Origin of the sequence: Streptococcus sp. HSISS3, from assembly GCF_000448605.1 — a bacterium.
Taxonomy (GTDB): domain Bacteria; phylum Bacillota; class Bacilli; order Lactobacillales; family Streptococcaceae; genus Streptococcus; species Streptococcus raffinosi.
The window spans coordinates 1,136,780-1,185,359 of sequence record NZ_CM002130.1 but is presented as its reverse complement, the minus strand read 5'-3'; the positions used below and the strand labels follow the sequence as shown (position 1 = coordinate 1,185,359).

The window sequence follows — 48,580 nt, the reverse complement described above, 5'->3', positions numbered from 1 at the left end:
CATAGAGCCCTACGACTTTACAAGACACCACTACTTTAACATAAAGAAAAAGTAGTGAGTACTCTCTCCCGTCGGAGATTTCTTCACTACTAATCTTAGTATGTTTGTCAACTGTAGTGGGTGACGAAAAACTAACATCTAGAGAGGACCTGATAGATCTTCTCTTTTTATGTTCAGAGTGATGAAAACACGCTTCCTAAAGTTAATAAAGTTTCTAAAACCGAAGCCCAGACGTTTGATGTCTTTGATAAGCTTATTGGTGCCCTCCAATTTTGCATTTGAGTAATGTGTTTCTAGTGCGTTTTTGATGTATTGTTTGTGTCTAAGAAAGGTTCTAAAGACAGTTTTGAAGTAGTGATTGACCTTGCTTATATTCTCCTCTATTTACTCAAAAAACTCATCTTCCCTCTTCTCCTGAAAGTGAAACAGCAACAGCTGATAGAGGTTATAATAGTTAGCGAGTTCTTCTGAGAAATTCAGTGTCTTCTTAACGAATTCATGTGGACTTAAGGTTTGACCAAAAGTCTTCGAGTGAAATGACTTACAAGATAACTTACGGCTGTCCTTTTGGAAGAGTCTCCAGTGATTTTTCAAGGCTCGGTAGGGTAGTGACTTTTTATCAAACTGATTCATAATGGCAATTCTAGTCTTCAAAAAGGCTCGACCAAGGTGTTGGATGATGTGGAAACAATCAATAATGATTTTGGCATTTGTGAAAAGCATTCGAGCTAGTGGCATATAGGCTCCTGAAATATCCATCGTGATAAACCGTACCTTTTTGCGTACTTTCAATGGATACTTCAAAAAGTAGTTTCGAATAGTGGTTTGAGCACGATTATCAAGGATGGTTATGAGTTTGTTGGTCTCATAGTTTTGCGCCACAAAAGCGATTTCACCTTTCTTGAACCCAAACTCATCCCAAGACATAACAGCTGGGAGCTTGTCATAATGCTCCTTGAAAGTAAATTGGTCAAGTTTACGATAAACAGTGGACGTCTCTATACGAAGTCTTCTGGCAATATCTGTTAGTGACACCTTCTCAGTTAGAAGTTGAGAAACCTTTTGTCGGACAAGGTTGGAGATTTAGTGGTTTTTCTCAACGATTGATGTCTTAGCTACCGTGACTCTCCTGCAATTTTTACACTGGAAGCGACGCTTTTTAAGACGTAATAGTGTAGGTGTTCCTGCTTGTTCAAGGAGAGGAATTTTAGAAGGGTTTTGAAAGTCATATTTGATCATTTTTCCTTGGCAATGAGGGCATGGTGGTGCTAGGCTACAAGGAAACAGAACTAAAGAAAATCAAGAAATTCTTCGAAGGAACGACGGATACAGCTGAGAACTATATCAAATCTGCCCTTAAGATGTTGGTGAAATAGGAGAAAATATATGCCGAAACGTTGTGGTTGGGTAAAAATGAATAACCCTTTATGTGTAGCCTATCATGATGAAGAGTGGGGCCAACCCCTTCATGATGACCGTGCTCTTTTTGAGTTACTTTGTTTGGAAACTTATCAGGCCGGTCTGTCTTGGGAAACGGTTCTCAACAAGCGCCAAGCTTTCAGAGAATCATTTTACAACTACCAAGTCCAAGGTGTTGCGGAGATGACGGATGCAGAGTTGGAGGACTTGTTAGACAAACCAGCCATCATTCGAAATCAAGCCAAGATTTTTGCTACGCGTGCCAATGCTCAAGCATTTCTACAAGTCCAGAAAACCTACGGTTCCTTTGATGCCTACCTCTGGTCTTTTGTCGAGGGAAAAACTATCGTGAATGATGTCCCTGACTATCGCCAGCCACCTGCTAAAACACCTTTGTCTGAAAAGTTATCTCAAGATCTCAAAAAACGAGGCTTCAAGTTTACAGGTCCAGTCGCAGTTTTAGCTTTTCTACAGGCGGCAGGTCTAGTTGATGACCATGAGAATGATTGTGAATGAAAAAGCGGAAGTTAGTGAGTGCAGCGTTTAATTATCTGAGAATAGAGAAAAAGCTGAGAAACTCATCTCAGCTTTTTATACATACTATTAGATTTGTTAAAATGAAGTCAAAAAAGTGATTCCACCTAAAATAACACCAGCTGAATTTGGAATGATTAGTACCCAATCCTTTTTAGGTTCTTTTGTCCATCCATAAATAACCCAGATTAAGCAAGATATAGCAGCTGATAAAGGTTGAAATGGTTGAGCTTTATATCCCTGTAAATTGGCGATAATTTGAGGAATGTAGGCAACAAATACTATAATTCCAATAAAAGCACCAATGGAACCTACAATTCGATTAATTTTTGTTTTGTCATATCATATTCACCTCCGATTGTAGAGTATCAAAATGATTGTAAATAGGCAAGGAGTATAGTCATTTATTGTTATTTTCTGTACAAAATAGATTAAAGTGTCTATATTTATATTTTTCAGGGGGTAGTATGCAATAAGTTGTGTAAACACAAAAAGGAATAAATCCGTTATAGTAGAGTTGCAACACATTACTAGAAAGAGATTTATTCCCATTCGTGCTGAAAATTTAGAAATGGCAGTGCAAGCTTTGGAGGACTTTATCGCTGAATGGAAGTCGAAGTATAGGAAAGTCATGGAAAGTTTGGAGAATGCGGATAATCTTTTAACTTTTTATCAGTTTCCCTACCAGATTTGGCACAGCATTTATTCGACAAACCTCATTGAGTCTCTTAACAAAGAAATCAAACGTCAAACGAAAAAGAAGGGGGAGTTCCTAACGAGGATGCTCTGGAACTTTACTTAGTTACTTTGTTTGAAGATTATAATTTCAAGCAAAGTCAACGAATCCATAAAGAGTTTGGCTAATGTTCTGACACACTTGAAAGCTTATTTGATTAAAAGTCCGTAACTCTACTTGAGTATTTACACAAAATTATTGACAGTATCCAATTCGATTACATGACAATTATTTAATCTATCATTAAGATAGTAAAAAACTCGTTGAAATAAGATTTATCAAGTTTTTTTGACAATAAAAAATGATATAATAAGTAAGTCTTTAAGGTGTAGATTTTAAGACAAAAAATACATTGGGGAAAAATTGAATATGGAAAATAAAGTACGCTATAAACTGCACAAAGTGAAGAAGCAGTGGGTTACTTTGGCTGTTGCTTTAGCAGCTTTGGCTACCATTGTTGGTGGTAGTGTTACCACAACTTCACTCGCTTCTGCAGAAGAAACAAATAACTCTAACGGATCACCTTCAACAACTACAGTGGGGGAAAATACAAATCCTGTGGTTGAAAAAGAGGTAGGAGCAACAACTGAAGTGGCAAATACTTCAAATGCCACGACAACAGAGCGAGCAGCAGTTACTGCTGACAAACCAGCTGAAGCGACAGTTCAACCAAATTCAGGAACAACTAGTGATAGAGCTACAGCAGTAGAGGTTGAAGCTAAACCTGAAACGACTGCCAAGCCAGAAGTAGTAGCTAAGCCAGAAACAGCTACAACATCGGAAGTAGCTACAAATGCTGGAGTAGCCGCTCCAACGACTGAGAAGTCTAAAGAGCTTTCTGAAGCTGAAATTAAAGCTGCAGTCTCACTCGATAATATTAAAAAAGAAAAGATGGTAAATATTACTATCTTTTAGAAGATGGATCACATAAGAAAAACTTTGCCATTACTGTAAATGGTCAGGTCCTTTATTTTGATGAGAATGGTGTCCTTTCAAGCACATCAACTTATTCATTCACACAAGAAACAACAAATCTTGTCACTGATTTTACTAAAAACAATGCTGCTTACGATTCAACAAAAGCAAGCTTTGAACTTGTTGATGGTTATTTGACAGCTGATAGTTGGTACCGTCCAAAAGAAATCCTTGAAGCAGGAACAACTTGGAAAGCGTCAACTGAAAAAGACTTTCGTCCACTTTTGATGTCTTGGTGGCCTGATAAGGATACTCAAGTAGCTTACTTGAACTACATGACTAAGGCTCTTAGCAATGGTGAAGAAACAAAAGATGTCTTTACGATTGAAAATTCTCAAGCTAGCTTGAATGCCGCTGCTCAAATCATTCAACGTAAGATTGAGGTTAAGATTGCTGCTAATAAGTCAACAGACTGGTTACGTCAGTCAATCGAGGCCTTTGTTAAAGACCAAGATAAATGGAACATTAACTCTGAATCTCCAGGTAAAGAACACTTCCAAAAAGGGGCTCTCCTCTTTGTTAATAGTGATTTAACGAAGTGGGCTAACTCAGACTACCGTAAACTTGACCAAACGGCAACAAGTCGTTTGGCAAACGATAAGATCAAGAGTGGTAGTGATGCTGGTTATGAGTTCTTGCTTTCAAGCGATATCGACAACTCAAACCCAATTGTGCAAGCTGAAATGCTTAACCAATTGTATTACTTCATGAACTGGGGACAAATCGTCTTTGGAGACAAGGACAAAGATGCTCACTTCGATGGTATCCGTGTTGATGCTGTGGACAATGTCAGCATCGATATGCTTCAATTGGTGTCTTCATACATGAAGGCTGCTTACAAGGTCAATGAGTCTGAAGCACGTGCCCTTGCTAATATCTCAATTCTTGAAGCTTGGTCTCAAAACGACCCATATTATGTGGACGAACATAATACGGCTGCCCTTTCTATGGATAATGGTCTCCGTTTGTCAATTGTTCATGGATTGACTCGTCCAGTAACTAATAAAGGTACAGGTGCTCGTAATGCATCAATGAAGGACCTTATTAACGGTGGTTATTTCGGTCTTTCAAACCGTGCGGAAGTTACATCATATGATCAACTTGGTTTTGCAACCTATCTCTTTGTTCGTGCACACGACTCAGAAGTTCAAACGGTTATCGCAGACATTATCAGCAAAAAAATTGATCCTACAACAGATGGATTTACTTTCACATTAGACCAATTGAAACAAGCTTTTGACATTTATAATGCTGATATGTTGAAAGTGGATAAGGAATATACACATTCAAATATTCCTGCTGCCTATGCTTTGATGCTTCAAACAATGGGTGCAGCAACACGTGTTTATTATGGAGACTTGTATACAGATAATGGTCAGTACATGGCTAAGAAATCACCATACTTTGATCAAATCACAACCCTTCTTAAAGCGCGTCCTAAGTATGTAGCTGGTGGACAAACATCTTATATCCACAACCTTGCTGGTGATGGGGTGTCATCTGCGAAAGATAATAAAGAAGTTCTTGTCTCTGTCCGTTATGGTCAAGATTTGATGTCTAAGACAGATACAGAAGGTGGAAAATACGGCCGCAATTCTGGTATGTTGACCCTTATTGCTAATAACCCAGATTTGAAATTAGCAGATGGTGAAACAATTACTGTAAATATGGGTGTAGCCCACAAGAACCAAGCCTACCGTCCACTCTTGCTTGGTACGGATAAAGGTATCGTGTCATCATTGAATGATTCAGATACTAAGGTTGTTAAATATACAGATGCACAAGGAAATCTTGTCTTCACAGCTGATGAAATCAAAGGCTTTAAGACTGTTGATATGAGTGGTTACCTTTCAGTTTGGGTACCAGTAGGTGCGACTGACGATCAAAACGTTCTTGCTAAACCATCAACAAAAGCCTACAAAGAAGGGGATAAGGTTTATAGCTCTTCTGCAGCACTTGAAGCACAAGTGATTTACGAAGGTTTCTCAAACTTCCAAGACTTTGTTAAAGAAGATAGTCAATACACTAATAAATTGATTGCAGCTAATGCAGACCTCTTCAAGTCATGGGGCATTACGTCATTTGAAATTGCACCTCAATATGTCTCATCTAAGGATGGAACTTTCCTTGATTCTATTATTGAGAATGGTTATGCCTTCACAGACCGTTATGACTTTGCCATGAGCAAAAACAATAAATACGGTTCAAAAGAAGATCTTCGTGATGCCCTTAAGGCTCTTCACAAACAAGGTATTCAAGTCATTGCTGACTGGGTTCCAGACCAATTGTATACCCTCCCAGGTAAAGAAGTAGTAACAGCTACTCGTACAGATACACATGGTAAGGTGCTTGATGATACTAGCTTGGTTAATAAACTCTATGTGACAAATACTAAGTCATCAGGAAATGATTTCCAAGCACAGTATGGTGGTGCTTTCCTGGATAAACTTCAAAAACTTTATCCAGAAATCTTCAAAGAAGTTATGGAAGCGTCAGGTAAGACAATTGATCCATCTGTGAAGATTAAACAATGGGAAGCTAAGTACTTTAACGGTACAAATATCCAAAAACATGGTTCTGACTACGTTCTCAGCGATGGTAAATTGTACTTCACCGTTAACGATAAAGGTACCTTCCTTCCAGCAGCCTTGACTGGTGATACAAAAGCTAAAACTGGATTTGCTTATGATGGTACAGGGGTAACTTATTACACAACATCTGGTACTCAAGCTAAGAGTCAATTTGTGACATATAATGGCAAACAGTACTACTTTAACGATAAGGGTTACCTTGTAACTGGTGAACAAGCTATCGACGGTTCAAACTATTTCTTCTTGCCAAATGGTGTTATGTTTACTGATGGTGTTATTAAAAATGCCAAAGGTCAATCATTGGTTTATGATAAGTCAGGTAAATTGACGACTCAAACTGGTTGGAAAGAAGTTACCGTTAAAGATGATAGTGGTAAGGAAGAAAAATTCTATCAATACTTCTTCAAAGGTGGCATCATGGCTACTGGTTTGACTGAAGTAGAAGGTAAGGAAAAATACTTCTATGACAATGGTTACCAAGCTAAAGGTATCTTCATTCCTACAAAAGACGGCCATTTGATGTTCTTCTGTGGTGATTCAGGTGAACGTAAGTACTCAGGCTTCTTTGAACAAGATGGTAACTGGTACTACGCTAATGATAAGGGCTATGTTGCCACTGGATTTACTAAGGTAGGCAAACAAAACCTTTACTTCAATGAAAAAGGTGTTCAAGTTAAGAACCGCTTCTTCCAAGTTGGTGATGCCACATACTATGCAAACAATGAAGGTGATGTTCTTCGTGGTGCCCAAACCATCAATGGTGACGAGCTCTACTTTGATGAGTCAGGTAAGCAAGTTAAAGGTGAGTTCGTGAACAATCCTGATGGTACGACTTCATACTACGATACAATCACAGGTGTGAAACTTGTTGATACATCATTAGTAGTTGATGGTCAAACCTTTAATATCGATGCTAAGGGTGTTGTGACTAAGGCTCATACACCAGGCTTCTATACTACTGGGGACAACAACTGGTTCTACGCTGACTCACGTGGTCGTAATGTGACAGGTGCACAAGTTATCAATGGTCAACATCTCTATTTTGATGCTAATGGTCGTCAAGTTAAGGGTGGCTTCGTAACGAACACTGACGGTAGTCGTTCATTCTACCACTGGAATACTGGTGATAAGATGGTTTCTACCTTCTTCACTACTGGTCATGATAAATGGTATTATGCTGATGATAAGGGTAATGTCGTTACTGGAGCTCAAGTAATCAACGGTCAAAAACTCTTCTTTGGTACTGATGGTAAACAGGTTAAAGGTGGCTTTGCAACAAACGCTAATGGCACTCGCTCATATTACCATGGGGCTACCGGAGATAAGTTAGTATCAACTTTCTTCACTACTGGAGACAATAACTGGTACTATGCTGATGCTAAGGGAGAAGTCGTTGTCGGTGAACAGACTATCAACGGACAACACCTTTACTTTGACCAAACTGGAAGACAGGTGAAAGGAGCAACGGCTTCAAATCCTGATGGTTCAATCTCTTACTATGATGTTCATACAGGGGATAAGGCTGTTAATCGCTGGATTAAGATTCCTTCAGGCCAATGGGTATACTTCAATTCTGAAGGAAAAGGCTACATGTCAAATTAAGACTAAAGAAAGAAGTCAATCACATTTGTGTGGTTGCTTTTTTCGTTAAAAAATGTTAATTTTTTATACATTTAGGTCATTTGTCTGGACGAAAAAGTGGTATAATAACTCTTACTAAATCTTTATTTTGGAGTGCACATGACTAAGTCAAAAAACACTATTGAAAGTCGGATAGATTACTCGATTCTCTTACCAGTTCTAATCCTGTTACTGGTTGGCCTAGTCTCGATATTTATTGCGACAAACTTTGATTACCCCAAGAATCTCGTGCAAGTCATGTCCCAGCAAGTACTATGGATTTTCCTAGGTTCAGTACTTGCTTTTGTTGTCATGTTATTTAACACTGAGTTTCTTTGGAAGATAACTCCTTGGCTGTATGTATTTGGCTTGGGGTTGATGGTCCTGCCCCTTGTTTTCTATTCACCTGCTGTGGTGGAATCTACGGGTGCCAAAAACTGGGTCAGTATTGGATCGGTTACCTTGTTTCAACCGTCTGAATTTATGAAGATTTCCTATATCCTCTTTCTTTCGAGGATAGGTGTCTGGGCTAAGCAAGGACGAGAAGTGACCGACCTTAAGGATGACTGGCTTCTCCTCTTCCAGTATACAGCAGTTACCCTCCCTGTTTTGGGCCTTTTGGTTCTCCAGGGTGATATGGGGACAGCCTTGGTCTTCCTGGCAATTTTAGCGGGTATAGTCGTTGTTTCAGGAATATCCTGGCGTATCATCTTGCCAGTGGTTCTAGCCTTTGTGGCTGGTGTAGCCCTGTTTGTCATGGTCTTTATCACAGATTGGGGTAAGGAAGCTCTGATTAAGATGGGGGTTCAAACTTATCAGATTAACCGTATCTCAGCTTGGTTGGATCCTTTCACTTATGCGGATGGCATTGCTTTTCAACAGACTCAAGGCATGATTTCTATTGGTACTGGTGGTATCTATGGTAAAGGATTTAACCATCTAGAGTTAAATGTCCCAGTTCGTGAGAGTGATATGATTTTCACAGTAATTGCAGAGGATTTTGGTTTGGTTGGTAGTGGCTTGGTCCTTCTGACCTATCTCTTCCTCATTTACCGTATGTTACGAGTGACTTTTAGGTCTAACAATCGTTTTTATACCTTTATCTCTACTGGTTTTATTATGATGATTGTCTTCCATATTTTTGAAAATATTGGGGCAGCAGTAGGCATCCTTCCTTTGACAGGTATTCCTTTGCCATTTATTTCTCAAGGGGGATCTTCACTCATCTCGAACCTAATTGGAGTTGGTTTGGTGCTTTCAATGGCTTATCAAACCAATCTTAATGAGGAAAATAAAATTCTCCTAGCTATGTCTCGTCGCATGCGTGTCTCAGGGACTAGTCATGTGAAGCCTGTTACCAAGACTCATCCTAAAAAAAATAAACCCTCTAAGAGTGCTAATAAGGCCACTCAAGAGTTGGTTAAGGCTAAAGATAAGGTGGATAAGGCAACAGAGAAAATGCGTCAAACCATTTCTCAAAATACGCCAAGCCTTCATCAAGGTAAGCGTCGTAAGGGTTCGAAAAATAAACCGACACGCAAACACTAAGCAGAAGCAAGTTGACAAGTTCAACTTGTTTTTCTTTGTAAAAAATTAAGGCCCGTGTCCTCCTCTTTGCCCCTGCCTGTGGTATAATAGAAGGCGACTATTTCGAAAAGGGGTTTGCTATGATAGAGACAGCCAAGCAGCAAGAACGTGCTATTTTAGTAGGTGTTGAATTGCAAGAAACAGAGCATTTTGACATGTCCATGGAGGAGCTTGCCAGTCTTGCCAAAACAGCAGGAGCAGAGGTTGTAGCTAGCTATACCCAAAAACGTGAACGCTATGATAGTAAGTCCTTCGTAGGTTCAGGAAAATTAGAGGAAATCAAGGCCATGGTAGATGCGGATGAGATTAGCACTGTCATTGTTAATAACCGTTTAACGCCTCGTCAAAATACCAATCTTGAAGCAGCCTTTGGCGTAAAAGTCATTGATCGTATGCAATTGATTTTGGATATTTTCGCCATGAGAGCCAGAAGCCATGAAGGGAAACTTCAGGTACATCTAGCCCAGCTCAAATACATGTTACCACGTCTAGCTGGTCAAGGGATTATGCTCAGTCGTCAAGCGGGGGGCATTGGTAGCCGTGGACCTGGTGAAAGTCAGTTGGAGCTCAATCGTCGTTCCATTCGTAATCAGATTGCTGATATTGAACGTCAATTAAAGATTGTGGAGAAGAACCGAGAAACCATTCGTGAAAAGCGTGTTGATTCAAGTACCTTTAAAATTGGCTTGATTGGTTATACCAATGCTGGAAAGTCAACTATCATGAATCTTATGACGGATGATAAACAATATGAGGCCAATGAACTCTTTGCGACTCTTGATGCCACAACGAAGAAAATTTATCTTAAGGACCAATTTCAAGTGACCCTGACGGATACGGTTGGATTTATTCAGGATTTGCCAACAGAATTGGTTGCAGCTTTTAAATCAACGTTGGAAGAAAGCCGTAATGTTGACCTACTTTTGCATGTCATTGATGCCAGTGACCCCAATCATGAAGAGCATGAAAAGGTGGTCTTGGACATTCTCAAAGACTTGGATATGAGTGATATTCCACGCCTTGCTATCTACAATAAGATGGATGTAGCTGATAACTTGGTGGCAACCGTCTTTCCTAATGTTCGCCTCTCAGCGCGTGACAAGGGGAGCAGAGAAACACTTAGAAGACTCTTGATTGATGAGATTCAGCAACTGTTTGAGCCTTTTAGTATTAAGGTTCATCAAGACCAAGCTTATAAACTCTATCAGTTGAGTCAATTGGCCTTACTAGATAGTTACAACTTTGAGACAGAAGTGGAAGAAATTACAGGATTTATTTCCCCAAAAAATAAATGGAAATTGGAAGAATTTTATGACTGATTATATGGATTTAGCTTTGAAATATGGTGGTTTTACAAGTTTGGATAAGGTTTATTTGAAAAATGCCCTGTCTGATCTTTCGGACAGTCAAAAATTGGCCTTTATTACCCCTCCACCAAGTGTCATTAATGCTTATTTTGCAGAGATCTACCAGAAACAATCTCCAGAAGCAGCAACGGATTACTACTTGGAGTTGTCAAAAGCATTGGATTTGTTTAATTTGGCACCATCTTTTGATGAGCGTAAGCCCTTTATTCGTCTCAATCTTTCGGGAAAATCATACGGTTTTTGCTATGAAACAGATGATGAGGTTGCCCATGTCTTTTCAGAGCAATTAGAGGTTCCAACAACGACTATTTTGTTTGAACTTGCTCAAGTTTTTCCACAGTATAAAGTTTATCTTGAAGGAAGCAAAATTAAGATGGCTAAGGTTGACTTTGATGAAGAGGTGCTAGAAGAACTAACTCCAGAAGGTCAGCTTCTTAGTCGTGTGTCTAAGCTTAAGGGAAATGTCATTAAGTTGGCTAGTTTCAATCAGGATGAATTAGTCGAACTTTTGGCTCAGTATAAAGGGCAAGTGATTTATTATGGCTTTGCACAACGTGAATGCCTGGCTTATATTGTCCAGAAATAAGAAGAACAATAGATAGAAAGTATAGAACGTTATGGAATTACAATTTTTAGGGACAGGAGCTGGACAACCATCCAAGGCTCGGAATGTATCGAGCTTGGTTTTGAAGCTACTCGATGAAATCAATGAAGTCTGGATGTTCGATTGTGGGGAAGGAACCCAGCGTCAGATTTTAGAAACAACGATAAAGCCTCGTAAAGTTAAGAAAATCTTCATCACGCATATGCATGGAGACCATATCTTCGGCTTGCCTGGCTTCTTGGCGAGTCGTTCCTTCCAATCCAGTGAAGAACAAACAGATTTGGAGGTTTATGGTCCAGTAGGTATCAAGCAATATGTTATGACCAGTCTTCGTACCTCGGGGACACGTTTACCTTACCATGTGCATTTTACTGAGATTGATAAGCATAAGTTAGGCTTGGTTATGGAAAATGACAAATTTGCTGTTTATGCTGATAAGTTGGATCATACTATTTTTTGTGTTGGCTACCGTGTGGTTCAAAAAGACCTAGAGGGTACTCTGGATGCTGAGGCCCTCAAAGCAGCTGGTGTCCCATTTGGACCACTCTTTGGTCAAATCAAGAATGGTCAAGATGTGGTTCTTGAAAATGGTACAAAAATCATTGCCAAGGACTATATTTCTGCGCCTAAGAAAGGCAAAGTGATTACTATCTTGGGTGATACCCGGAAGACGAATGCTAGTGTTCGTCTGGGATTGGGTGCTGATGTCTTGGTTCATGAGTCAACTTATGGTAAGGGTGATGAAAACATTGCCAAAAGTCATGGACATTCAACCAATATACAAGCAGCCCAGGTCGCTAAAGATGCTTCAGCCAAGCGTTTGTTACTCAATCATGTTTCAGCTCGTTTCTTGGGCCGAGACATCGGTAGGATGGCGGCAGATGCCCAAACGATTTTCAAAAATACCTACATTGTACGAGACTTGGAAGAGGTAGAAATCTAATGGCTAAACAACGTATTATCGCTATTACGGGTGCCTCAGGAGGTCTTGCTCAAGAAATTGTTAAGCAGCTCTCCCCCAGTGATGGCATTATCCTCTTAGGACGAGACAAGGACAAGCTGGAGAAATGCTATCGTCATGTGGAAAATAAAACCTGTCTTGCCATTGACCTTAGAGACGACAATGCCATTAATGAAATGGTAAATTATCTCTATCAACGTTTTGGCCGTATTGATGTTTTTATCAATAATGCTGGCTTCGGCGAATTTAAATCTTATGATTGTTACACTAGCCAAGAAGTCCGTGATATGTTTGATATCAATACCTTTGCGACCATGACCTTTTCACGTCTGATGGCTGAGAAAATGGTGGAGCAAGGCCATGGCCATATCATCAATATCGCCAGTATGGCGGGGAAAATTGCGACAGCCAACTCAAGTGTCTATGCAGCGACAAAGTTTGCGGTAATTGGCTTCTCAGATGCCCTGCGTCTGGAACTAGCTGATAAGGGCGTTTATGTGACAACCGTCAATCCAGGTCCAATTGAGACAAGCTTCTTTGATCAAGCTGACCCCTCTGGAGCTTATCTTGAGAGTGTTAAAAAGTTTGTCCTCAGTCCTAAGTACGTGGCTAAAAAGATTGTCCGTATTCTGGGCAAAAACAAACGAGAAGTCAATCTGCCACGACTCTTAGCAGTTGCTCACAAAGGCTATACGCTATTTCCACGCATCTCGGACAAGCTAGCTACCAATATATTTAACTACAAATAGGGGGGTGCTAGACGGCATCAAATATCCAATCTTATTTAGAAAACCTCCAGCACTATAGGTTAAAAAAGGAGTTAAGATGTTAGAATACAAACAAGAAATTCCAGCGATGGAAGACCTACTCGCACTCTACAGCTCGGTTGGCTGGACCAATTATACTAACAACCCATCTATGCTAGAAGAAGCTGTCAAAGCCAGTCTCTGGCAGTTGTCAGTCTATGATAAGGAGGAGCTAGTAGCCTACATTCGCTTGGTAGGAGATGGTCACTCTGTCATTTTTGTGCAGGACCTCTTGGTGCAACCAGATCATCAGCGCCAAGGTATCGGAAAGAAACTCTTAGAAGAGGCTTTAGCAACTTTCCCCAATGTCTATCAACGGCTCCTTGCCACTGAACGTAGCGAGAAAAATCTAGCCTTTTACCAATCTCTGGGTTTTGTCGAACTTTCAGAGCAAGCCTGTACAGGGATGATTTATAAAAATTGATGTAGAGGATTTCCGGACAGGGAATCCTTTTCTTCTTGTTTTACCCTACATTGCTTGAAAACGATAGTAGAATAGAGTTAGATAAAAGTAAGAGGAGAAAAGACAAGACAAATAAGGGAGAAATATCCAGAATATTATTTTGCTTAGAAAAGCAGGTCTTGATTATAAATGTACTACGAGTCTATGCATCTTCCGATTTTTTCCGTTCTCTTTTTAGAAAACTCAGACTTCTATCCAGTCTGATAAATTTATTCATGTTATAATAAGTAGACTAGATGACAGGGAGAAAATATAAAAACATGATTACATCAACGTATGATTGGAAAATAAATACAAAAGAGCCAGATGCTGGCTTTTTTAAACTTGCCAAAGAACATGGGCTGGCAGAAACAGCAGCCAAGATTGCCTATGAACGTGGCATTACGACAGAAGAGAATATTGAAGACTTTCTCAAGGCTGATTTATCACACCTGCATGACCCCTATCTTCTGCATGATATGGATAAGGCAGTGGCTAGAATTCGTCAAGCCATTGAAAATTATGAACAAATCTTAGTCTATGGAGACTATGATGCGGATGGTATGACATCAGCATCGATTGTCAAGGAAGCTCTTGAAATGATGGGCGCTGAAGTTCGAGTCTATTTGCCTAACCGTTTTACAGATGGTTATGGGCCAAACGAAAGTGTCTACAAGTACTTCATTGAACAGGAAGGCATTTCACTCATTGTTACAGTTGATAATGGGGTAGCGGGGAATGAGGCTATCGCTTATGCGCAAGAGCAAGGTGTGGATGTTATCGTTACTGACCACCATAGCATGCCAGCTCAGCTTCCAGATGCCTACGCTATTGTCCATCCGGAACATCCAGATGCCGAATATCCTTTTAAGTATTTGGCAGGTTGTGGAGTAGCTTTCAAATTGGCAACGGCCCTCCTTGAGACCATTCCTACAGAGATGCTGGACTTGGTAGCCATTGGGACCATTGCCGATATGGTTAGTCTAACGGATGAAAATCGTATTATGGTCAAGGTGGGTCTGGAAATTCTAAAGACTACTGAGCGTATTGGACTGCAAGAGTTACTCCGTATTTCAGATGTAGACCCAACAACGATTTCTGAAGAAACAGTAGGTTTTAAACTGGCCCCTCAACTCAATGCCTTGGGGCGCTTAGACGATCCAAATCCAGCTATTGAACTGCTGACCGGATTTGACGATGAAGAAGCTCAAGCCATTGCTCTGAATATAAATGCCAAAAAATGAAGAACGCAAGGAAGTTGTTCAAAAAATCTTTGATGAAGCCATGACTATGGTAGACTTGGATAAACCTGTTCAGGTTTTGGCTAAGGAAGGCTGGCATCCGGGTGTTCTCGGCATTGTTGCTGGTCGCATCATGGAACAAATCAGTCAGACAGTGGTAGTTTTAAATATCGAAGCTGGCCTGGCTAAGGGTTCAGCCCGTAGTCTGGAATCTATCAATATCTTCCATGCCCTAGATAATCATCGAGACATTTTTACTGCTTTTGGAGGGCATGCTGGAGCAGCTGGGATGACCCTTCCAGAGGAAAATCTTGGTCAACTCTCCGATATTTTGTGCCATTATGTCTATGACAATGACATTGATACAAGCGCTAAAAATACACTCAATCTAGACGAGGAACTCAAGCTCAGTGAGCTTAGCTTGGATACTATAAAGAGCCTGGGGAAATTAGCTCCTTTTGGCATGGATAATAAAAAGCCAGTCTTTTGGCTACATGATATTACAGTGACTCAAGCCAGGACTATGGGACAAAATGGAGCTCATCTTAAGTTTAAGGTTAAACAAGGCAAGGCTAGTTTTGATGTTGTCGCCTTTAATAAAGGTCATTTGCTTCAAGAATTCCAACAAGCTCAAGGTTTGGAATTAGCCGTGACCTTATCTGTAAATGTTTGGAATGGTCAGACAACACTCCAGCTTATGCTTGAGGATGCGCGTGTAGAAGGCATCCAATTATTTGATATTCGTGCTAAAAATATGACTCTACCAGAAGGCGTACCGATGGTAGAAGAAGCATCAGACACAGCACCTGAGGTAGTCCTTAATAAGTTGCCTGAATCTGCGACAGAATTGAAAGAGTGGTTTGAAGGTAAGGATTTCCAAGCGATATACTTTAAGAATAGCATCAAACAGGCTTATTATCTGACCGGCTATGGAACCAGAGAGCAGTTCGCAAGGCTCTATAAGACCATCTACCAATTTCCAGAGTTTGATGTCCGCTATAAACTGGATGACCTCAGTCATTACCTTAAAATTGATAAAATTCTCCTTATCAAGATGATTCAGATTTTTGATGAATTGGACTTTGTGACCATTGATAATGGTGTTATGACAGTCAATAAAGAAGCTGAAAAACGTGACATTGAAGACAGTCAGATTTTCCAAGACCTTAAACATTTAGTTAAGTTCCAAGAACTTATGGCTTTGGGAACACCACGGGAAATTTATGATTGGCTCTACAAGTCAGAGCAGTAGTGACCAACTAAGATGATTGGTTTAGAATCTAGGGGTTAGTATTTTCTAAATCCACGGTTTCATGCTATAATAATATGTAAATATTTTTTGGCAAAATGCCTATAGGAAGAACAAATGAAATTAGAAGACTATATTGCATCTATTGAAAACTACCCTAAAGAAGGGGTTACTTTCCGTGATATTAGCCCATTGATGGCTGATGGAAAAGCTTATGGCTATGCTATTCGTGAAATCGTTCAGTATGCTACGGATATGAAGATTGATATGATTGTTGGTCCAGAAGCACGTGGTTTCATTGTTGGATGTCCAGTTGCTTATCAACTTGGAATTGGCTTTGCGCCAGTTCGTAAACCTGGTAAATTGCCACGTGAAGTCATTTCAGCAAATTACGAAAAAGAGTACGGTGTTGATACGCTTTGTATGCACGCTGATGCCATTAAACCTGGTCAACGTGTCCTTATCGTTGATGATCTCTTGGCGACTGGCGGAACTGTGAAAGCCACAATTGAAATGGTAGAACGCCTTGGCGGTGTTGTTGCTGGTTGTGCCTTCTTGATTGAACTTGACGGTCTTAATGGACGTCAAGCTATCGAAGGCTATGACACTAAAGTATTGATGAACTTCCCGGGATAATTTATTCCTGATTTTACAAAAGGCCTTAGGGCCTTTTTAACTCTTTTAAACAGAATATGCTTTCTTATATAGTTTTAAGCTATAGCTAACTAGAGAAAATATATATTTGATAACAATACCTCCCCGGTTTATAATATGAAGATAGAATAGACAAGGATGGAGATGTTGTTATGCCTATAAAACTTGATAATAAGTTACCAGCTCTTGATGTATTGCGTTCGGAAAATGTCTTCATCATGGATGAGAATAGGGCTAGTAGTCAGGATATACGACCAATGGAGGTCCTAATCCTTAACCTAATGCCAACTAAAGAAGTGACAGAAACCCAGTTGCTACGTCTTTTGGCAAATACGCCACTACAGATTAACGTTGAGTTTCTTTATATGGCTAGCCATAAATCGAAAAACACCCATGCCGAACATATGAAGACTTTTTATAAGACATTTGATGAAATCAAGGACAAGTATTACGATGGTCTTATCGTGACGGGGGCTCCTGTTGAACAAATGCCTTTTGAGGAAGTTGATTATTGGCAGGAATTGACACGAGTTTTTGACTGGTCTAAAAAGCATGTTTATTCAACCCTTCATTTGTGTTGGGGAGCTCAAGCAGGCCTCTATTACAAACATGGGGTTGACAAGGTTGCCTTGCCAGAGAAATTATCTGGAATCTATAAACAAACCGTTGACATGCCAGAAAATTTCCTCATGAATGGCTTTGATGACAGCTTTGTATCACCTCACTCACGCTATACAGAAGTTACTCTTGAAGACATCAAAAATAAGACAGATTTAGATGTCGTTGTCTCAGGTCCTGAAGTAGGATTGTCTATTTTAGCCAGTAAGAATCTTCGTGAGGTTTATAGTTTTGGCCACTTTGAATATGACCGGGATACATTGGCTAGAGAATATCGAAGAGACTTGGATGTTGGCATAAACCCTGATGTACCAGCAAATTATTTTCCAGAGGATGATCCTAATCAGGAACCTCAACTGCGTTGGAACCTTGCGGCATCAGCTTTCTTTAGTAATTGGATTAACTACGCAGTCTATCAAGAAACACCTTATCGTTTAGAAGAGTTGGAAGACGATTTTTCATTCTACGGTTATTTGTAGCAGACAGATTCAAAAGTCTTATGTGTGACTATTTAGACTTTTTGAGTTAGTCTAGCAACTCTGAAAGGTTATTATGAGTTTTTTGAACAGTATCGATCAGGAAATCTGGTCCTTCCAAACGCCTTGTTTTTCCATTTTAAGGATATTTTTCCGTCGGCGGATGACTTTTTAGTCTGGCAATTTCTCTATCTGCAAACGACAACTCAGATTGGAGAAGTGGCTTCTAGTCAGATTGCGCAGGCAACTGGTAAGACACCAACTGAGGTCAATAAGAGCATTACGACATTGACCGAGGCTGGACTCCTTGATGCCACAACAATTAAGGTTAATAATGAAATTGAGATGGTTGTCGATGCTTCACCTGCTTTAGCTATTTTAGATAAGCTAGTGAGTAATGAAAAGACGACGACTGGTCCTGTCGTTGGTCAACCAACCAATACACAACTCATCAAACAACTGACGGATGAGTTGGAACAGGCTTTGGGAATCTTGAATCCTATGGTTATTGAAGATTTAAACAAGGAAATTCAAGAAGAACATACTGATCCTGAACTTATTCGTGAGGCTTTGAGAGAAGCTGTCTTTAACCAAAAAACAAATTGGAATTACGTTAAAGGTGTTCTTCGCAACTGGAAATTGAGTGGCATCACTACTAAACTTCAAGTTGAACAGCGTCGTTTGGAGCATCAAGGAAAGAAACAGGCTCATCAGGTTTCGGAAGACTTCAAAACAGGAATGGATGCAGCCCGTCAATTATGGGGTGGTCAATAATGTTAGGAAGAAAACGTGTTAATGAGGCTCTAGCTCTCATGGGAGAGATGTTTCCCAATGCTCATGGAGAGTTGGAGTGGAAAACTCCTTTTCAACTCCTTGTTGCGGTTATTTTATCTGCGCAAACAACAGATAAAGCTGTTAACAAGATTACTCCCGGTCTGTGGGCTCGTTATCCAGAAATTGAAGATCTAGCATCTGCCAATCTTGATGATGTTGAAATGTGCTTACGTACCATCGGCCTCTACAAGAATAAAGCTAAGAATATCATTAAAACGGCAAGAGCTATTCTAATGAATTTTGATGGGCAAGTTCCCAAAACACACAAAGAATTAGAGAGTTTACCTGGTGTGGGAAGGAAAACAGCTAATGTTGTTTTAGCCGAAGTTTATGGGATTCCGTCCATTGCTGTTGACACACATGTCTCACGTGTTTCGAAACGCCTAAATATTGTTGCAGAAGATGCAACTGTAGAGGAAATTGAAGCAGAGTTGATGAAGAAAATCCCCAAAAGAGACTGGATTATTAGTCATCATCGCATGATTTTCTTTGGACGTTATCATTGTTTAGCTAAGAATCCTAAATGTCAGTCCTGCCCTCTTCAAAGCTATTGTAAGTATTATAAGGAAATGATTAAGAAATAAGTTGGAGAATGTGAGTTTCTTCAACTTTTTTATAGCTGTAAGATTTTGTTACAAACTAGTAACTTGACAAAAGTCTCAGGCTTTAAGAAAATAGAAGAAACGATTTAGAAGCAGGAGCGGTATAGTATGGCTGAATTCAGTAATGAAGAGTATCTCAGAGCCTTAGCAGATAATGGTGATAGAGAAGCAGCCAAAGAATATGAGCAGGCTTTGGATAATCGTATCTTTCAGTTGCAAATTTCTTTGGCTCAAACGAGTGATCCGCAGGGCCGTAAGGAAGTGCAAAAACTCTTGGAACAAGAGGAAAAGAAAAAAAGGGACTACTTTCAAGAAAAAGAGGAAAAAGCTGTGAGCGAATTTAGACGTCGTAAGAATGAACCTACTAGAAGTAGGAAGGTTTCGAGTTTTGATAGGCTAAGAGACCCTAAAGTGATTAGATGGGTGATTGGCGTTGTGGCAGTAGCTGCTGTTGTGATTCCTGTTGTCACTCTAATGTGGTATAGTAATAACCAAAACGAAAACGTAACCAATCCTTGGAAAAATGGCCAGTTAGCCAAAAGTAAGGAAGCAGCTGCAGCATCTTCAGATAATCAGTCCTCTAATGTTGATACGTCATCATTGTCTGATCAGCAGTTAGAAGACTGGGTAGTTTCTACCTATGCCAAGGAACAAGGCTCAACAGGCGAAAGTTATAAAAATCTGGGTTGGAATGTTTATTCATGGACTGACGATGACGATAATCTAGTCTATGCCCAACTCTCTGATAGTTATGGTAATAATGTCCTTCTTTTCCGAGTTGACAAAAAAGGTCAGTTAGAAGCCTATGGTGGTCTTGATGGTTCAAGTGGATCTTGGGACGTCGTTTCCAAAAAATATTCAACAAGCTAATTAAACCGTTATAAAACGCCTGACTAGGGTGTCTGAGACTGTCTTTTGACAGTCTTTTTTGGTATAATTTAAGGTAATCGTGTATACAATTAAAAAGTTGATTATGGAGATTTGAGATTATCAGTTGGACGGAACTTTTTTAGTCTCCTCGGATTTTTCACTAATCAGTTTTAAAAAGGAGAGTTGTCGTGTCAGACTATTTATCGGTCACCTCTTTAACTAAATATTTGAAAATGAAATTTGACCGTGATCCTTATTTAGAGAGGGTATATTTGACAGGTCAGGTTTCCAATTTTCGTCGTCGGCCTAGTCATCAGTATTTTTCTCTTAAGGATGAGGGAGCTGTTATCCAAGCAACAATTTGGGCAGGAGTCTTCAAAAAACTTGGTTTTGACCTCGAAGAAGGGATGAAAATCAATGTTGTTGGTCGGGTGCAAATCTATGAGCCTAGTGGTTCCTATTCGATTATTATCGAGAAAGCTGAGCCAGATGGTGTGGGTGCCTTGGCTCTCCAATTTGAACAGCTTCGTAAGAAACTAACTGCTCAAGGTTATTTTGACGAGCGTCATAAACAGGCTCTTCCTAATTTTGTCAAAAAGATTGGGGTTGTCACGAGTCCTAGTGGTGCGGTTATTCGAGACATCATTACAACAGTTAGTCGTCGTTTTCCCGGAGTGGAGATTTTACTCTTTCCTACCAAGGTTCAAGGAGAAGGAGCTGCACAAGAAATTGCTGAAAATATCCAAAGAGCCAATCAAAGGGATAATCTGGATCTTTTAATCGTCGGTCGTGGTGGAGGTTCAATCGAAGATCTTTGGGCCTTTAACGAAGAAATTGTGGTGCAATCGATTTTTGAGAGTCGTTTGCCTGTGATTTCTAGTGTTGGTCATGAAACCGATACGACTTTGGCTGACTTTGTAGCAGATCGTAGGGCAGCTACCCCTACAGCAGCGGCAGAGCTTGCAACGCCAGTATCTAAGGCGGATACCTTGGTTTGGATTCGGGAAAGACAAAACAGGGGTTATCAAGCTTGTTTGAGACGTATACAGTATAACCAAGAGCGTTTAGCCAAATTGTCACAGTCTATTGTCTTTAGGCAGCCTGAGCGCCTTTATGACGGCTATTTGCAAAAGCTTGACCAATTGACAACCCGACTTGAAACCTTGATAAAGCAGGAGTTTGAACGTAAACAAAAAGAAACGGCTCTTTTAAGTCAGAGACTGCAAGGTTTGAATCTCTTTGCTAGTGTAGAGAATTATCAGGACCGTCGGGAGTCCTTACAGCGTTTGTTAGTTACTACAACCAAGAACACCCTTAACGGCTATCGTGTCAGACTAGAGAAGGCACAAGAGGCTCTATTATCACTGGACACTAGTCGTATTGTTGCAAGGGGCTATGCTATTGTCAATAAAGACGATAAGCCCCTAACCACTATCAAGGATATTACTGAAGGTGATCAATTAACTATCCAAATGAGGGATGGAGAACTAGAAGTAGAGGTAAAAAATGTCAACGAAAAAAACATTTGAGGAAAATTTACAGGACCTAGAAGCCATCGTTACTAAACTTGAGACAGGCGATGTTGCTCTTGAAGATGCTATTGCGGAGTTCCAAAAGGGTATGGCCCTGTCTAAAGATTTGCAGAAGACCTTGGAAGATGCTGAAAAGACATTGGTTAAGGTTATGCAAGCAGACGGTACAGAAACGGAAATGGATGCCTAATGACTAAGCGTGAAAAAATTGATGCTGCTATCCGTGATTACTACCAAAAGAAGAATCTTCCAGTATCAAATGAACTGATTACAGCTATTCTTTATTCAGTTGATGGTGGCGGTAAGCGTATTCGTCCTCTCATTTTCTTGGATTTGCTTGAAGGATTTGGTTTAGAGTTAACTGATAGTCATTTTGATGTCGCAGCGAGTCTTGAAATGATTCATACAGGAAGTCTGATTCACGATGATTTGCCGGCCATGGATAATGATGATTACCGTCGAGGATGTTTGACAAACCATAAAAAATTTGACGAAGCAACGGCGATTTTGGCTGGTGATTCTCTCTTTTTAGACCCCTTTGATTTACTTGCCCAAACAGAGCTATCAGCAGAAATTCGTGTTGAATTGATTCAAGCTCTCTCTCATGCTTCGGGAACCTTTGGTATGGTAGGTGGTCAGATGCTGGATATGAAGGGTGAAGGTCAAGAACTTGATTTATCACAACTGGCTCAGATTCATGAACATAAGACAGGTAAGCTCTTAACCTTTCCTTTTGTGGCAGCAGGTATTGTTGCTCAACAAGGACGAGAGGTTTTGGACAATCTTCAGGAAGCCGGTCAGCTGATTGGTCTAGCCTTTCAAGTGCGTGATGACATCTTGGATGTGACAGCTGATTTTGAAGCCTTGGGAAAAACACCTGGAAAAGATGTGGTGGCTGGGAAATCAACTTACCCTGCCCTACTTGGTTTGGATAAATCATATGACATTCTTGAGGAATCTCTTAACAAAGCTGAGGCTATCTTCCAAAATTTGGCTGAGAGTCAAGTTTTTAAAAAGGACAGCGTTATAGAAATCATAGAAAGGTTACGACTCCATGCCTAAGGAAAGAGTAGATGTCTTGGCCTATAAACAAGGCCTTTTTGACACACGAGAACAAGCTAAACGTGGCGTTATGGCTGGTTTGGTTGTGAATGTTATCAATGGTGAGCGTTATGACAAACCTGGTGAAAAAATTGATGATGCGACAGAGTTGAAGCTTAAAGGGGAAAAACTCAAGTATGTCAGTCGTGGAGGTCTTAAACTTGAAAAAGGCTTGAAGGTTTTCAATCTCTCAGTTGAAGGCATGACTACGATTGATATTGGTGCTTCGACAGGTGGTTTTACTGATGTTATGCTTCAAAATGGGGCTAAACTGGTTTATGCTGTTGATGTCGGTACTAACCAGCTGGTTTGGAAACTGCGTCAGGACGAACGTGTTCGTTCCATGGAACAGTACAATTTTCGTTATGCTGAACCTACCGATTTTACTGAAGGCTTACCATCATTTGCATCTATTGATGTCAGCTTTATCTCTCTTAATCTGATTCTACCTGCTTTGGCTAAGGTATTGGTTGATGGTGGACAAGTTGTTGCCCTGGTCAAACCGCAATTTGAGGCAGGTCGTGAACAAATTGGGAAAAATGGCATTGTCCGTGAGAGCAGTGTTCATGAGAAGGTGCTAGAAACAGTCACTGCTTTTGCAGTTGATTATGGCTTTTCGGTTAAAGGGTTGGATTTTTCCCCTATTCAAGGTGGCCATGGTAATATTGAGTTTCTGGCCCACTTAGAGAAAACAACTTCGCCTAAGAATGAGGTTATATCCGCTATCAAGGAAGTTGTAGCACAAGCACATAAGGAGTTTAAGAAAAATGAAGAAGAATGATCGTTTGGAGCTAATCCGAAAGATTGTCCAAGAAAATAAAATTACGACTCAGGGAGAATTGGTTAAAATACTCCAAAACGAGGGATTAAAAGCTACTCAAGCCACCGTATCACGTGATATTAATGAAATTGGAATCACAAAAGTCCCTTCTGAAGATGGTTCCTATATCTATGGGCTTTCAAATGCCCCTAGACGTTTAGGTGTATCTCCAGTTGGATCTAAGCGCTTAATCCGTATTGACCGTCAACAAGCTTTCATGAATATCCAGGTTCAGCCTGGAACTAGTCGTCTCATCAAAAAGATTCTTTTGGACGAATACAAGCACTTGATTTTTAGTTTAATTGCTGACGATGACACCCTCTTTTTAGTGGCTCAGTCAGAATTAGCAGCTATTGAATTACAGGGACAGATTGTCAAGTGGGTTGAAGAATAGGAGGATTTATGCTTCTCGAAATTACGATAAAGAATTTCGCAATTATTGAAGAAATTTCTCTTAACTTTGAAAATGGGATGACTGTCCTTACTGGTGAAACGGGAGCTGGGAAATCTATTATTATCGATGCTATGAATCTAATGCTAGGGGCACGGGCCTCTAGTGAAGTGGTACGTCATTCAGCTCCCAAGGCAGAAATTCAAGGGTTCTTTTCAATTGAACAAAATCCTACTTTAGTCAGTCTCTTGGAAGATAATGGGATTCCTGTTGAGGATGAATTGATTATCCGCCGTGAAGTCTTCCAAAATGGTCGAAGTGTTAGTCGTATTAATGGCCAGATGGTGAATCTAACCATTCTTAAGGCAGTAGGACATTTTTTGGTCGATATTCACGGTCAGCATGATCAGGAAGAACTCATGAGACCTGCTCTTCACATTAGCATGTTGGATGCTTTTGGAGATAAGGCATTTTTCCAAACGAAGAAAAAGTATCAAGAATATTTTGACCGCTACCGTGAGTTAAGAAAAGCTGTTCTTGAAAAACAGAAAAATGAGCAGGAGCATAAAGCTCGTATTGAAATGCTGGCTTTTCAGATAGCAGAAATTGAGGCAGCTTCCTTAAAATCAGGAGAAGATTTTGCTTTGATGAAGGAGCGAGATAAACTACTGAATCATAAGCAGATAGCTGATACACTAACAAATGCCTATGTCATGTTGGATAATGAAGATTTTTCTAGTCTATCCAATGTCCGCTCTGCCATGAACGACCTTCAATCCCTTGAAGAGTATGACTCTGATTACAAGGAACTCTCTGGTAATCTATCAGAGGCCTATTACGTTCTTGAGGATGTAACCAAACAGTTGGGTGATCTTTTAGATAATCTAGACTTTGATGCAGGTCGTTTGCAGGAGATTGAACACCGTTTAGATACCATTAATGCTATTACCCGTAAATATGGTGGAACTGTCGATGATGTCTTGGATTACCTGGACAATTCGACTAAAGAATACAACCTTCTGACTGGGAATTCCAGCTCATCAGATGCCATGGAACAAGAGCTTAAGCAACTGGAAAAAGACTTGCTTGCATCTGCAGAGACCTTACAGGCGGCACGTCATCAGATTGCAACGGCTCTTGAAGCAGAGATTAAGGCTGAGCTATGTGACCTCTATATGGATAAGGCAGATTTTAAAGTAACCTTTACGAAGGGAAAATTTAACCGTGATGGCAATGAACAAGTTGAGTTTTACATTTCGACTAATCCTGGCGAAGGCTTTAAACCGCTTGTTAAGGTTGCGTCAGGAGGAGAATTGTCTCGACTTATGTTAGCTATTAAATCAGCTTTTGCCCGAAAAGAAGACAAAACAAGTATCGTCTTTGATGAAGTGGATACTGGTGTTTCAGGCCGTGTTGCTCAAGCCATTGCTCAGAAGATTCATAAAATTGGAAGCCACGGTCAGGTCTTAGCCATCAGTCACCTTCCGCAAGTTATCGCTATTGCTGATTATCAGTTCTTTATTTCTAAGGAAAGTGATAATGAGACGACGGTATCGCGTGTCCGTCTCTTGACTCCTGACGAAAGGGTTGAGGAAATTGCTAAGATGCTTGCTGGTGACAATGTGACCGATGCTGCCTTGAGTCAAGCAAGAGCTTTGCTGAAAGTAGATGGTCCTGTTTAGATAAACAGTTGGGCAAATCTCTCTAGTCGTGCTATAATAGAATATAAATTTTTGTTAAGCGAGAAAATTATGAGTAAAATTAGAATTGTAACTGATTCATCAATCACGATTGAACCAGAATTGGTTAAAAAGTATCAAATCACTGTTGTGCCATTATCAGTTATGGTTGACGGTGTCATCTATTCAGATAGTGATCTTCGGGAAGAAGGTCGCTTCTTGGAAATGATGAAACATAGTAAAGAGCTGCCAAAGACAAGTCAGCCGCCAGTAGGTCTGTTTGCTGAAACTTATGAAAAACTTGTCAATGAAGGCGCTGAACATATCGTGGCCATTCACATCATGCATACTCTTTCTGGGACTTGTGAAGCCTCACGTCAAGGTGCTAGTCTTTCAGGTGCTGATGTGACTGTTATGGACTCGGGTTTTACAGATCAATGCCTTAAGTTTCAAGTGGTCGAAGCGGCTAAATTAGCTCAAGCAGGTGCTAGTTTGGAAGAAATTGTAGCACGTGTTGAAGAAGTAAAAAGCAAATCTGAGCTTCATATCGGCGTCTCTACCCTTGAAAACCTAGTCAAAGGTGGTCGTATTGGACGTGTTACAGGACTCTTATCATCATTACTCAACATCCGTGTCATTATGGAGTTGAAAGATTATCAGTTGAATACTATTGTTAAAGGTCGTGGGGCTAAGACCTTTACAAAATGGTTGGATGCTTACATTGACAATATCAAAGATCGCAAAGTAGCAGAGATTGGTATTTCTTATGCAGGAAAACCGGATTTGGCGCATGAACTTGCTTCGAAACTTGAGGTATTGGATGCTCCAATTTCAATTCTTGAAACAGGGTCAATCATTCAAACACACACTGGTGAAGGCGCCTTTGCCGTAATGGTTCGCTATGAATAAGTTGAAAGAATCTGTATTATTTAGAAGCCTTCTGGGCTTCTTCTTGCTTTTTTTCGTATTCGTCGTGCTCTTTGTCTTCATCGTGCCAAGTAATCATCAGTCATTAAAAACTGTCGGAAAACTGAAGTCTGATAAAAAGGATACGGTCACCTATGTTGCTATCGGGGACTCCCTTACTCAAGGTGTAGGGGATACCACGAATCAAGGCGGCTTTGTTCCTATTTTGTCTCAGGCAATGGGGGCAGATTTTAACTGGCAGGTGACCTCAAATAATTATGGCATTGCGGGAAATACCAGTAACCAAATTCTCAAACGGATGAAGGAAAAAGCAGACATTCAGAGGGACCTTAAAAAAGCCAAACTAATGACTTTAACTGTTGGCGGTAACGATGTCATGCATGTTGTTAAGGATAATATCACTAATCTTAGTGTTGATACCTTCAACAAACCTGCTGTGGCTTATCAAAAGAGGCTGCGACAAATTGTTGAGCTGGCTCGTAAGGACAATAAAACATTGCCAATTTATATCGTTGGTATTTACAATCCCTACTATCTGAACTTTCCAGATATGACAGAGATGCAAACGATTGTTGATAATTGGAACAAAGCTACAGAAGAAGTTTCCAAGGAATATCAAAACGTTTATTTTGTTCCAGTCAATGATTTACTCTATAAGGGAATTGATGGTAAAGGGGGCGTGACCAGTTCGGATGAAACATCCCAGTCCTCTAAATCATCATCAAAGAACCTTAACGATGCCCTTTTTGAGGATGATCATTTTCATCCCAACAACACAGGTTATCAAATTATGTCAGATGCTATTTTGAAACGTATTACGCAAACAAAGAAGGAGTGGTCAGGTGAGTAAGGTATGGAAATGGCTATTTTTAGGGCTGCTTGCCTTGAACTTAGCGCTAGTAAGTGTTGTGACATATAGAGTCATGACCCCAGTAGAAACAAGTTCAGTGTCCTTACCTAAGGGTGCTACCAAAATTGGACGTTATAGCATGACAAAAGAAGAACTTGATGCAGCTCTAACCGGTTTTGCTCAAGATTATTCCACTGATAAAATGCATTTCAAGGTTAATGTCACTAATTCTAAAATTGTTTTTGAGAGTAGTTATAAGGTTTTAGGATATGCTGTCCCCCTCTATGTTTATTTCACCCCGGTTGTCAGTGAATCAGGTGCAATCGTTTTAAAAGTTTCTGATCTTTCAGCTGGCTCTTTAAGCCTCCCTGTTTCAGATGCTCTTAAGATGATTAAGCGTTCGACAAAGTTACCTGATTATATTTCCATTGATAACAAGAAGGAAAAGGTTACCCTAAATATTCAATCAATGAAAAATGAAAAAGGAATAACGGCACGTGCAAAGAGTCTTGATTTGGTCAATGACCGTATCGAATTTGACATCTACAAGACAATAAATTAAAAAGCCTTTACTTTTTGCAAAAAAGCAATGAAATTAGCGTTTATTGCTTGACCTGATAGGTCTTTTAGGATAAGATAATACTTGTCCAAGCGCTAGAAAAACTTTACGCTTAGAAATATATTGGAGGATTGTTACAATGGCTAACAAACAAGATTTGATCGCTAAAGTTGCGGAAGCAACAGAACTTACTAAAAAAGATTCAGCAGCAGCAGTAGACGCAGTTTTTGCTTCTATCGAAGAATTCCTTGCTGCAGGTGAAAAAGTACAATTGATTGGTTTCGGTAACTTTGAAGTACGCGAACGTGCTGCTCGTCAAGGTCGTAACCCACAAACTGGTGAAGCTATCTCAATCGCAGCTTCTAAAGTTCCTGCATTTAAAGCTGGTAAAGCTCTTAAAGACGCAGTTAAATAATGTTAAAACCCCTAAGCTTTTAGGGGTTTTGCTTTACATGAAATGATAGAGGGAAACTATGACAACCTTAACCGTGGTAATGATTTTTCTTCTGGTTTTCACAGTTATAAAACTATCAGGTATTGTTGCTATAAGTAAGCTGATTAAGCCTAGTGAAGAACAGATTGAAGAAGCACGTCAAAAACGTCTTCAAGCTGAAAAAGAGGGCAAAGACCCTTTTGAAGACTGGGATGAACATGACGATGATGGTCTTGTCTAACAAGAGAATCCTCATCAAAGTATACAAAAAGGGCTTGGAGATTTTTCCAAGCTCTTTTTTAGTGAATTAATCAATATAGTGAAGTTTTCCACGGAAGTCTTCAAGGCTTTCATAGCCCTTTTCTTCCATGATTTCTTTCAGTTCTTTAGTAATTCGGTCAAAGACAGCCACACCTTCTTTTTGAAGTGCAGTACCAATTTGGACCATACTTGCTCCACAAAGGATATGTTCAAAAGCATCACGCCCAGATTTGACACCACCAGTACCGATGATTTGGATTTCAGGTTTCAGACGTTGGTAGAAAGCATGAACGTTTGCCAAGGCAGTTGGCTTGATGTAGTCTCCACCGATACCGCCAAAACCATTTTTAGGTTTGATGACAACAGATTCGTCTTCAATATAAAGTCCATTACCAATTGAGTTGACACAGTTGACAAAAACAAGTGGGAATTGGTTGAAGACAGCAGCTGCTTGATCAAAGTGCACAATATCAAAGTAAGGTGGTAATTTGACACCAAGTGGTTTCGTAAAGTAAGAAAAGACTTCAGTTAGGATCTCGGTTGTTGTTTCAAAATCGTAGGCGATTTGAGGTTTACCTGGAACGTTAGGACATGAAAGGTTGAGTTCAACGAGCCCTTCATAGTCACTTTCTTGAACTTTTTTTAGAATAGTGTGTGTTTCCTCAGGTGACAAGCCAACTAATGAAAGAAAATGATTTTTTGTATTGGGTTGCTTTTGTAATTCAATGACATAGTCAAGGTAGTATTCAAAACCGTTATTAGGCAAACCCATAGAGTTGATAGAGCCAAGAGGAACATTAACATATCGAGGTTCAGGATTACCAGGGCGAGCTTCAAGCGTTCCTGTTTTTGTAACAAATGAACCTGCGGCTGAAGCTTCAACCTCTGCCAATTCTTCCTTGGTCATGCAATGAACACCAGCAGCATTCATGAGGCAGTTATCGAATGAAAACTGGCCAATTTTTGTAGCAGTAGAAACCATAAGATCCTCCTTAAAGATCACAAAGCAAAATGTTACTATTTTATCTCATTTTAGCATGAAAAGATGCCTAAAACAAGGAAAGAATAGATGGGCAATAATCTTAAAAGTGAATTCACCTAGGCATTTTTAATACCCCAGGCAAGAAGCTGTAGACTTTTACAGAATTTTTTGGATTTTGCTGGCTTTTTTAAGGTTTTTTGGGTAGAATAGAAGGAGTAAATGGGTATAACCCAAAATATAAAGGAGACATTACTAATGGTAAAATTGGTTTTCGCTCGCCACGGTGAGTCTGAATGGAACAAAGCTAACCTTTTCACAGGTTGGGCTGACGTAGATCTTTCTGAAAAAGGTACTCAACAAGCTATTGACGCTGGTAAATTGATCAAAGAAGCTGGTATTGAATTTGACCAAGCTTATACTTCAGTATTGAAACGTGCGATCAAAACAACAAACCTTGCGCTTGAAGCATCTGACCAACTTTGGGTTCCAGTTGAAAAATCATGGCGCTTGAACGAACGTCACTACGGTGGATTGACTGGTAAAAATAAAGCAGACGCTGCTGCACAATTCGGTGACGAACAAGTTCACATCTGGCGTCGTTCATACGATGTATTGCCTCCAAACATGGACCGTGATGATGAACACTCAGCACACAAAGACCGTCGTTACGCTTCACTTGACGATTCAGTAATTCCAGATGCTGAAAACTTGAAAGTTACTTTGGAACGTGCTCTTCCATTCTGGGAAGATAAGATTGCTCCAGCTCTTAAAGATGGTAAAAACGTATTCGTAGGTGCTCACGGTAACTCAATTCGTGCCCTTGTAAAACACATCAAACAATTGTCAGATGACGAAATCATGGATGTTGAAATTCCAAACTTCCCACCATTGGTATTCGAATTTGACGAAAAATTGAACGTTGTTAAAGAATACTACCTCGGAAAATAAGCTGAGTTAAGTAGTTATTACTAACAAATAGAAAAGTTGGCTTCGGTCAGCTTTTTTCTTTTCCTGAAAAAAATTGAAAGAAACGGTCAGAAAAGTCAGTCAATTCAGTAATTTTTCCTTGACTTTCAAGTTCGAAAGATGTATCATACTAGATAAGATACATCGAAAGGAAATGAGTCAAATGACATTCGCAACTACAACTACTTTGCTATTGCGTGATGAGGGCTAGTGCAAAAGCATTAGTCCTGTTTGGCTTACCAAGCGGGAGTTAAAAACATCTCGCTTGGGTTTCCGAGTGAGATGTTTTTTTACTACTATTGTTTTTATTTTTAGAAAGAGGATTGTCTATGCGTAAAGTAGAATTTCTTGATACGAGCCTTCGTGATGGTGAACAAACACCGGGTGTTAACTTTTCAATCAAAGAAAAGGTTGCCATTGCTAAACAACTTGAGAAGTGGGGGATTTCTTCAATTGAAGCTGGTTTCCCAGCAGCTAGTCCAGATTCATTTGAGGCAGTGAAACAAATTTCAGCTGCCATGACGACAACTGCGGTTTCTGGCTTGGCACGTTCTGTAAAATCTGACATTGATGCCTGTTACGAAGCTATCAAGGATGCTAAATTCCCTCAATGTCATGTCTTTATCGCAACAAGTCCTATTCACCGTGAATACAAATTGAAGAAATCAAAAGAAGAAATTCTTGAGATCATCAAAGAACATGTGACTTATGCGCGTGAACGTTTTGATGTGGTTGAGTTTTCACCTGAGGATGCTACTCGTACAGAACTCGATTATCTCTTGGAAGTTGTTCAAACAGCAGTTGATGCAGGCGCAACTTACATTAACATTCCTGATACAGTTGGTTTTACAACTCCTGAAGAGTTCGGTCATATTTTCAAATACCTCATTGAAAATGTTAAATCAGACCATGAAATCATCTTTAGTCCTCACTGCCACAATGACCTTGGTATGGCTGTAGCTAACACACTTGCAGCTATTAAAAATGGTGCTGGTCGTGTTGAAGGAACTGTGAATGGTATCGGTGAACGTGCAGGGAATGTGGCACTTGAAGAAGTGGCTGTAGCACTTAATATCCGTGAAGACTACTATCAAGCAACAAGTGATATTGTGCTTAATGAGACAGTCAACACAGCTGAACTTGTGTCTCGTTATTCTGGAATTGCGATTCCTAAAAATAAAGCCGTTGTTGGTGGTAATGCCTTCTCTCATGAATCAGGTATTCACCAAGATGGTTTCCTTAAAAATCCTCTTACATACGAAATCATTACACCAGAGCTTGTGGGAGTTAAGAAGAGCTCTCTTCCACTTGGTAAGTTGTCAGGTCGTCATGCCTTTATTGAAAAATTGAAAGAACTTGATCTTGATTTTGTGGAAGAAGACATCAAACCACTCTTTAAGAAGTTCAAAGTCTTGGCTGATAAAAAACATGACATTACTGATGCTGATATTCGTGCACTTGTGGCTGGAACTAACGTTGAGAATCCAGAAGGCTTCCACTTCCAAGATCTCCGTTTGACAACTAATGCTGATGAAACAATCACAGCAGCAGTTAGTCTAGTTAATGAAGATGGTGAGTCTGTGGAATTCTTGGCAAATGGTCAAGGATCAGTTGAAGCTATCTTCAATGCTATTGATAAATTCTTCAATCAAACAGTTCGCTTGACTTCTTATAATATCGATGCTGTAACTGATGGTATTGACGCTCAAGCTCGTGTACTCGTAACTGTGGAAAATGTAGATACAGATACTATCTTTAATGCTTCTGGTTTGGACTTTGATGTTTTGAAAGCTTCAGCAATTGCCTACATCAATGCAAATACGCTTGTTCAAAAAGAAAATTCTGGTGAAATGGCACGCAAAGTTTCTTACCGTGACCTTCCACAAGCCTAAGAGGAGTTAAACATGACAAAAAAAATTGTAACACTTTCTGGTGATGGTATTGGACCTGAAATCATGGCAGCAGGCCTTGAAGTTCTGGATAAAATAGCTTCAAAAATCAGATTTGATTACGATATTGATGCTAAACCATTTGGTGGTGCTGGTATTGATGCCGAGGGTCATCCACTTCCTAAGTCAACTTTGGATGCTGCTAAATCAGCAGATGCTATCCTCTTGGCTGCAATTGGTGGACCTAAATATGACAATGCGCCAGTTCGTCCTGAACAAGGACTTTTGGCCATTCGTAAGGAGTTGAATCTCTTTGCTAATATCCGTCCTGTCCGCATCTTTGATGCTTTGAAACACTTGTCACCTCTTAAACCTGAACGTATTGAAGGTGTTGACTTTGTCGTTGTACGTGAGCTTACAGGTGGTATTTACTTTGGTGAACATATTTTAAAAGAAGATAAGGCTCGTGATATCAATGATTACTCAGCCGATGAGATTCGTCGCATCATGCGTCGTGCCTTCAAGATTGCCCAAGGTCGTGGTAAGAAAGTCACTAGCATTGATAAACAGAATGTCTTGGCAACTTCTAAATTGTGGCGTAAGGTTGCCGATGAAGTTTCTTTGGAATTTCCAGATGTAACCCTTGAACACCAACTCGTTGATAGTGCTGCCATGATTATGATTACCAACCCAGCTCGTTTTGATGTGGTTGTGACAGAAAACCTTTTTGGGGATATCTTGTCTGATGAATCAAGTGTCCTTCCAGGTACTCTTGGTGTTATGCCATCAGCCAGTCATTCAGAAAATGGTCCAAGTCTTTATGAACCAATTCATGGTTCAGCACCTGACATTGCTGGTCAAGGTATTGCCAATCCGATTTCAATGATTTTGTCAGTAGCAATGATGCTTCGTGAAAGTTTCAATGAAACTGAAGGGGCAGAATTGATTGAAAATGCTGTTGATAAGACCTTGAATCAAGGCATCTTGACACGTGATTTGGGTGGTCAGGCATCTACTGCCGAAATGACAGCAGCTATCATTAGCAATCTCTAACATCATGACACTAAAACAAGTGTTACTTTCTGTTTTGTTGGTATGGAATATCGTTGTTTTATGTGCTTATGGGCTTGACAAACACAAGGCTATTCGACATAGGCGGCGAATTTCTGAGAAGACATTATTATTTCAAACCCTTATTTTGGGTGGTATTGGTGCTTCTCTCGGTGGGGCTGTGTTTAGACATAAGATTAAGAAATGGTACTTTAAGCTTTGTTGGCTTTTGGGCCTGCTAAATGATTTTGTTATGTTATATCTCATCTTAACAAAACTTTCGGATTAGTTTATCCTTAGATAATAATTGGAGTATTTTATGAGCGGAAAATCAATTTTCGATAAACTTTGGGAACGCCACGTAATTACAGGTGATGAGGGGCAACCTCAACTTATGTACGTGGACCAACATTATATTCATGAAGTGACTAGTCCTCAAGCTTTTCAAGGTCTTCGTGATGCTGGACGTAAAGTAAGGCGTCCAGATTTGACTTTTGGGACCTTTGACCATAATGTTCCAACTGTAAATATCTTTGATATTAGAGATGTTATTTCTAAGGCACAAATTGATAAACTTGCTGAAAATGTCATTGAGTTTGGTATTGACAATGCGCCACATGGTTCGGATAAGCAAGGAATCGTACATATGGTTGGTCCAGAAACAGGACGTACGCAACCAGGTAAGTTTATTGTTTGTGGGGATAGCCACACAGCTACCCACGGTGCCTTTGGAGCTATAGCCTTTGGTATTGGAACGAGCGAGGTTGAGCATGTCTTTGCTACACAGACACTTTGGCAAGTCAAACCTAAAAAGATGTTGGTAGAATTTACTGGGAAGCCTCAGAAAGGCATTTATTCAAAAGATTACATTCTCGCCTTGATTGCTAAATATGGGGTTGCTTGTGGAGTGGGTTATGTTGTAGAGTACCGTGGTGAGGCAATTGACCATTTGACTATGGAAGAACGCATGACAATCTGTAATATGTCAATTGAATTTGGTTCGAAAATGGGAATTATGAATCCAGACCAAACAACATATGATTATATGCGTGGTCGAGAATGTGTTCCTGAGGATTTTGATGCAGCAGTAGCTGACTGGAAGACACTAGTTAGTGATGATGATGTAGAATACGATAAAGTCATTCGTATGGATGTTTCTGAGTTGGCACCAATGGTCACATGGGGAACTAATCCATCTATGGGAGTAGATTTTGATACGCCTTTCCCTGAAGTTCGAGATATGAATGATGAGCGTGCATACCATTATATGGATCTTCGTCCGGGTCAAAAAGCAGAAGACATTGATCTTGGGTATATCTTTATTGGGTCTTGTACTAATGCTCGCTTGAGTGACTTGCAGTTGGCAGCCAGATTTGTTAAAGGTAAGAAGATTGCCCCTAATTTGACAGCTATTGTGGTTCCAGGTTCTAGACCTGTTAAACAAGCTGCAGAGAAAATTGGGTTGGATAAGATATTTAAAGATGCTGGTTTTGAATGGAGAGACCCAGGATGCTCGATGTGTCTTGGAATGAATCCAGATAAAGTGCCTGATGGGATCCACTGTGCTTCGACAAGTAATAGAAATTTTGAGGATCGACAGGGGTTTGGAGCAAAAACACACCTTTGCAGTCCTGCAATGGCAGCGGCAGCAGCTATCGCCGGACGTTTCGTTGATGTTCGCCAAATGCCAGAAGTACAATAAGGAGGAAACATGGAAAAATTTACCATTTATACCGGTACGACAGTTCCATTGATGAATGATAACATTGATACCGACCAGATTCTTCCCAAACAGTTTCTCAAACTGATTGACAAAAAAGGTTTTGGAAAATATTTGATGTATGCTTGGCGTTATAAAGATAACAAATACACTGAGGATCCTGATTTTGTTTTTAACCGACCTGAATATCGTAAAGCAACTATTTTAATAACAGGTGATAATTTCGGTGCAGGTTCATCTCGTGAACATGCTGCGTGGGCCCTAGCTGACTACGGATTTAAAGTTGTTATTGCAGGTTCCTTCGGAGACATTCACTATAATAATGAACTTAATAATGGGATGTTACCAATTGTTCAACCGATAGAAGTACGTCAAAAATTGAAACAATTAAAACCTACTGATGAAGTGACGGTAGACTTAGAACAACAAAAGATTATTTCACCGGTTGGTGAGTTCACTTTTGAAATTGATGGTGAATGGAAACATAAACTTTTAAATGGATTAGATGATATAGGGATTACCCTGCAGTATGAGGATTTGATCACCGAGTACGAAAAACATCGTCCAAGCTATTGGCAGTAATAGTCTTATATTTTCGAATATTCCGAAAATTGCTTGCCTGATAGCTATGAACATGATAAAATATATATATTATAAATTAGATGGAGAACACACATTATGACTAAACATGTCCAATGGGATGGTAACCTTAACCAAGAAGGTTTTGAAATTCTTAAAGGTGAAGGTGGATGTATCGTTACACCAACTAAAGTTGGTTACATTATTATGACTAGCGATAAAGCTGGTTTGGAACGTAAATTCGAAGCTAAAGAACGTAATCGTAACAAACCAGGTGTTGTTCTTTGCGGAAGCATGGATGAGTTGCGTGCATTGTCACAATTGACTCCTGAAATTGATGCTTTCTATCAAAAGCACTGGGATGAAGATATTCTTCTTGGATGTATTCTTCCGTGGCGTGAGGATGCTTACGCAAAACTCCAAGCATTTGGTGATGGACGTGAAGAGCTTATGACTGATGTACGAGGAACATCATGTTTCGTTATTAAATTTGGTAAAGCTGGTGAGCAAATTGCCAAAGAAATGTGGGAAAAAGAAGGTAAGATGGTTTACGCTTCATCAGCAAACCCTTCAGGTAAAGGTAATCGTGGTAAGGTTGAAGGTATTGGTGAACGTATTGAAAATGCTGTTGACCTTGTCATCGAAGCTGATGAATACGTTGCGTCAATTCAGCCTGATAAAACTGTTGAAACACGTTATGAACAAGGTGTTATGGTATCAATGGTTGATGCAGACGGTAAATTAATTCCTGAACAAGGTGAAGGAAGCCGTTCAGTAGAACCATGTCCAGTAGTTATCCGTAAAGGTCTTGATATAGATAAAATTATGATGCACCTTTCAGACCACTTTAATTCTTGGAACTACCGTCAAGGTGAGTATTATTAAGAAAATAATGTCTTCAAGAAAGCAGGACCTCTGGTTCTGCTTTTAATATGCTTAAAAACTTGTGATATAATACTATTTGAATAGGTTTCTTTGATTTTTTTAGAAAACTAAATTATTATTTGACAAAAAATAATTTTGAAAGGAGGCTCTCATGTTTGCCCAATTAGATACAAAATCAGTGTATAGTTTCATGGATAGTGTTGTAGATTTACCAAGCTATGTCAAACGTGCCAAAGAGCTTGGATACCAGGCCCTTGGTTTGATGGACCGTGATAATCTCTATGCTGCCTATCATTTTGCGCAACTGGCTACTAAAAATGGATTACGTCCCTTGATTGGTATGGAAGCAAATTTAGTCTACGAGGGAAGAATGATTGCATTTCGTCTCTTAGCTAAAAATAATCAGGGCTATAAAAATTTGATGAAGTTGGCAACAGAGCTCTCCTCGGGACAAGGTGAGTTTACGGCTTTATCCAACTATTTGAATGAGATTGCGCTTATCCTCCCCAGTGAAGAGTGGGAACCAGGAATGGCGTTTGAATCAGATGTCTTTATTGGAGTAAGACCAGAAGATGCGGGTAAAGAGTTTGATTATCCTGTCCTACCTTTACATACAGTACGTTACTTTGATAATGTAGATCGCTCGACGATTCAGATGTTGCATGCCATCTCACAAAATGTTTCCTTGTCAGAGGCCTCTATTTGTCCTATGAATCAGCTTCTTTTCTCGCCTCAAGAAATGGAAAGTGCATTTAGTGATATTCCAGATGCTTTAAACAATTTGGACCAACTGGTTTCAGACATCACTTATCAATTTGACACAGAACTGAAGCTTCCCCGTTTTAATCGTGACATGCTGGCAGTTGATCAATTACGTCAATTAGCCCAAGATGGCTTGGAAACTAAAGAGTTAACGGCCTCAGTTTATCAGGAACGTTTAGACAAAGAATTAGCAGTCATCCATCAAATGGGCTTTGATGACTATTTCTTAATCGTTTGGGATCTCCTTCGTTTTGGACGTAGTCGTGGTTACTATATGGGAATGGGGCGTGGGTCCGCAGCTGGTAGCCTAGTTGCCTACGCTTTGGATATAACAGGTATTGATCCTGTTAAAAATGACTTGCTATTTGAGCGTTTCCTAAATGAAGAACGGTATACTATGCCAGATATTGATATTGACTTGCCTGATATCTATCGAAGTGAGTTCCTACATTATGTGAGAGACCGTTATGGCAGTATGCACTCTGCTCAGATTGTCACTTTTTCTACCTTTGGAGCCAAGCAGGCAATTCGAGATGTTTTTAAACGTTTTGGAGCTAAGGAATTTGAACTGTCCCAACTCAGCAAAAAGATTTCTTTTCGTGATAATCTAACCTCTGTCTATAAGAAAAATATGTCATTTAGGCAATTGATTAATCAGAGACCGGAATTCCAGAGGGCTTTTGAAATTGCCAAGGCAATTGAAGGACAGCCTAGACAGACTTCCATCCATGCTGCTGGTATTGTAATGAGTGATGATGACTTAACAGAACACATCCCTCTAAAAGCCGGTGAAGACATGATGGTTACCCAATACGATGCCTCTGCCGTAGAAGCCAATGGTCTTCTTAAGATGGACTTCCTGGGGCTTCGCAATTTGACCTTTGTTCAAAAAATGAAGGAAAAGTTGGAAGAAGAGCAAGGAGTCGTCATTGATATCAAGTCGATTGATTTAGAAGATTCGCAGACACTCGCCCTTTTTGCCAGTGGTAAGACCAAGGGGATTTTTCAGTTTGAGCAAGCGGGTGCCATAAACCTCTTAAAACGTATAAAACCCTCTCAATTTGAAGAAGTGGTTGCCACAACCTCTCTTAACCGTCCAGGAGCCAGTGATTATATAGACAATTTCATCGCTCGTAAATATGGAAAGGAGAAAGTAGATCTGATTGATCCTGTTGTTGCTCCTATCCTTGAGCCAACTTATGGTATTATGCTCTATCAGGAGCAGGTTATGCAGATTGCTCAGGTGTTCGCTGGCTTTACACTAGGAAAAGCGGATCTGCTTCGTCGTGCCATGTCTAAGAAAGATGCCAATGAAATGTCTAAGATGTCTGAGGCATTTATGTCTGGCAGTCAACAATTAGGACGTAACCCACAAATTGCTGAGCGCCTCTTTAGTATGATGGCTAAGTTTGCCGGATATGGTTTTAATAGGAGTCATGCCTATGCTTATTCAGCTTTAGCTTTTCAATTGGCTTATTTCAAAAGCCACTATCCTCAAGTTTTCTATGACGTTATGCTGAATTACTCGTCTAGTGATTACATTAAGGATGCTATTGGAAATGGCTTTTCTTTGGCTAGACTGGATATCAATAGAATTCCATTTCATGACAAAATTTCAGATGGCAAAATTGTTTTAGGTCTAAAGACCATTAAAGGTTTTCCTAGAGATTTTGCTCTTTGGATTATTGAAGATCGAAAGGAAAATGGCAAATACGTCTCTATCGAAGACTTTTTGACACGTATTCCCAAGAAATATCAGAAAGTAGAGGTATTGACACCTTTAGTCAACATAGGCTTGTTTGATATCTTTGAAACGAATCGTCAGAAAATCATTGGAAATTTAAGTAACCTCTTTACTTTTGTCAATGAGTTAGGCAGCTTGTTTGCAGAGTCGTCCTATTCCTGGGTGGATTATGACGATTATAGTCAGATAGACCGTTATAATATGGAACAGGAGTTACTGGGTGTTGGTCTTAGTCCTCATCCCTTACATTTGGCTCAGAAAATGGCTACGCACCCTTACCAGCCCATTTCAGATTTGACAGTAAATAGTAAAGCCACAGTATTGGTTCAACTAGAATCAATTAGAATCATCAGAACAAAAAAAGGTGATCAAATGGCTTTTCTGAGTGTCTCTGATGGTATAAACAAGCTAGATGTGACGCTTTTTCCGGAAACCTATTTTTATCATAAGGATAAGTTAAAAGAAGGAGGTCTCTTTTATCTTGAGGGACGAACTCAGGAGCGTGATGGGAGAATCCAATTAGTTTTGGCGAATATGGAAGAAGCTAGTACGGAACGTTTCTGGATTTTACTTGAAAATCATGAAAAGGACTTAGAGATTTCCAAAATTCTAGCCAAGTATCCGGGTAACATTCCTGTTATCATCCGTTATCAGGAAAGTAAGGAAACAATAGCCAGTCAACGTTTTAGGGTGTCTGATGAGGTAGAATTGCAAAAAGAATTGGCCCAATATACTCTAAAAACAGTTATAAGATAAAAAACTGGTAAAACTTTTCAAATTTCAAGCTATTTAGAATTGTTTGTGTTATAATGATAATGTTAAATATATAAAAGGAGTATCAGGAATAATGAAACGTATTGCTGTTTTGACTAGTGGTGGAGATGCCCCTGGTATGAACGCTGCCGCTCGTGCAGTTGTTCTCAAAGCAATTTCTGAAGGAATTGAAGTCTTCGGCATTAACCGTGGATACGCTGGTATGGTTGAAGGAGATATCTTCCAACTTGATGCCAAAGGCGTAGACAACATCCTCAGCCGTGGTGGAACTTTCCTTCAGTCTGCTCGCTATCCTGAGTTTGCCCAACTTGAGGGTCAACTTAAAGGTATTGAGCAACTTAAAAAACATGGAATCGAAGGTGTAGTAGTTATTGGTGGAGATGGTTCTTACCATGGTGCTATGCGCTTGACTGAACATGGTTTCCCAGCTGTTGGTCTTCCAGGAACTATCGATAACGATATCGTTGGTACAGACTACACAATTGGTTTTGATACTGCTGTTGCAACAGCAACAGAAGCTATCGATAAGATTCAAGACACTGCTTTCAGTCACGGACGTACTTTTGTCGTTGAAGTTATGGGACGTAACGCTGGTGATATCGCTCTTTGGGCTGGTATTGCTGCAGGTGCAGACCAAATTATCGTACCTGAAGAAGAGTATGATATCAACGAAGTGGTACGTAAAGTTAAAGAAGGTTACGAATCAGGTGCTAAAACTCACCACGTTATCGTACTTGCTGAAGGTGTCATGGGTGCTGAAGAATTTGCAGCTAAAATGAAAGAAGCTGGAGATACTTCAGATCTTCGTGCAACAAACATTGGACACGTGGTTCGTGGTGGTTCACCAACTGCGCGTGACCGTGTTCTTGCTTCATGGATGGGTGCACATGCGGTTGACCTCCTTAAACAAGGTATTGGTGGTGTAGCTGTTGGTATCCACAATGAAGAGCTTGTTGAAAGCCCAATCCTTGGTACAGCAGAAGAAGGAGCTTTGTTCAGTCTTACTGAAGACGGTAAAATTATCGTCAACAATCCTCACAAAGCACGTCTTGACTTTGCAGACCTCAATCGTTCTTTAGCTAACTTGAAATAATAGCGGTTCTATTAATTATTGTTAATCCGTCGCTAATGCGACAAAAAATATAAGGGAGTTTTTATTTATCATGAATAAACGTGTAAAAATCGTTGCAACACTTGGTCCTGCGGTTGAAATCCGTGGCGGCAAAAAATTTGGTGAAGATGGTTACTGGGGTGAAAAACTTGACCGTGAAGCATCTGCTAAAAACATTGCTCAATTGATCAAGGAAGGTGCCAACGTTTTCCGTTTCAACTTCTCACATGGTGACCACGCTGAGCAAGGTGAACGTATGGAAGTCGTACGTATGGCCGAAGAACTTGCTGGTCAAAAAGTAGGTTTCCTTCTTGATACAAAAGGACCTGAAATCCGTACTGAATTGTTCGAAGGTGATGCTAAAGAGTATGCATACAAAACTGGTGAACAAATTCGTGTTGCTACTAAACAAGGTATCAAATCAACTCGCGACGTTATCGCTTTGAACGTTGCCGGTGGACTTGACATTTTCGATGATGTTGAAGTTGGTAAACAAGTTCTTGTTGACGATGGTAAACTTGGTCTTCGTGTTGTAGAAAAAGATGCTGAAAAACGTGAATTCGTCGTTGATGTTGAAAACGATGGAATCATCGCTAAACAAAAAGGTGTTAACATTCCTAACACTAAAATCCCATTCCCAGCACTTGCTGAAAGAGATAATGACGATATCCGTTTCGGTCTTGAACAAGGTCTTAACTTCATCGCTATCTCATTCGTACGTACTGCAAAAGACGTACAAGAAGTTCGTGCTATCTGTGAAGAAACTGGTAATGGACATGTTAAATTGTTGGCTAAAATCGAAAACCAACAAGGTATTGAAAACATTGATTCAATCATCGAAGCTGCTGATGGTATCATGATTGCACGTGGTGACATGGGTATCGAAGTTCCATTTGAAATGGTTCCAGTTTACCAAAAAATGATTATCACAAAAGTCAATGCTGCAGGTAAGATTGCTGTTACAGCAACTAACATGCTTGAAACAATGACTGACAAACCTCGTGCAACTCGTTCAGAAGTATCTGACGTATTTAACGCAGTTATTGATGGTACTGATGCTACAATGCTTTCAGGTGAATCTGCTAATGGTAAATATCCTGTAGAATCAGTTCGTACAATGGCTACAATTGATAAAAATGCACAAACTCTTCTTAAAGAGTATGGTCGTCTTGATTCATCAACATTTGGTCGTTCAAGCAAGACTGAAGTTGTTGCATCTGCAGTTAAAGATGCTACTAACTCAATTGATATCAAACTTGTCGTTGCACTTACTGAATCTGGTAACACAGCTCGTTTGATTTCTAAATACCGTCCAGAAGCTGACATCTTGGCAGTAACATTCGATGAAATTACTCAAAAATCATTGATGCTTAACTGGGGTGTTATTCCAGTAGTTACTGAAAAACCTGCTTCAACTGATGACATGTTTGATGTTGCTGAAAAAGTAGCATTGCATTCAGGTCTTGTAGAATCTGGTGATAACATTGTTATCGTTGCTGGTGTTCCAGTAGGTACAGGTGGAACAAACACTATGCGTATCCGCACAGTCAAATAATTTGAGTTTCTACTTAAATAGAAAGAAGGTCCTAGGGGTCTTCTTTTTTTGTTCAAAAACGAAGAACTTTGTATATTGCATTTTGATATTAGGCTCCCAGTATCAGTGAAGAATCACAGTCTTCAACATCATAATGATGGAAAGAAAGTCTATCTTGACAAAATAACTCTATATAATTATAATTATGTTTATAATCATATAGATGATATACTTCAGATACAAGTTACAAAAATAAGGAGGTATGGTTATGGCCACAAAAAATATTTATGTTGCAGAAGCAGATCTACACTTATTTGATGATGCTGCCAAGTACGCCGGAAGTGTTTCTGCCGCTGTGATACAGGCACTTCAGGACTTTCTAAGTGTTCAAGGCAACAAAAGCGAAGGATATGACAAGATTGAGTTAAATCTCTATGAAAAAGGGGTAAGAAGAAAGGTAATGTTCTATGGTATGGAGATTACTCGTGTAGAACGTCCGGTAGACGGTGGAATAAGGATTGACACGATTTATAAAACTGCAAAAGGGCAGCTTGCAGTGGCAACCAAGGTTCGCAAGGAGCTTCCGAATTGGGCGAAAGGAAATCCACACGTATGGGAAAACCCGCAGTCTTGGTCACATGATTTTTGGAATCTGGGGGACAGAGTGTTAAACGTATATCCGAACATAGAGAGCCTAAAGGAGAAGGATGCGTATCTTGCTGAGTGCTGCGAATCTTCTCTTTCGGAAAAGCCTTATGAGTTTTTGGATATTTAGATTAGGTATAAATACTAGATTTATAGAACTATAACAAGCAAATAATGAGATAGCTTTGTGTTTATATATCATATGGATTTCAGAGATGAAAAGAAGGAAGCTTTAATTAATATTGCTATGGTATATTTGTCTAGTGTTCGGGATTATCGTCTTTCTCCTCGCGGTTAATGTAAATCATGTTCAAAAATTGATATTAAAAAAAGCGGAGCGACTCTTAGACGAGTCTGTTCATACCGAAATTGTAGAATATCATTATTCCGTTGACGGGATTGAGATCATTTCTCAGCTTGTGATCAGCAAAAATTATTGAACCGCATATAAGGGCTACGCTACTAAGGGGCAATATATATACGAAGTAACCATACTAAGGGTGGTATTATTTTACATCATGGGCAGTAAGGGGGTATGAGATGGCGCTGATTACTAAAATCAAAGCCTATCGCGAACAGGCCGGAATAAAACAAATTTTAATATTTTTTCTATTTTGGGGGCAAAATCCTGACATCTACATCTAGTAACGCTATCCAGCATCACGTTCACAACTTGATGATATAGAGCTTTCTTGATATTATTTAGTTAAATATATTTTAAGTGGGGGTGAAAGGATGATTAACTTTTCTTGCAAATAATCTTAAAAAAGTAGCATTACCAGTATGTATGGTATTGTTGCGCCCATTGCGAGAAAGTTAAATTCTATTTATCCAGAATATCTTAGTAGCATCACTCTCATGGAGTGGTTCCATTTTGCTATGGTGAGCTGCAAGAATTAACTTTCTTGCGGCTCTGTTTTTGTTTTTTGTGGCTCTATATCTCTAGAGTCATTAAACTTCTTTAAAGATTTAGGGTTATTTTAGACAAATAGTGATTAGCTATTCGTTAAGTAAGTGAGGTTTTTATTCCAGAAGTGTGGTAGTTTAATCTTATTTAGTGTTGTTAACGATTTAGCTTTATTCGGAATGGATACCTTATGAAAAAATAAGGAATTTTTTGAATTTTAATAGTTTCCATAAAACTCCCATTTTGAAAACGTAATATCGAAAATAATGAAATCTTGATTTTCTTTTTACAGATAATTCTAAAAAATGATAGTTATACATAGGTATGGTAATATAACCCGGAAAAACATTATATTTATGCTGTATTAGCAATATTTGTTGCTTTTGATTTAAGATTAATTTAAAATATTTGAAAATATGAGCAAATATTCCCACAAATATTAGGAAATTTGTTAGAATGTATAACGATTAGTATTTTTGAATACTTTTAATCTCATTGAGGGGTGAGATACTTAAATGCATAAATGTGGAGGATTACCAAAGTGGGTAAAGATTTATTTAATGATCGAATTAGTCGATTTTCGATTCGTAAATTGAATGTAGGAGTTTGTTCGGTTCTGTTGGGAACTCTTGTTATGGTTGGTGTTGCAAATCAAGTTTCAGCTGATGAAACTAGCAACCAAACCCAAGTAGAAGATGTGACCAATACGACTGCAGTAGCAAGTGAAGGGACACAGTCTCAAAATACTGTTGCAACTCAAGCTTCGATGGAAGTCGCAAATATTTTATCTAGTTCTGAGGCAAATAGTCAGTCTCAAGCTGTTTCAACAGCTAGCCAAATAGTCTCTGAAGCATCAACGACACCAGCTTCTAGTGAAGCAACATCTCAGGCAGCTGTTTCTACTTCGGAGACATCAGCTAGTTCTGTACAATTTTCAAATAGTGTTGCTGGTACTGTGAATGTAGCTAGTAGCACGACTGGCGCTTCAACGACAGCATCTAGTTTAGCAGCCACTTCTGAATCACAAGCCTCAGCCTCAGCATCTGAAGCGCAAAATATGAACGTTGAAGTAGAGGCTTCTAGTAGTAACTCCCTTTCTGGAGGGGTTGAATCTCCAGTAGTGGAACAACCAGTAGTGACAGCTGAAACTTCTGGCAAACGTCGTAGTCGTCGTTCTATTGGTGATCCAAATGATCCAAACCTCATCGGAGATGATGTCCAAGATGCCACTTCAACTCCTAAAGAAGCAAAACCAGGTTTCACAACAAATATCAAAGCTACTGACTTGGCCAGCCAAATCTCTTGGTTGGACTTTGGTGATACAGCCAACTGGACTGGAACAACCACAACATCGAGTGGGAATCTTGCCCTTCAAGTAGGGTCTACCTATACCAAAGAAATCATGCCGGGCTATGTGGTAACCATCAAAGTTAAATCTTTAAAACCTTTCCAAGCGACAGAAATCTACAAAAAGCGCTTGGAAGACCGAGGAGCGACAGAAGCTGAAAAGGCTACCTATGACCCCAATGCTAGAAATGGTTATGTGAATGGGGCTACTTCAAATTATACCAAAGCAGCTTTCAGTGCTGGTGAAGAAGCCAAAGTTATTGCCGAAGCTCAAAACCAATGGACAGAAATACGAAAAGAAGGCATCAATACTGGTACTAAAAAACAACCATCAGTTCCGAGTTTGACGGTGGCAATATTGGGGTCCAGTTTGAAATTTCTGCGACCTTCCGTGGAAAAGTGGTCAAACCTGCCATTGTCATGGCGGATGGTGAGTCCGCTAACCCTGGTGAATTGGTTATGTTCACCACAAACGGAGAAGGTTGGCAACACATTGGGGAATGGTTAAAGAACAATAATAAAAATACGAAAACTTATATTCCACAAAATACAGATAATTTATTTGGTTCAAGCCCTTCCACTAATATAAATGGCATGAATCTCTATAGGACGAACCTTGACCAACTTCGACGTTCAAATCAAGTCGGACCGGATAAAAAAGCGGTTGCTTGGAAGTACTTTGGAAGTGCCGATTTAACAACTGGGGGTCTCGGAACAGGAGTGTTCGGGCCAAATATTTCTTCAAGTGATGTTGCTGTTCCCCTTGTTATGACCAAGGGGGCTTCTGAGATTGGTCTTTATATCGTCTCAGGTGGGAAACAGTCAGCTATGTTTGGATTCTTCCCGCTTGATGAAGGGGATGCACCAGAGTCTTATGGTAAGGCTATCCACTCTATCGCAACCGTTGATGGGATCACAGGTAAAAAAGTCAACCAACCTTATCTTGGTCACTTGAGCCCAGATATGGATGAAAACAATGCACTTGATTGGTTTGGTGATGACAAGGCAACGACAGCTGATGAAGGAATTGATCAATTGCTCCCAGCTGAGCTCAAAGGGACAACCAATGAGATGATCAAGATGGACCGTACGCATCCAGGGAACTACACCATCACTCTTGAAGCTCATACAGATGGGGCGCCTCAAGCCAATATTTATGGTTGGATTGACTTTAACCAAAATGGCACCTTTGATGAAGATGAACGTTCTGAGTTGGCTACTATTACCAAGGATGGTTCTGTTACTCTAAGATTCACCAAGAGCAAAACCTATATCGATCCAAGTGTCAATGAACTAGGCGTACGTGTCCGGATTGCTAAGGATGCTGTTCAAATCGAAAGCCCTACAGGAATGGCTTTCTCAGGGGAAGTTGAAGATTTCAGAACTCAGGTTACTCACCCACCAAAAGGAGAAGTCAAAGCAACGTCTGGCCTTCAAGGCGAAAAACAAACGGCAACGGTTGCCTTTACGGCTCGTGGTCTCTACAAGTATAGCCGTACAGCTGTAGCTCAGATTGACGAAACTGTTGCTCCTCAGATAGTGGACAACCGTACTGGTCAAGTCGTAACACCTGGAGCAGATGGCTATTATGCTGTGGCTGGTCAAGGGAAATATAAGATCACTCCAAACGGGACTTCAGTGGATGTTGAGTTCATTCCTGAAGATCACTTCCTAGGAACAGCGGATGGTATTTCGATCCGCCGTACAGATACCAATGGCTATGATACAGGTTGGTCTACTAAATTCCCTGACATGGAAGCTAATGTCGATACGGCCATCAATACCATGGACGGTCTTTACATCCCAACGGTTACTCCGAAAGATATTGAAGGCGAAAGCAAGACGTCTACCGATGTGCAAGGAGCAACCCAAACTGGTACACCAACCTTTAACGTAGTAGGAACTAACCTAGATGGTAATAAGGTTGCTATCACTCCAAGTGCGCTATATCCTGCTAAATTGGTAGACCCAGCAACTGGTCAACCGACAAATGCGCTTTCTGTTACGGTAGCAGGAGAAGGAACTTACACTATCGATGATACGACTGGTAAAGTGACCTTCGTTCCAGAACCTGGTTTTACAGGCAGTGCGAATGGCGTAACGGTGACCTTGTCTGCTCCTGTTGGACGAGATAAAGATGTACGATTCGTGATGAGTACGTTAAGACAGCGACTGCTAAGTACACTCCAACAGTAACACCAATTACGGCTACTCCTACAAATAAAGTTTCTGCAGATGTTCAGAACGTTCCTCAAACACAAACACCAACCTTTGATTTAAGTAATGACAAGACAGCTCAAATCACAAGCAAGAAATTGGTGGATCCAACAACTGGTCAACCGACTGATGATGCAACTGTAACTGTAGCGGGAGAAGGTAGCTATACTATCGATCCAACGACTGGAGCAGTTACATTTACTCCAGAAAAAGATTTTGTCGGAACTGCTAAGGGCGTGACCGTTCAAGCAACTGCAACCATTACTAATGAAAACGGTAAGACTGCAACAATCACATCGGATGCGACTTACACACCAACAGTTGTAGCAGCTGTTCCAACAGCTCAATCTGCTAAATCTAAGGATATTCAAGGTGCTACGCAAACTGGTACGCCAACCTTTGCTGGCACAACTGTTCAAGTCAACGGTCAAGATAAGGCTATTACCATCAAAGACAATAGCTACAAACTCTTGGATAAAGATGGGAACGAAGTAACCGGTACAACCCCAGCATATGCAGCAGACGGTACAACTGAAATCGGTAACTTCTCAATTGATCCAGCAACTGGAACAGTAACCTTCACACCGACTGATAAATCATATACAGGTGCTGTTACACCGGCTAAGGTTCAAGCTGAAAGCTCGAATGGTATCAAGGTGGCTACAACCTACACACCAGAAATCGTTCCAGTAAGTCCAACCGCAACACCAGCTGAGTCAACTGATATCC

36 protein-coding genes and 6 pseudogenes are annotated in these 48,580 nt (G+C 40.0%); 39 read left to right on the top strand and 3 right to left on the bottom strand.

The window, feature by feature from the left end:
* Nucleotides 1–138: 138 nt before the first annotated feature.
* A pseudogene (locus HSISS3_RS05530) lies at nt 139–1,269 on the bottom strand (ISL3 family transposase); the annotation flags it as partial.
* Here HSISS3_RS05530 and HSISS3_RS11635 point away from each other — a divergent pair.
* Nucleotides 1,254–1,376, top strand: a pseudogene (locus tag HSISS3_RS11635) (Holliday junction branch migration protein RuvA); the annotation flags it as partial. The pseudogenes HSISS3_RS05530 and HSISS3_RS11635 sit on opposite strands and share 16 nt — an antisense overlap.
* A 10-nt stretch (nt 1,377–1,386) precedes the next feature.
* Nucleotides 1,387–1,935 (top strand): DNA-3-methyladenine glycosylase I, encoded by a 549-nt coding sequence (locus HSISS3_RS05525; RefSeq protein ID WP_021152001.1) that lies wholly within the window; start codon nt 1,387–1,389, stop codon nt 1,933–1,935.
* Between the two features lie 96 nt (nt 1,936–2,031).
* Here the strand turns inward: HSISS3_RS05525 and HSISS3_RS11630 are convergent, their stop codons facing one another.
* On the bottom strand, nt 2,032–2,280 hold the full coding sequence (locus HSISS3_RS11630; RefSeq protein WP_042772071.1) for a SemiSWEET family transporter: 249 nt from the start codon (nt 2,278–2,280) through the stop codon (nt 2,032–2,034).
* 163 nt (nt 2,281–2,443) lie between these two features.
* Here HSISS3_RS11630 and HSISS3_RS05515 point away from each other — a divergent pair.
* From HSISS3_RS05515 to HSISS3_RS05395, 25 genes and pseudogenes are all read left to right on the top strand, one after another.
* Nucleotides 2,444–2,817: pseudogene (locus HSISS3_RS05515) on the top strand (transposase); the annotation flags it as partial.
* 241 nt (nt 2,818–3,058) lie between these two features.
* Nucleotides 3,059–7,857 (top strand): annotated as a pseudogene (locus HSISS3_RS05510) (glycoside hydrolase family 70 protein).
* Between the two features lie 138 nt (nt 7,858–7,995).
* On the top strand, nt 7,996–9,423 hold the full coding sequence (locus tag HSISS3_RS05505; RefSeq protein ID WP_021145553.1) for an FtsW/RodA/SpoVE family cell cycle protein: 1,428 nt from the start codon (nt 7,996–7,998) through the stop codon (nt 9,421–9,423).
* Between the two features lie 119 nt (nt 9,424–9,542).
* On the top strand, nt 9,543–10,781 hold the full coding sequence (gene hflX / locus HSISS3_RS05500) for a GTPase HflX (RefSeq protein WP_008534405.1): 1,239 nt from the start codon (nt 9,543–9,545) through the stop codon (nt 10,779–10,781).
* Nucleotides 10,774–11,415, top strand: a complete 642-nt coding sequence (locus HSISS3_RS05495) for a hypothetical protein (RefSeq protein WP_021151997.1) — start codon at nt 10,774–10,776, stop codon at nt 11,413–11,415. The genes hflX and HSISS3_RS05495 overlap by 8 nt, the downstream gene beginning before the upstream one ends.
* Before the next feature lie 31 nt (nt 11,416–11,446).
* A complete protein-coding gene (rnz, locus tag HSISS3_RS05490) occupies nt 11,447–12,376 on the top strand; it encodes a ribonuclease Z (protein ID WP_021151996.1) in 930 nt (309 codons plus the stop codon).
* Nucleotides 12,376–13,143, top strand: coding sequence for an SDR family NAD(P)-dependent oxidoreductase (locus HSISS3_RS05485; RefSeq protein WP_021151995.1), 768 nt, complete (start codon nt 12,376–12,378; stop codon nt 13,141–13,143). Before rnz ends, HSISS3_RS05485 begins: the two co-directional genes overlap by 1 nt.
* 76 nt (nt 13,144–13,219) lie before the next feature.
* Nucleotides 13,220–13,624: a GNAT family N-acetyltransferase gene (locus HSISS3_RS05480; protein WP_008534410.1), complete on the top strand. Its 405-nt coding sequence runs from the start codon at nt 13,220–13,222 to the stop codon at nt 13,622–13,624.
* 299 nt (nt 13,625–13,923) lie between these two features.
* Nucleotides 13,924–16,135, top strand: a pseudogene (gene recJ, locus HSISS3_RS05475) (single-stranded-DNA-specific exonuclease RecJ).
* Between the two features lie 114 nt (nt 16,136–16,249).
* A complete protein-coding gene (locus tag HSISS3_RS05470) occupies nt 16,250–16,768 on the top strand; it encodes an adenine phosphoribosyltransferase (protein WP_021151992.1) in 519 nt (172 codons plus the stop codon).
* Between the two features lie 170 nt (nt 16,769–16,938).
* Nucleotides 16,939–17,883, top strand: a complete 945-nt coding sequence (metA, locus tag HSISS3_RS05465; RefSeq protein WP_008534414.1) for a homoserine O-acetyltransferase MetA — start codon at nt 16,939–16,941, stop codon at nt 17,881–17,883.
* A 60-nt stretch (nt 17,884–17,943) separates the two neighbouring features.
* A complete protein-coding gene (locus tag HSISS3_RS05460) occupies nt 17,944–18,654 on the top strand; it encodes a DnaD domain-containing protein (RefSeq protein WP_042771865.1) in 711 nt (236 codons plus the stop codon).
* A complete protein-coding gene (gene nth / locus HSISS3_RS05455) occupies nt 18,654–19,298 on the top strand; it encodes an endonuclease III (protein WP_021151990.1) in 645 nt (214 codons plus the stop codon). Before HSISS3_RS05460 ends, nth begins: the two co-directional genes overlap by 1 nt.
* Before the next feature lie 126 nt (nt 19,299–19,424).
* Nucleotides 19,425–20,186 carry a hypothetical protein gene (locus tag HSISS3_RS05450; protein ID WP_021145541.1) on the top strand — a complete coding sequence of 254 codons (762 nt, stop codon included), beginning with the start codon at nt 19,425–19,427 and terminating at the stop codon, nt 20,184–20,186.
* 188 nt (nt 20,187–20,374) lie between these two features.
* The gene (gene xseA, locus HSISS3_RS05445; RefSeq protein WP_021151989.1) at nt 20,375–21,715 is read left to right on the top strand and encodes an exodeoxyribonuclease VII large subunit; all 1,341 of its coding nucleotides are present in this window, start codon (nt 20,375–20,377) and stop codon (nt 21,713–21,715) included.
* A complete protein-coding gene (locus HSISS3_RS05440; protein ID WP_002884058.1) occupies nt 21,693–21,908 on the top strand; it encodes an exodeoxyribonuclease VII small subunit in 216 nt (71 codons plus the stop codon). Before xseA ends, HSISS3_RS05440 begins: the two co-directional genes overlap by 23 nt.
* Nucleotides 21,908–22,780 carry a polyprenyl synthetase family protein gene (locus HSISS3_RS05435; protein ID WP_021151988.1) on the top strand — a complete coding sequence of 291 codons (873 nt, stop codon included), beginning with the start codon at nt 21,908–21,910 and terminating at the stop codon, nt 22,778–22,780. Before HSISS3_RS05440 ends, HSISS3_RS05435 begins: the two co-directional genes overlap by 1 nt.
* The gene (locus HSISS3_RS05430) at nt 22,773–23,600 is read left to right on the top strand and encodes a TlyA family RNA methyltransferase (RefSeq protein ID WP_021145538.1); all 828 of its coding nucleotides are present in this window, start codon (nt 22,773–22,775) and stop codon (nt 23,598–23,600) included. The genes HSISS3_RS05435 and HSISS3_RS05430 overlap by 8 nt, the downstream gene beginning before the upstream one ends.
* Nucleotides 23,587–24,033, top strand: coding sequence for an arginine repressor (locus HSISS3_RS05425; RefSeq protein WP_021151987.1), 447 nt, complete (start codon nt 23,587–23,589; stop codon nt 24,031–24,033). Before HSISS3_RS05430 ends, HSISS3_RS05425 begins: the two co-directional genes overlap by 14 nt.
* Before the next feature lie 8 nt (nt 24,034–24,041).
* Nucleotides 24,042–25,712, top strand: a complete 1,671-nt coding sequence (gene recN, locus HSISS3_RS05420; protein WP_021151986.1) for a DNA repair protein RecN — start codon at nt 24,042–24,044, stop codon at nt 25,710–25,712.
* A gap of 69 nt (nt 25,713–25,781) precedes the next feature.
* Nucleotides 25,782–26,618, top strand: a complete 837-nt coding sequence (locus HSISS3_RS05415) for a DegV family protein (protein WP_021151985.1) — start codon at nt 25,782–25,784, stop codon at nt 26,616–26,618.
* Nucleotides 26,611–27,486, top strand: a complete 876-nt coding sequence (locus HSISS3_RS05410) for an SGNH/GDSL hydrolase family protein (protein ID WP_021151984.1) — start codon at nt 26,611–26,613, stop codon at nt 27,484–27,486. Before HSISS3_RS05415 ends, HSISS3_RS05410 begins: the two co-directional genes overlap by 8 nt.
* On the top strand, nt 27,479–28,048 hold the full coding sequence (locus tag HSISS3_RS05405) for a YpmS family protein (RefSeq protein ID WP_004184064.1): 570 nt from the start codon (nt 27,479–27,481) through the stop codon (nt 28,046–28,048). Before HSISS3_RS05410 ends, HSISS3_RS05405 begins: the two co-directional genes overlap by 8 nt.
* 136 nt (nt 28,049–28,184) lie before the next feature.
* Nucleotides 28,185–28,460: an HU family DNA-binding protein gene (locus tag HSISS3_RS05400; RefSeq protein ID WP_002884048.1), complete on the top strand. Its 276-nt coding sequence runs from the start codon at nt 28,185–28,187 to the stop codon at nt 28,458–28,460.
* A gap of 58 nt (nt 28,461–28,518) precedes the next feature.
* Nucleotides 28,519–28,719 carry a hypothetical protein gene (locus HSISS3_RS05395; protein ID WP_008534427.1) on the top strand — a complete coding sequence of 67 codons (201 nt, stop codon included), beginning with the start codon at nt 28,519–28,521 and terminating at the stop codon, nt 28,717–28,719.
* 66 nt (nt 28,720–28,785) lie between these two features.
* Here the strand turns inward: HSISS3_RS05395 and HSISS3_RS05390 are convergent, their stop codons facing one another.
* On the bottom strand, nt 28,786–29,721 hold the full coding sequence (locus tag HSISS3_RS05390; RefSeq protein ID WP_021145533.1) for a dihydroorotate oxidase: 936 nt from the start codon (nt 29,719–29,721) through the stop codon (nt 28,786–28,788).
* A gap of 255 nt (nt 29,722–29,976) precedes the next feature.
* Between HSISS3_RS05390 and HSISS3_RS05385 the strand changes: the two genes are divergently transcribed.
* The 12 genes and pseudogenes from HSISS3_RS05385 to HSISS3_RS05325 all read left to right on the top strand — a co-directional run.
* On the top strand, nt 29,977–30,669 hold the full coding sequence (locus tag HSISS3_RS05385) for a phosphoglycerate mutase (protein WP_004184061.1): 693 nt from the start codon (nt 29,977–29,979) through the stop codon (nt 30,667–30,669).
* A gap of 347 nt (nt 30,670–31,016) precedes the next feature.
* Nucleotides 31,017–32,579 (top strand): 2-isopropylmalate synthase, encoded by a 1,563-nt coding sequence (locus tag HSISS3_RS05380; RefSeq protein ID WP_021151982.1) that lies wholly within the window; start codon nt 31,017–31,019, stop codon nt 32,577–32,579.
* Nucleotides 32,580–32,591: 12 nt separating this feature from the next.
* Complete coding sequence (gene leuB, locus HSISS3_RS05375) at nt 32,592–33,629, top strand: 3-isopropylmalate dehydrogenase (protein ID WP_021151981.1); 1,038 nt, start codon at nt 32,592–32,594, stop codon at nt 33,627–33,629.
* A 4-nt stretch (nt 33,630–33,633) separates the two neighbouring features.
* Nucleotides 33,634–33,915 (top strand): DUF1294 domain-containing protein, encoded by a 282-nt coding sequence (locus HSISS3_RS05370; RefSeq protein WP_042766989.1) that lies wholly within the window; start codon nt 33,634–33,636, stop codon nt 33,913–33,915.
* A gap of 30 nt (nt 33,916–33,945) precedes the next feature.
* Nucleotides 33,946–35,328 (top strand): 3-isopropylmalate dehydratase large subunit, encoded by a 1,383-nt coding sequence (gene leuC, locus HSISS3_RS05365; protein WP_021151979.1) that lies wholly within the window; start codon nt 33,946–33,948, stop codon nt 35,326–35,328.
* 9 nt (nt 35,329–35,337) lie between these two features.
* Complete coding sequence (leuD, locus tag HSISS3_RS05360; RefSeq protein ID WP_021145528.1) at nt 35,338–35,928, top strand: 3-isopropylmalate dehydratase small subunit; 591 nt, start codon at nt 35,338–35,340, stop codon at nt 35,926–35,928.
* A gap of 96 nt (nt 35,929–36,024) precedes the next feature.
* Nucleotides 36,025–36,810, top strand: coding sequence for an L-threonylcarbamoyladenylate synthase (locus HSISS3_RS05355; protein ID WP_021145527.1), 786 nt, complete (start codon nt 36,025–36,027; stop codon nt 36,808–36,810).
* Between the two features lie 151 nt (nt 36,811–36,961).
* Nucleotides 36,962–40,072: a DNA polymerase III subunit alpha gene (locus tag HSISS3_RS05350; protein WP_021151978.1), complete on the top strand. Its 3,111-nt coding sequence runs from the start codon at nt 36,962–36,964 to the stop codon at nt 40,070–40,072.
* Nucleotides 40,073–40,163: 91 nt separating this feature from the next.
* Nucleotides 40,164–41,183: a 6-phosphofructokinase gene (gene pfkA, locus HSISS3_RS05345; RefSeq protein ID WP_021145524.1), complete on the top strand. Its 1,020-nt coding sequence runs from the start codon at nt 40,164–40,166 to the stop codon at nt 41,181–41,183.
* A gap of 70 nt (nt 41,184–41,253) precedes the next feature.
* Nucleotides 41,254–42,756: a pyruvate kinase gene (gene pyk, locus HSISS3_RS05340; RefSeq protein WP_021145523.1), complete on the top strand. Its 1,503-nt coding sequence runs from the start codon at nt 41,254–41,256 to the stop codon at nt 42,754–42,756.
* A gap of 247 nt (nt 42,757–43,003) precedes the next feature.
* A complete protein-coding gene (locus HSISS3_RS05335) occupies nt 43,004–43,510 on the top strand; it encodes an EXLDI protein (RefSeq protein WP_042771863.1) in 507 nt (168 codons plus the stop codon).
* A 1,318-nt stretch (nt 43,511–44,828) separates the two neighbouring features.
* Nucleotides 44,829–48,580 (top strand): annotated as a pseudogene (locus HSISS3_RS05325) (CshA/CshB family fibrillar adhesin-related protein); the annotation flags it as partial.

Bases quoted from the DNA above. Each gene is read 5' to 3' on its own strand.
- HSISS3_RS05525 (WP_021152001.1), top strand. From the start codon at position 1,387: ATGCCGAAACGTTGTGGTTGGGTAAAAATGAATAACCCTTTATGTGTA.
- HSISS3_RS05505 (WP_021145553.1), top strand. From the start codon at position 7,996: ATGACTAAGTCAAAAAACACTATTGAAAGTCGGATAGATTACTCGATT.
- hflX (WP_008534405.1), top strand. From the start codon at position 9,543: ATGATAGAGACAGCCAAGCAGCAAGAACGTGCTATTTTAGTAGGTGTT.
- HSISS3_RS05495 (WP_021151997.1), top strand. From the start codon at position 10,774: ATGACTGATTATATGGATTTAGCTTTGAAATATGGTGGTTTTACAAGT.
- rnz (WP_021151996.1), top strand. From the start codon at position 11,447: ATGGAATTACAATTTTTAGGGACAGGAGCTGGACAACCATCCAAGGCT.
- HSISS3_RS05485 (WP_021151995.1), top strand. From the start codon at position 12,376: ATGGCTAAACAACGTATTATCGCTATTACGGGTGCCTCAGGAGGTCTT.
- HSISS3_RS05480 (WP_008534410.1), top strand. From the start codon at position 13,220: ATGTTAGAATACAAACAAGAAATTCCAGCGATGGAAGACCTACTCGCA.
- HSISS3_RS05470 (WP_021151992.1), top strand. From the start codon at position 16,250: ATGAAATTAGAAGACTATATTGCATCTATTGAAAACTACCCTAAAGAA.
- metA (WP_008534414.1), top strand. From the start codon at position 16,939: ATGCCTATAAAACTTGATAATAAGTTACCAGCTCTTGATGTATTGCGT.
- nth (WP_021151990.1), top strand. From the start codon at position 18,654: ATGTTAGGAAGAAAACGTGTTAATGAGGCTCTAGCTCTCATGGGAGAG.
- HSISS3_RS05450 (WP_021145541.1), top strand. From the start codon at position 19,425: ATGGCTGAATTCAGTAATGAAGAGTATCTCAGAGCCTTAGCAGATAAT.
- HSISS3_RS05440 (WP_002884058.1), top strand. From the start codon at position 21,693: ATGTCAACGAAAAAAACATTTGAGGAAAATTTACAGGACCTAGAAGCC.
- HSISS3_RS05435 (WP_021151988.1), top strand. From the start codon at position 21,908: ATGACTAAGCGTGAAAAAATTGATGCTGCTATCCGTGATTACTACCAA.
- HSISS3_RS05430 (WP_021145538.1), top strand. From the start codon at position 22,773: ATGCCTAAGGAAAGAGTAGATGTCTTGGCCTATAAACAAGGCCTTTTT.
- HSISS3_RS05425 (WP_021151987.1), top strand. From the start codon at position 23,587: ATGAAGAAGAATGATCGTTTGGAGCTAATCCGAAAGATTGTCCAAGAA.
- recN (WP_021151986.1), top strand. From the start codon at position 24,042: ATGCTTCTCGAAATTACGATAAAGAATTTCGCAATTATTGAAGAAATT.
- HSISS3_RS05415 (WP_021151985.1), top strand. From the start codon at position 25,782: ATGAGTAAAATTAGAATTGTAACTGATTCATCAATCACGATTGAACCA.
- HSISS3_RS05410 (WP_021151984.1), top strand. From the start codon at position 26,611: ATGAATAAGTTGAAAGAATCTGTATTATTTAGAAGCCTTCTGGGCTTC.
- HSISS3_RS05400 (WP_002884048.1), top strand. From the start codon at position 28,185: ATGGCTAACAAACAAGATTTGATCGCTAAAGTTGCGGAAGCAACAGAA.
- HSISS3_RS05395 (WP_008534427.1), top strand. From the start codon at position 28,519: ATGACAACCTTAACCGTGGTAATGATTTTTCTTCTGGTTTTCACAGTT.
- HSISS3_RS05390 (WP_021145533.1), bottom strand. From the start codon at position 29,721: ATGGTTTCTACTGCTACAAAAATTGGCCAGTTTTCATTCGATAACTGC.
- HSISS3_RS05385 (WP_004184061.1), top strand. From the start codon at position 29,977: ATGGTAAAATTGGTTTTCGCTCGCCACGGTGAGTCTGAATGGAACAAA.
- HSISS3_RS05380 (WP_021151982.1), top strand. From the start codon at position 31,017: ATGCGTAAAGTAGAATTTCTTGATACGAGCCTTCGTGATGGTGAACAA.
- leuB (WP_021151981.1), top strand. From the start codon at position 32,592: ATGACAAAAAAAATTGTAACACTTTCTGGTGATGGTATTGGACCTGAA.
- HSISS3_RS05370 (WP_042766989.1), top strand. From the start codon at position 33,634: ATGACACTAAAACAAGTGTTACTTTCTGTTTTGTTGGTATGGAATATC.
- leuC (WP_021151979.1), top strand. From the start codon at position 33,946: ATGAGCGGAAAATCAATTTTCGATAAACTTTGGGAACGCCACGTAATT.
- leuD (WP_021145528.1), top strand. From the start codon at position 35,338: ATGGAAAAATTTACCATTTATACCGGTACGACAGTTCCATTGATGAAT.
- HSISS3_RS05355 (WP_021145527.1), top strand. From the start codon at position 36,025: ATGACTAAACATGTCCAATGGGATGGTAACCTTAACCAAGAAGGTTTT.
- HSISS3_RS05350 (WP_021151978.1), top strand. From the start codon at position 36,962: ATGTTTGCCCAATTAGATACAAAATCAGTGTATAGTTTCATGGATAGT.
- pfkA (WP_021145524.1), top strand. From the start codon at position 40,164: ATGAAACGTATTGCTGTTTTGACTAGTGGTGGAGATGCCCCTGGTATG.
- pyk (WP_021145523.1), top strand. From the start codon at position 41,254: ATGAATAAACGTGTAAAAATCGTTGCAACACTTGGTCCTGCGGTTGAA.
- HSISS3_RS05335 (WP_042771863.1), top strand. From the start codon at position 43,004: ATGGCCACAAAAAATATTTATGTTGCAGAAGCAGATCTACACTTATTT.